Annotated in this window: 52 protein-coding genes and 1 pseudogene (2 of these 53 cut by a window edge); 12 read left to right on the forward strand and 41 right to left on the reverse strand. The window is 53.5% G+C overall.

All coding sequences use genetic code 11. The annotated features are described in order from the left end of the window. The 13 genes from chvE to uxaC all read right to left on the reverse strand — a co-directional run. Positions 1–177, reverse strand: partial view of a multiple monosaccharide ABC transporter substrate-binding protein gene (chvE, locus tag ACHZB8_RS11315; protein ID WP_316860764.1) — the beginning only. It extends 876 nt beyond the left edge of the window; only the first 177 of its 1,053 coding nucleotides appear in the window; it begins with the start codon at positions 175–177; the stop codon falls past the left edge of the window. A gap of 957 nt (positions 178–1,134) precedes the next feature. Further along, positions 1,135–1,764 carry a bifunctional 4-hydroxy-2-oxoglutarate aldolase/2-dehydro-3-deoxy-phosphogluconate aldolase gene (gene eda, locus ACHZB8_RS11320; protein WP_316860406.1) on the reverse strand — a complete coding sequence of 210 codons (630 nt, stop codon included), beginning with the start codon at positions 1,762–1,764 and terminating at the stop codon, positions 1,135–1,137. Between the two features lie 10 nt (positions 1,765–1,774). Further along, a complete protein-coding gene (locus tag ACHZB8_RS11325) occupies positions 1,775–2,704 on the reverse strand; it encodes a sugar kinase (protein WP_316860408.1) in 930 nt (309 codons plus the stop codon). Between the two features lie 260 nt (positions 2,705–2,964). After that, positions 2,965–3,723: a 2-dehydro-3-deoxy-D-gluconate 5-dehydrogenase KduD gene (gene kduD, locus ACHZB8_RS11330; RefSeq protein WP_316860410.1), complete on the reverse strand. Its 759-nt coding sequence runs from the start codon at positions 3,721–3,723 to the stop codon at positions 2,965–2,967. A 23-nt stretch (positions 3,724–3,746) separates the two neighbouring features. Then, positions 3,747–5,207: a tagaturonate reductase gene (locus ACHZB8_RS11335; protein WP_316860412.1), complete on the reverse strand. Its 1,461-nt coding sequence runs from the start codon at positions 5,205–5,207 to the stop codon at positions 3,747–3,749. Between the two features lie 70 nt (positions 5,208–5,277). Beyond that, positions 5,278–6,813, reverse strand: coding sequence for an altronate dehydratase family protein (locus ACHZB8_RS11340; protein ID WP_316860413.1), 1,536 nt, complete (start codon positions 6,811–6,813; stop codon positions 5,278–5,280). Then, positions 6,810–7,994 carry a mannonate dehydratase gene (gene uxuA / locus ACHZB8_RS11345; RefSeq protein ID WP_316860416.1) on the reverse strand — a complete coding sequence of 395 codons (1,185 nt, stop codon included), beginning with the start codon at positions 7,992–7,994 and terminating at the stop codon, positions 6,810–6,812. Before uxuA ends, ACHZB8_RS11340 begins: the two co-directional genes overlap by 4 nt. Positions 7,995–8,339: 345 nt before the next feature. Continuing rightward, positions 8,340–9,164, reverse strand: coding sequence for a 5-dehydro-4-deoxy-D-glucuronate isomerase (kduI, locus tag ACHZB8_RS11350; protein WP_316860418.1), 825 nt, complete (start codon positions 9,162–9,164; stop codon positions 8,340–8,342). 114 nt (positions 9,165–9,278) lie between these two features. Next, complete coding sequence (locus tag ACHZB8_RS11355) at positions 9,279–9,596, reverse strand: cupin domain-containing protein (protein ID WP_316860420.1); 318 nt, start codon at positions 9,594–9,596, stop codon at positions 9,279–9,281. Between the two features lie 9 nt (positions 9,597–9,605). Further along, positions 9,606–10,886, reverse strand: coding sequence for a TRAP transporter large permease (locus tag ACHZB8_RS11360; RefSeq protein ID WP_316860422.1), 1,281 nt, complete (start codon positions 10,884–10,886; stop codon positions 9,606–9,608). A gap of 4 nt (positions 10,887–10,890) precedes the next feature. Beyond that, complete coding sequence (locus ACHZB8_RS11365) at positions 10,891–11,412, reverse strand: TRAP transporter small permease (protein WP_316860424.1); 522 nt, start codon at positions 11,410–11,412, stop codon at positions 10,891–10,893. Between the two features lie 69 nt (positions 11,413–11,481). After that, positions 11,482–12,456 (reverse strand): TRAP transporter substrate-binding protein, encoded by a 975-nt coding sequence (locus ACHZB8_RS11370; RefSeq protein WP_316860426.1) that lies wholly within the window; start codon positions 12,454–12,456, stop codon positions 11,482–11,484. 29 nt (positions 12,457–12,485) lie between these two features. Further along, positions 12,486–13,886, reverse strand: a complete 1,401-nt coding sequence (gene uxaC / locus ACHZB8_RS11375) for a glucuronate isomerase (protein WP_316860428.1) — start codon at positions 13,884–13,886, stop codon at positions 12,486–12,488. A 118-nt stretch (positions 13,887–14,004) separates the two neighbouring features. Between uxaC and ACHZB8_RS11380 the strand changes: the two genes are divergently transcribed. Beyond that, on the forward strand, positions 14,005–14,712 hold the full coding sequence (locus tag ACHZB8_RS11380; protein WP_316860430.1) for a GntR family transcriptional regulator: 708 nt from the start codon (positions 14,005–14,007) through the stop codon (positions 14,710–14,712). Between the two features lie 141 nt (positions 14,713–14,853). On the opposite strand, the gene ACHZB8_RS11385 is transcribed toward ACHZB8_RS11380, so the two are convergent. The 3 genes from ACHZB8_RS11385 to ACHZB8_RS11395 are packed head-to-tail and all read right to left on the reverse strand — an operon-like array spanning position 14,854 to position 17,380. After that, a complete protein-coding gene (locus ACHZB8_RS11385; RefSeq protein ID WP_316860432.1) occupies positions 14,854–15,882 on the reverse strand; it encodes a biotin-dependent carboxyltransferase family protein in 1,029 nt (342 codons plus the stop codon). Beyond that, positions 15,882–16,601 carry an allophanate hydrolase subunit 1 gene (locus tag ACHZB8_RS11390; protein ID WP_316860434.1) on the reverse strand — a complete coding sequence of 240 codons (720 nt, stop codon included), beginning with the start codon at positions 16,599–16,601 and terminating at the stop codon, positions 15,882–15,884. Before ACHZB8_RS11390 ends, ACHZB8_RS11385 begins: the two co-directional genes overlap by 1 nt. Continuing rightward, positions 16,601–17,380 carry a 5-oxoprolinase subunit PxpA gene (locus ACHZB8_RS11395; protein WP_316860435.1) on the reverse strand — a complete coding sequence of 260 codons (780 nt, stop codon included), beginning with the start codon at positions 17,378–17,380 and terminating at the stop codon, positions 16,601–16,603. Before ACHZB8_RS11395 ends, ACHZB8_RS11390 begins: the two co-directional genes overlap by 1 nt. 356 nt (positions 17,381–17,736) lie before the next feature. Between ACHZB8_RS11395 and ACHZB8_RS11400 the strand changes: the two genes are divergently transcribed. Next, on the forward strand, positions 17,737–19,797 hold the full coding sequence (locus ACHZB8_RS11400) for a methyl-accepting chemotaxis protein (RefSeq protein WP_316860436.1): 2,061 nt from the start codon (positions 17,737–17,739) through the stop codon (positions 19,795–19,797). Between the two features lie 75 nt (positions 19,798–19,872). Here ACHZB8_RS11400 and ACHZB8_RS11405 read toward each other — a convergent pair whose 3' ends face one another. Both ACHZB8_RS11405 and ACHZB8_RS11410 read right to left on the reverse strand, forming a co-directional pair. Next, a complete protein-coding gene (locus tag ACHZB8_RS11405; RefSeq protein ID WP_316860438.1) occupies positions 19,873–20,898 on the reverse strand; it encodes an aldose epimerase family protein in 1,026 nt (341 codons plus the stop codon). Between the two features lie 217 nt (positions 20,899–21,115). Further along, positions 21,116–24,517, reverse strand: coding sequence for an acyl-[ACP]--phospholipid O-acyltransferase (locus ACHZB8_RS11410; RefSeq protein WP_316860439.1), 3,402 nt, complete (start codon positions 24,515–24,517; stop codon positions 21,116–21,118). Between the two features lie 367 nt (positions 24,518–24,884). On the opposite strand from ACHZB8_RS11410, the gene ACHZB8_RS11415 reads away from it, so the two are divergent. Beyond that, positions 24,885–25,511, forward strand: a complete 627-nt coding sequence (locus tag ACHZB8_RS11415; protein ID WP_316860441.1) for a ferric reductase-like transmembrane domain-containing protein — start codon at positions 24,885–24,887, stop codon at positions 25,509–25,511. Between the two features lie 46 nt (positions 25,512–25,557). Further along, positions 25,558–25,839, forward strand: coding sequence for a DUF2218 domain-containing protein (locus tag ACHZB8_RS11420; protein ID WP_316860442.1), 282 nt, complete (start codon positions 25,558–25,560; stop codon positions 25,837–25,839). A 97-nt stretch (positions 25,840–25,936) separates the two neighbouring features. Here ACHZB8_RS11420 and ACHZB8_RS11425 read toward each other — a convergent pair whose 3' ends face one another. The 3 genes from ACHZB8_RS11425 to xylF all read right to left on the reverse strand — a co-directional run bounded on the left by ACHZB8_RS11425 (position 25,937) and on the right by xylF (position 29,134). Then, positions 25,937–26,713 (reverse strand): ATP-binding cassette domain-containing protein, encoded by a 777-nt coding sequence (locus ACHZB8_RS11425; protein ID WP_316860443.1) that lies wholly within the window; start codon positions 26,711–26,713, stop codon positions 25,937–25,939. Positions 26,714–26,716: 3 nt separating this feature from the next. After that, positions 26,717–28,015, reverse strand: coding sequence for a sugar ABC transporter permease (locus ACHZB8_RS11430; protein WP_316860444.1), 1,299 nt, complete (start codon positions 28,013–28,015; stop codon positions 26,717–26,719). Between the two features lie 93 nt (positions 28,016–28,108). Next, positions 28,109–29,134 (reverse strand): D-xylose ABC transporter substrate-binding protein, encoded by a 1,026-nt coding sequence (gene xylF / locus ACHZB8_RS11435; protein ID WP_316860445.1) that lies wholly within the window; start codon positions 29,132–29,134, stop codon positions 28,109–28,111. Between the two features lie 300 nt (positions 29,135–29,434). On the opposite strand from xylF, the gene ACHZB8_RS11440 reads away from it, so the two are divergent. From ACHZB8_RS11440 to xylA, 3 genes and pseudogenes are all read left to right on the forward strand, one after another. Then, positions 29,435–30,580, forward strand: coding sequence for an ROK family transcriptional regulator (locus ACHZB8_RS11440; RefSeq protein ID WP_316860446.1), 1,146 nt, complete (start codon positions 29,435–29,437; stop codon positions 30,578–30,580). Between the two features lie 186 nt (positions 30,581–30,766). Next, positions 30,767–32,215 (forward strand): xylulokinase, encoded by a 1,449-nt coding sequence (xylB, locus tag ACHZB8_RS11445; protein WP_316860448.1) that lies wholly within the window; start codon positions 30,767–30,769, stop codon positions 32,213–32,215. Then, positions 32,215–33,523: pseudogene (gene xylA, locus ACHZB8_RS11450) on the forward strand (xylose isomerase). The gene xylB and the pseudogene xylA overlap by 1 nt, the downstream one beginning before the upstream one ends. 81 nt (positions 33,524–33,604) lie before the next feature. On the opposite strand, the gene ACHZB8_RS11455 reads toward xylA, so the two are convergent. The 14 genes from ACHZB8_RS11455 to ACHZB8_RS11520 all read right to left on the reverse strand — a co-directional run bounded on the left by ACHZB8_RS11455 (position 33,605) and on the right by ACHZB8_RS11520 (position 49,130). Then, positions 33,605–35,380 carry an SLC13 family permease gene (locus ACHZB8_RS11455; protein ID WP_316860449.1) on the reverse strand — a complete coding sequence of 592 codons (1,776 nt, stop codon included), beginning with the start codon at positions 35,378–35,380 and terminating at the stop codon, positions 33,605–33,607. Positions 35,381–35,568: 188 nt separating this feature from the next. Beyond that, on the reverse strand, positions 35,569–36,624 hold the full coding sequence (locus ACHZB8_RS11460; RefSeq protein ID WP_316860450.1) for a sn-glycerol-3-phosphate ABC transporter ATP-binding protein UgpC: 1,056 nt from the start codon (positions 36,622–36,624) through the stop codon (positions 35,569–35,571). Beyond that, a complete protein-coding gene (locus ACHZB8_RS11465) occupies positions 36,612–36,929 on the reverse strand; it encodes a hypothetical protein (protein ID WP_316860452.1) in 318 nt (105 codons plus the stop codon). Before ACHZB8_RS11465 ends, ACHZB8_RS11460 begins: the two co-directional genes overlap by 13 nt. After that, complete coding sequence (locus tag ACHZB8_RS11470; protein WP_316860454.1) at positions 36,926–37,474, reverse strand: hypothetical protein; 549 nt, start codon at positions 37,472–37,474, stop codon at positions 36,926–36,928. The genes ACHZB8_RS11465 and ACHZB8_RS11470 overlap by 4 nt, the downstream gene beginning before the upstream one ends. Continuing rightward, the gene (locus ACHZB8_RS11475) at positions 37,380–37,688 is read right to left on the reverse strand and encodes a hypothetical protein (protein ID WP_394706182.1); all 309 of its coding nucleotides are present in this window, start codon (positions 37,686–37,688) and stop codon (positions 37,380–37,382) included. The genes ACHZB8_RS11470 and ACHZB8_RS11475 overlap by 95 nt, the downstream gene beginning before the upstream one ends. Then, the gene (locus tag ACHZB8_RS11480; protein WP_316860456.1) at positions 37,657–37,893 is read right to left on the reverse strand and encodes a hypothetical protein; all 237 of its coding nucleotides are present in this window, start codon (positions 37,891–37,893) and stop codon (positions 37,657–37,659) included. The genes ACHZB8_RS11475 and ACHZB8_RS11480 overlap by 32 nt, the downstream gene beginning before the upstream one ends. A gap of 4 nt (positions 37,894–37,897) precedes the next feature. Next, a complete protein-coding gene (locus ACHZB8_RS11485) occupies positions 37,898–39,097 on the reverse strand; it encodes a carbohydrate ABC transporter permease (protein WP_316860458.1) in 1,200 nt (399 codons plus the stop codon). After that, positions 39,094–39,693, reverse strand: a complete 600-nt coding sequence (locus tag ACHZB8_RS11490; RefSeq protein WP_316860459.1) for a sugar ABC transporter permease — start codon at positions 39,691–39,693, stop codon at positions 39,094–39,096. The genes ACHZB8_RS11485 and ACHZB8_RS11490 overlap by 4 nt, the downstream gene beginning before the upstream one ends. After that, entirely contained in the window at positions 39,587–40,384 is a 798-nt protein-coding gene (locus tag ACHZB8_RS11495; RefSeq protein ID WP_316860460.1) for a hypothetical protein, read from the reverse strand. The genes ACHZB8_RS11490 and ACHZB8_RS11495 overlap by 107 nt, the downstream gene beginning before the upstream one ends. A gap of 72 nt (positions 40,385–40,456) precedes the next feature. Beyond that, positions 40,457–41,821, reverse strand: a complete 1,365-nt coding sequence (locus tag ACHZB8_RS11500; protein ID WP_316860463.1) for an extracellular solute-binding protein — start codon at positions 41,819–41,821, stop codon at positions 40,457–40,459. A gap of 33 nt (positions 41,822–41,854) precedes the next feature. Then, positions 41,855–42,931 (reverse strand): substrate-binding domain-containing protein, encoded by a 1,077-nt coding sequence (locus ACHZB8_RS11505; protein ID WP_316860465.1) that lies wholly within the window; start codon positions 42,929–42,931, stop codon positions 41,855–41,857. Positions 42,932–43,232: 301 nt separating this feature from the next. Beyond that, a complete protein-coding gene (locus ACHZB8_RS11510) occupies positions 43,233–46,886 on the reverse strand; it encodes an error-prone DNA polymerase (protein ID WP_316860467.1) in 3,654 nt (1,217 codons plus the stop codon). Then, a complete protein-coding gene (locus tag ACHZB8_RS11515; RefSeq protein WP_316860468.1) occupies positions 46,883–48,499 on the reverse strand; it encodes a DNA polymerase Y family protein in 1,617 nt (538 codons plus the stop codon). Before ACHZB8_RS11515 ends, ACHZB8_RS11510 begins: the two co-directional genes overlap by 4 nt. Then, positions 48,462–49,130, reverse strand: a complete 669-nt coding sequence (locus ACHZB8_RS11520) for a hypothetical protein (RefSeq protein ID WP_316860470.1) — start codon at positions 49,128–49,130, stop codon at positions 48,462–48,464. The genes ACHZB8_RS11515 and ACHZB8_RS11520 overlap by 38 nt, the downstream gene beginning before the upstream one ends. A gap of 233 nt (positions 49,131–49,363) precedes the next feature. On the opposite strand from ACHZB8_RS11520, the gene ACHZB8_RS11525 reads away from it, so the two are divergent. Both ACHZB8_RS11525 and ACHZB8_RS11530 read left to right on the forward strand, forming a co-directional pair. Further along, positions 49,364–49,498 carry a hypothetical protein gene (locus tag ACHZB8_RS11525; protein ID WP_316860472.1) on the forward strand — a complete coding sequence of 45 codons (135 nt, stop codon included), beginning with the start codon at positions 49,364–49,366 and terminating at the stop codon, positions 49,496–49,498. A 371-nt stretch (positions 49,499–49,869) separates the two neighbouring features. Next, on the forward strand, positions 49,870–50,340 hold the full coding sequence (locus tag ACHZB8_RS11530) for a YaiI/YqxD family protein (RefSeq protein ID WP_316860473.1): 471 nt from the start codon (positions 49,870–49,872) through the stop codon (positions 50,338–50,340). Positions 50,341–50,362: 22 nt separating this feature from the next. Here ACHZB8_RS11530 and ACHZB8_RS11535 read toward each other — a convergent pair whose 3' ends face one another. The 5 genes from ACHZB8_RS11535 to ACHZB8_RS11555 all read right to left on the reverse strand — a co-directional run bounded on the left by ACHZB8_RS11535 (position 50,363) and on the right by ACHZB8_RS11555 (position 55,137). Continuing rightward, positions 50,363–51,520, reverse strand: coding sequence for an iron-containing alcohol dehydrogenase (locus ACHZB8_RS11535; RefSeq protein ID WP_316860475.1), 1,158 nt, complete (start codon positions 51,518–51,520; stop codon positions 50,363–50,365). Between the two features lie 77 nt (positions 51,521–51,597). Further along, positions 51,598–52,443 carry a metal ABC transporter permease gene (locus ACHZB8_RS11540; RefSeq protein ID WP_316860477.1) on the reverse strand — a complete coding sequence of 282 codons (846 nt, stop codon included), beginning with the start codon at positions 52,441–52,443 and terminating at the stop codon, positions 51,598–51,600. Next, entirely contained in the window at positions 52,440–53,303 is an 864-nt protein-coding gene (locus ACHZB8_RS11545; protein ID WP_316860479.1) for a metal ABC transporter permease, read from the reverse strand. The genes ACHZB8_RS11540 and ACHZB8_RS11545 overlap by 4 nt, the downstream gene beginning before the upstream one ends. 6 nt (positions 53,304–53,309) lie before the next feature. After that, positions 53,310–54,218, reverse strand: a complete 909-nt coding sequence (locus ACHZB8_RS11550) for a manganese/iron ABC transporter ATP-binding protein (protein WP_316860765.1) — start codon at positions 54,216–54,218, stop codon at positions 53,310–53,312. 25 nt (positions 54,219–54,243) lie between these two features. Continuing rightward, positions 54,244–55,137: a metal ABC transporter substrate-binding protein gene (locus tag ACHZB8_RS11555; protein WP_316860481.1), complete on the reverse strand. Its 894-nt coding sequence runs from the start codon at positions 55,135–55,137 to the stop codon at positions 54,244–54,246. Positions 55,138–55,532: 395 nt separating this feature from the next. On the opposite strand from ACHZB8_RS11555, the gene ACHZB8_RS11560 reads away from it, so the two are divergent. Beyond that, positions 55,533–56,036 (forward strand): hypothetical protein, encoded by a 504-nt coding sequence (locus tag ACHZB8_RS11560; RefSeq protein ID WP_316860483.1) that lies wholly within the window; start codon positions 55,533–55,535, stop codon positions 56,034–56,036. Between the two features lie 92 nt (positions 56,037–56,128). On the opposite strand, the gene ACHZB8_RS11565 is transcribed toward ACHZB8_RS11560, so the two are convergent. After that, entirely contained in the window at positions 56,129–56,827 is a 699-nt protein-coding gene (locus ACHZB8_RS11565) for an RluA family pseudouridine synthase (protein ID WP_321974574.1), read from the reverse strand. 511 nt (positions 56,828–57,338) lie between these two features. Between ACHZB8_RS11565 and ACHZB8_RS11570 the strand changes: the two genes are divergently transcribed. Next, entirely contained in the window at positions 57,339–57,599 is a 261-nt protein-coding gene (locus ACHZB8_RS11570) for a DUF4212 domain-containing protein (RefSeq protein ID WP_316860485.1), read from the forward strand. Positions 57,600–57,619: 20 nt separating this feature from the next. Then, on the forward strand, positions 57,620–57,671 hold the start of the coding sequence (locus ACHZB8_RS11575; protein WP_316860487.1) for a sodium:solute symporter family protein. 1,721 nt of this gene lie beyond the right edge of the window; the window shows 52 of its 1,773 coding nt (coding positions 1–52); it begins with the start codon at positions 57,620–57,622; its stop codon lies beyond the right edge, outside the window.

The raw sequence follows: 57,671 nt of genomic DNA on the forward strand, positions 1-57,671 counted from the left end.
ATATTGCAGGTCAGTTGTGTAGCCAGCGGCTTCAAACTGGTCTTTCATGCTGTGACCATCAGTAATCCAGCGTGCGGATGACTGAGTAGGCATAGCGATACCAACAAAACCTTTGTCAGCAGCAACAGATGGAGTTGCAGCAACAGACGCACCGAGCGCCAGAGCCATAGCCCCCATAGTCACTGTGTTGATGAGTTTACCAAGTCCAAGCATGTTGTCCTCCCTTGCTTGAATACACAAAAGTGCAAAATATTGCGCTCACCTTGGCGCGAGGCGCAAATCGAATGGATCAAAGATGATGCCATTTGAAAATCAGCAATGAATTGGGGAGAGCAGACTTACACGCCAATGGCGTTTAAATGGGTACAAAAACCCGTTTCCGATGCGCAAGCACCAGATCACCTCCCCAACTCAAGCCACCAGTGGCGACCTAAGCCATCTTCAATCCTCCGAATATAGTTATTCCACATAAACGAGATAACTGCAAAGACGGCTTTTAGTCAAAAATATGGATGATCATGCTTTTCTTATCTGAAATTGTCCAACCGCATGATCACGCGCGCGCTCCATCAGAAAAGTCCATAAAGTCAAGCATCCTAAAGTATAACGAAACCCACCATCATTAACGGTCACCAACCAACCTTATGACAGCTGCAAACCACCCAATATTTTGATACAAACCGAACCCAGGGCATCAAACAAGAGATATCCTTGCTTTTTCAGATAGCTAGACGAGAATTAGAGGCTCCAGAAGCGGAAGATCCACCGGTTGGAGCGAACGCCAACTATCGCAACAATCAGGTTAAACAGTTAGCAAATTACCCATATTTGAGCGTCACATCAGACGCGATCTCAACGATCATTCCAGACGAAACCAGAGAAAAACAAACGAAAAATATGCACAAATGGGGCGAAATTGTCCCCTAAATGAATATGTGACATTCAAGAAATTGCCGCGGCCAAATTATTATTTTATCACTCAAAATAACTCGGAGCAAGTCCTTTCGGCGTCTTTAACGAGAAGAGTAAAGTCTTCACAACCCTTGGATTTTGCAAATGAACGCACAAAAAAAACCGCTCGGAACCATGTCCCGAGCGGCTTGATCAAAACGGATGATTGGGAACCTTGCCCTCCTACTTTCCGAGCAGGCTTGCAGCCTTGGCGCGTTCAGCAATAACATCCCAATTCTTGGCATTCACATCCGCCAGAGGCGCAATCCACGTACCACCAACCGCAAAGCAGTTTTTCTGGGCGAGATATTCCTCAGCATTGTCTGGCTTGACGCCACCGGTTGGGCAGATGCGAATATCTGCGGCAGGACCTGCCACCGCCTTCAACATGCCAACTCCACCGACAATGCTTGCAGGGAACATTTTCATTTCCGAAAAACCCGCTTCTTGCATGGTCAGCATTTCACTAATAGTTGCGGTACCGGGAAGAAACGGCCAATCGCATTCTTTGAGAGCATTGCGCAGGGTCTCGGTTGTGCCCGGAGACACACCAAAATGACCACCTGCCTCGATAGAGGCCTTGAGATGCTCGGGCGTGCGGATGGATCCCACACCGATAATGCAATCCTTCACCTCGGCAGCCACCGCCTTGATGCCGTCAAGGGCAGCTTCCGTGCGCAGGGTAAATTCAACAGCCGGCAGGCCGCTCTCCACCAGGCATCGTGCCAACGGCACGGCGTCCGCAACATCTTCAATAACAACGACAGGAATGACTTTCACACCCTTGCAGATGCTGGAAACCAACTCACGCATGATCGATCCTTTATTTAACTCGGGTCCAAACAGATTTATCGATAATGGCGCCCGGATGCATAATCACCTGACCGGCAACGCCATGGGCCGTTTTGGCGGCCTCTTCTTGACTTCCTCCAAGCGCGCGCTTGCCCAGATAGCCTGCGGCGAAGGAATCGCCAGCACCGGTCGTATCCTTGGGTTTGAGCTTGGCAGCAGGTGGCACATTCTTGACATCATCATCGGTCAGAAGAATGCAGCTTGACGCCCCCTCCTTGACCACGACTTCACGGGCGCCATAGCCCTTCCACTGTTTCGCGATAGCCATGCCATCTGCTTCGCCCCAAAGCGCCACATGGTCGTCAGCGGTCACCAGCGCAAAATCACAAAGAGAAGCAGCACGCTCGAAAGCCGCGCGGCAAATGTCGGAATCAGGCCACAATTTGGGACGGTAATTCGGGTCGAACCCGACCTTCACCTTTCCCTTGAGCTGGGCAATCGCTTCAAACAGGGCCGTGCGCTGTGCCTCATCAAGGATGGCCAGCGTGATCCCTGAAAAATAGATCACATCAAACTGGCCAAGCAGCTCTGCAATTTTCTCGATGGACCATCCGGCAAACATCTTCTTGGCAGCAGCATCATTGCGCCAATATGTAAAGAAGCGTTCGCCAGTGTCATCATTCTCGATCATGTACAGGCCCGGATTTTTATCCTCAACCATGGTAATCGAGTCGGTCCTGATATCTTCAGCTTCCAAAGCCTTGCGAATTCCGTCACTCATCGGATCCTTGCCAAGACCGGTGACATAGGAAACTTCGATGTCAGGGGAATATTGCCGGGACAAATATGCCGCCGTATTAAAGGTATCACCAGCGAACCCTTGTTTGAACAAGCCGTTCCCGGCGGGAGCCAGTTCGATCATGCACTCGCCAATACAGGCGATTTTGACAGCATTCGTCATAGTCAAGCGCCGGAACTGCTCCCGGCCTCCCAGAGCGCTTTCAATTCATCAGCTACCAACCCGATGATCAAATAACGCCTTGTCTCATTGAATTTGCAGCGAAACTCGAATAGGAGCATCGCCAGATTCATTTTCCTTTGTTAAGGCCGCCAATGTATGCGGCCTTAACCGAAGTAGAATTTCGCGAAAAGAACTAGACTAAAGTTCAAGCATTCGCGACTCTTTTCTGCAAAAAGTCAAAAGACTTTTCAAGATCAGCCTTAGCGAGCCAACCAGCCGCCATCAACAGCAATGGTGTAGCCGTTGATATAGGAAGAAGCAGGCGAGCAAAGGAAGACAACAGGACCGGCCAGATCTTCAGGTTTGCCCCAACGGTCAGCAGGAATACGATCAAGGATCTCCTTGCTGCGTACCGGGTCAGCCAGCAGAGCGGCGGTGTTGTTGGTATCCATGTAGCCCGGTGCAATGGCGTTCACGTTCACACCATGTTTTGCCCATTCGTTGGCCAGAAGGCGAGTGATGCCCATGACACCGGATTTGGAGGCGGTGTAGGAAGGAACGCGGATACCGCCCTGGAAGGACAGCATGGATGCGATATTGACGATCTTGCCACCTTCACCCTGAGCAAGGAACTGTTTTGCAACAGCCTGGCTGAGGAAGAATACGGCTTTGATGTTGATGTTCATCACATCGTCCCAGTTCTGCTCGGAGAACTCGATTGCGTCTTCGCGGCGAATGATACCAGCATTGTTGACCAGAATATCGATACGGCCATATTCAGCAACGGTCTTGGCAACGATGTCTGGAATATCGTCCATTTTCATCAGGTTGGCGCGGATGTCGAGGAATTTACGGCCCAGACCTTCGATGATGGCTTTGGTCTCGGATGGCTCAACGATATTGACAGCAGCAATATCACACCCGGCTTTGGCAAGACCAACAGCCATGCCCTGCCCGAGGCCAGTGTCACAGCCGGTTACAACGGCAATTTTACCCGTAAGATCAAATTGTTCTTTCATAATTTCAACTCCATTTAACAGGGTTATGCTTCAATCCATTGAACCAGACGATCCAGAGAAAACGGTTCGACGGTCAGGAATTCATAGGCTTGGGAAACGGCAGCGACGAGATCGTCACTCGCCAGATTCTTGCCCCAAAGTGTTTCGTTTGATAGATAGGCGGAAACCATGGCAGCAACGCCCTGTCCATCCTTGACCGCACCGATTTCAGCCATCAGATCGATGATGTCTGCCGCATCACGAGGGGGCAGATCACCACTGGCAGCAAAATCGCCGGTATAGAAGGCAAGCCAGGCAGCAAGAGACAGGCTCATGCAGCGCGGGGGCGTTCCTGTCGCAGCCATTGCGCTTTCAAAGCGAGGCAGGTTGCGGGTATGGAACTTGGCCAGACCGTTGAGTGAAATGTCGTACCAGCGATGCAGGATGAACGGGTTGGCAAACCGGCGCAGAACTTCGGCGCTGAATTCAGCCAGCTCTTCACGAGGCAGCGACAGATACGGAATGATTTCCTCATTCAGCATGGTGTCGAGAAATTTGGATGCCGCTTCATTATCCATGGCCTCTTTCACCGAAACCGTGCCGGACAGCAATGCCAGAGGGCACAGACCGGTATGGGCACCGTTCAGGATAGCCACTTTGCGTTCCTTGTAGCCATCGGCATTCGGAACGATCAGCGTGCCGGTGTCTTTTTCGGCCATAGGCAGAACGAGATCAGGCTGACCTTCACGTTTCTCGATGACGAGGAAATGGAACAGCTCGGCAGTAACCATGAGAGGATCATGATAGCCTAGCTCGGCTTCGATGCTTTCAACTTCATCGCGAGGATAGCCCGGAACAATCCGGTCAACCAGTGTGTTGTAGAAGGCGTTTTTGTCGCTGAGCCAGCCAATGAACGCGTCTCCCAAATCCCAGTCCTTGGCATGCAGATGAACGATGCGTTCCAACTCGTCCGCATTGTGATCAATCAGTTCGCAAGGCAGGAAGTGGAAACCCGGAGCCTCAACCCCACCGCAGCTGTTGAAGCGTTCTAGCAGCATACGGGTTACTTTGGCAGGATAGGAAGCAGGAGGCAGATCGTCCGCCTTGCAATCGCCATTGTAAACGATACCGGCTTCGGTGGTGTTGGAGATGAAGGCCACGAAATCGGCATTCCGTGCGAGCCCAAGCACCTCTTCCCACTGTGTCACAGCGTTCAGTTCCCGGCGAACCGCCGAAATCAGCCGCGCATCGGAAACCGCACTTCCATCCGGTCCAACACCGCGGGAAAGCACGGTATAAACACCATCGCTATCATTGAGGGAAATCGGAACCCCTCCATCGATAGGACGGACAATAACAACGCCATAATCGCTACCGCAGTCTTCATTCATGCGATCAACTTTCCAGTCCATGAAGGCGCGCAGGAAGTTGCCCTCACCAAACTGGATGATCCGTTCACTCGGACGCGGACGACCGGCAAGATTGCTCTCATTCACCCGTTGCATTTGAAATCTATCCTTTTGTTTTAACTTATAGTCTGTGCTTGCTGCGTGACCGAAACGGCGACGGATGGTCTTACATCACCGCACCGATCTGCCAAGGCACAAATTCATATTCACCGAGGCCAAGAAGCTCGGATTTGGTTTTCTCGCCCGAGGCGACTGCCAAAATCTGTTCGAGAATTTCCCGTCCCTTGTCTTCCAGAGAAACACCCTTGGACAAGACATCACCACAGTTGATATCCATGTCGTCAGGCATGGTTTCAAACAGCCTGTCATTGGTGGCAATCTTGATGGTTGGCGCAGGCTTGGAGCCGAAGGCAGACCCACGCCCTGTCGTAAAGACAACCATATGCGCACCGCCTGCAATCTGTCCGGTTGCACAAACCGGGTCATACCCCGGAGTATCCATATAGACAAAGCCGGGTTCGGTAACCTGTTCGCCATAATCATAAACGGCGGTCAAAGGAGTGGAGCCGGATTTTGCCGTTGCACCGAGTGATTTCTCAAGAATGGTGGTCAAGCCGCCTGCCTTGTTGCCCGGGCTTGGATTGTTGTCGAGACTTCCGTCATTGACATCAACATAATGCTCCCACCACTTGATCTGGGAAATCAGCTTGTCCGCAATCTCCTGATTGGCAGCACGACGCAGCAACAATTGCTCGGCACCGTAGATCTCCGGCGTTTCAGACAGGATTGCCGATGCACCAAGACCAGCCAGCATATCGGCCGTCTTGCCAAGGGCCGGGTTTGCGGTAATACCGGAGAAACCGTCAGAACCGCCACATTGCAGGGCAATTTTCAGCTCCGATGCCGGGCACGGTTCGCGTTGCGCCTTGTTCACTTCAGGCAGCAACGCCAGTACTTTGGCCTTGATTGCATCAATTGTCTTGCGGGTACCTCCGACTTCCTGAATGGCGAGGCTGTTGAAATGATCAAGCGTGTTCTGGTTGTCCGCATCAAAACGCGACTGCATACGCGCCATTTCCATCATTTCGCAACCGAGGCCGACAAAGACTGTCGCGCCGACATTGGGATGGGTTGCATAACCCCAGAGAACGCGTTCCAGCACCTCAAAGCTTTTCTTGCCGCTCATGCCACAGCCCGTACCATGGGTGAGCCCCACAATGCCATCGACATTTTCATAGTCATCAAGAACGCCAGACGCCAAAAGCTCTTGCGTCGCATGCTTGATGACGGTCGCAGAGCAGTTCACCGTTGCCAGAAGTGCGATATAGTTTCGCGTTCCGACCCGCCCATTGCTGCGCCGATACCCCATGAAGCTGCGCCCTTCCATTTGAGGGATCGCTGCCTTGGCCGCTTCCAGATCGCAGCCAACTTCATAATCCTGGCCATGCTCGGAGAAGGCGCAATTGTGAGAATGAACATGATCACCTGCCGCAATGTCCGCAGTCGCACGGCCAATGATCTGCCCGAACTTGATGATTGCATCTCCCTTTTTGTGATCCTTCCGCGCAACCTTGTGACCGGGAAAGACGTTGGATGAGAGAGAAGCACCCAGGCCAAGCGGATCATCACCCGCCTTGGCACCGGCAGGCAAAATCGCAATTGTGTCAGCTGGGTTCAGGATAATTGGAGCTGGCTTGGTCATAAATAGGCCCTTTCGTGTGAAATTCCGGCAATCACCCCTCGAAGTTCAGCCAATCCCCGCATCCGTCCAACCAGCGAATAGCCAGGATGGGTCTCGCGAGTGACATCATCGAGCAACTCATGGCCATGATCTGGCCGGAAAATGATATCAGCGTCGGCTCTGCCCTGTTCTCTGCGTCGCGCCTCTTCGCCCAGCAGAATGGCTATCAGCAGAGCCATGTTGGTATCTCCCCCCAAATGCGGAGCCTCTTCGAAAGAGCCATCCGCGAATTTGCAGACATTTCGCAAATGCGCGAAATGTATCCGGTCCGCAAAGCGCTCGGCAATCTGCGGCACGTCATTGAATGGCTGCGCCCCAAGCGAGCCTGAACAGAAGGTCAACCCATTGGCAACGCAATCACAAGCTGACAGGATCCAGGCAATATCCGCCTCTGTCGAGACAATGCGAGGTAGCCCGAGAATATTTCTGGGCGGATCATCGGGGTGAATGGCCAGCATAACCCCATGCTCTTCTGCCGTGGGAACGACCTCCTCCAAAAAGCGCTTGAAATTCTGACACAAGACATCTCGGTCAATCCCTTCATAGCGCTTTAGCGCTTCACGCAGTTGTGGCAAATCGTAGCGATCATAAGCACCGGGCAACCCTGCCATGACCGACTTCATCAGCCGGTCGCGTTTGTTGTCATCGGAAAGTTCGTACCAGACGCGGCCCCGCTCCAGCGCATCGCCACAGTAATCTGCCTCTGCTCCCGGTCGGTTGAGCATATAGACTTCCAGCGCTGCCATGCGTGCAGCATCAAAGCGCAGGCAAGTCCCCCCACCCTCGACCGGTGCTTTGAGATCCGTGCGGGTCCAGTCAAGCAGCGGCATGAAATTATAGCAAATGACCTTGAGGCCTTCGGCCGCCAGATTGGCAATAGACTGGCGGTAGTTGGCAAAAAGCGCAGAGAGATTCCCCTCACCCCTTTTGATATCGTCATGTACCGGCAAGCTCTCGACAACACTCCAGCGAAACCCCGCCAGCTCGATGCTTTTTCGCATCTTGGCAATTGTCTCCAGCGGCCAGACCTGACCATAGGGTATCTCGTGCAAGGCAGTCACGATTTCAGACGCGCCGGTTTGCGCAATCTCCGAAAAGGAGATGCGGTCAAACGAACCATACCAACGCCAGCCTTCTCTCATGATCCAATCCCGAAACAGGTGCCAAAGCCGCCCCGAAAGGGTCAAGTTTGGCGACAAAAGGGCATAACAAACACGTCCTGAACCCGCATGGCCCAGGCAATTCTTTCACTAAACAAACCGAGTTTCTTGTCTTGGCGTTACGCTGATAATCATTCATCAGACGCCGTAACCGCTTATTTTTAAAACGCTTTAACCGCCTCGAGCCTGCCGCTCTCGATGACGAAGACGAAAGAGAAGAACACCTTCCTCTGTCAGCGAAATCTCAACCGGAGAAATCCTTGCATCCCCAATTGAGAAGAGTTGGCCATGGCTGGCCAACTCTCTTGTTCTGAAATCCGGACTGCCTTAGCGCAGGTCTTCCATGGCGATGAAATCCATGTCGGTGTAATCGACATTGTCACCAGCCATAGCCCAGATGAATGTGTAGCTGCCAACGCCAGCGCCAGCATGGATCGACCATGGTGGGGAAACGACAACTTCTTCATTCTTGATGACCAGATGGCGGGTTTCGTTTGGCTCACCCATGAAGTGCATGACGCGGGTGTCTTTATCCATGTCGAAATAGCAATAGGCTTCCATGCGACGATCATGGATATGAGCAGGCATGGTGTTCCAGACGGAACCGTCATGCAGCTTGGTGTAACCCAGAATCAACTGGCAGGATTCCATGACCAGCGGGTGAATGAACTGATAGATGGTACGTTCGTTGGATGTTTCCGGAGAGCCCATGTGAACGCTGTTGGCATTTTCGATTTTGATCAGCTTGGCTTCCAGCTCTTTGTGAGCAGGAGCAGAGGTGATGTAAAAACGCCCCATGCCAGCAAAGGTCACGGCACCAGCGCCTTTTGGCAGATAGAGAACATCGCCGTGATCAAGCGCATACTCAACGCCGCCACAAGCCACGCTACCGGAATCGCCAACATTCACGATGCCCATTTCACGGCGGTCAAGAATGCTCGGTGTTCCGCACTCTTTGACTTCGTCAAGAACCAGGCTGCCGCCATTGGGCACGGCGCCGCCAACGATGAAGCGATCATAGTGGGTATAGGTCAGGCGAATTTCACCTTCGGAAAAAAGACCTTCGGACAGGAAATGATCACGCAGGGCCTGGGTATCCATGCCTTTGGTATGTTCAGCATTAACTGCATGAACAGTTTTGACTGTAAGCATTATACATAATCCTTGTTGGTAATAACGTCTTCGCCCATTGGGTACATAAACGCTTCATTAGAGGGGAACCTTTCCGGTGGGGCTCAAATGGCCCCATCGAAAAGATGCTTTGAGTTAAAGAAAGTCGTCACGGCGAGGGGTGAAACAGTCGATGAGCGTACCGGGCTCAAGACAGACACAGCCATGCACCGCCTGGGAGGGGATGACGAAACTGTCACCGGGGCCGACTTCAAAATGATCCTCACCGATCGTGAAACGGAAACGTCCCGCCTTGACATAAGTCGACTGGACGTGAGGATGACTATGGAGAGCGCCTTCAGCGCCCTCCTCTTTGAAATGGAAAGCCACTACCATAAGCTCCGGGCTGTCAGCCAGAACTTGTCTGGGGTTGACGGTGTCTTCACCAACAACGGGAAATGACTTTACATACATTACGATCTCCTAATGGAACAGGCTTGGAAGCCAGAGTGAAAGGAATGGGATATAGGTGACCATCATCAACACGACGAACGCCGCCCCATAGAAGGGCCAGATGGTCCGAATGACTTCCCAAACCGGTATCTTGCCGACCGCACATCCCACAAACAGCACTGTTCCAACCGGAGGCGTGCAAAGACCGATACCCAGGTTGAGGATCAGGATCACACCAAAATGGATAGGATCAACACCGAAGGCGGTGGCCACAGGCAGGAAGATTGGTGTGGTGATAACGATCAGAGGTGACATATCCATGAACGTACCGAGCATCAGGAGCATCAGGTTGATCAGCAACAGGATGACAAGCGGGTTGTCCGAGATATGCTTGAGGATTTCTACCAGAGCTGTCGGAATACGCAAGAAGGCAAGCAGCCAGCCAAAGGCTGCTGCACAGCCAATCACCAGAAGCACCATCGCCGTGGTACGAACCGCCGCGAAGGTCGCCCCGACAAACTCCTTCCAACCCATTGTTCTATAGCCAAGCACCGTTACGAGAATGGCATAGACAGCAGCGATACAGGAGCTTTCCGAAGCGGTGAAGACACCGGAACGCACACCACCGAAAATGATGGCGATAAGCATGATACCGGGAAAAGCATTGATGAACATGCCACCAAGTGCTCCCCAGCCGGCAAATGGCACAGTGGGATAATTGCGTCTTTTAGCAACCCAGTAGGCAACGATCATCAAGGCAAGCGCCAGCAACAGACCAGGCAGGATACCAGCCGTGAACAGGTCGGCAATCGACAACTTGCCACCGGCAGAGATCGAGTAAATGATCAGGTTGTGGGAAGGGGGCAGCATCAGGGCGATCAGCGCAGCAAGCACGGTCACGTTGACGGCATAGGACACATCGTAGCCACGTTCTCTCATCTGAGGAATCATGATGCCACCGATCGCGGTCGCGTCAGCCGCAGCAGATCCCGAGATCCCGCCGAACATGACAGAAGCCATGATATTCACCTGTCCCAGACCACCACGTATATGACCAACCATACCACCGGCAAGACCGACAAGCCTTCGCGCAATATCGCCTCGAACCATCAGTTCACCGGCAAAAATGAAGAAGGGGATAGCCATCAGGGCAAAAACCGAGACGCCCGAATTCAAACGCTGAAACACCACCACCGGCGGAATGCCGAGATAGATGATGGTTGCAAAAGAAGCGACACCGAGACAGAAGGCAACGGGCGTTCCGATAAGAAGCAGCACAACGAATGTGCCAAATAGTACCCAAATTTCCATTGCATTAGTCCTCGATACTTGTTTCTGCAAAACGAGCGGTTGGAAGACCGGCCGCGCGACGCGCCAGACGCTCGAGCGAGAAGAGCATCATCAGCACTCCACCGCCAACCAGCGGCATGAAGTTAACAGCATCACTGAACCCCAGCGATGGAATCTTGATGTGCCATCCGGCAAGCATCAGCTCTGACCCGTACCAAGTCATGCCGAAACCAAATGCAACAACCACGATGTCAGACAAACTGAAGAACAGGTTCTTGAGTTTTTCAGGGATAAACAGAATGAGCACGTCAAAACTGAGGTGGTTGCCCTCACGAATTCCGACGGCAGCACCCAAAAAGATGAACCAGCCCATGAGAATAACAGCAAGTGGTTCGCTCCAGACAATCGAGTCATTCAACACATAGCGAACAAACACTTGCGCAAAGACGATGGTCGTCATCAAAACCAGGCCCAAGCCTGCGAGCCAAAGAGCCAGGGTCGATACCAACCCCATCACCTTAGCAACTGATTTCAGAAAGTCTTGCACGGCAATCTCCGAAAAAGAAAGGCCATGGCGCCCCACCCCTGGGGTGGGACGCCATGTACCAGAGTGTGATTAGTCGGTTGCACGAATGCGTTTTACGAGATCTTTGAGTTTGTCAGAGGTGACATGTTTTTCGTAAACGGCATCCATAGCAGCCATGAATGGTGCTTTGTCGATGTCGGTAACGATCTCGTTGCCAGCTGCACGAACTTTTTCTTCAGAAGCTTTTTCGCGAGCTGCCCACAATTCACGCATTTTCGGAGTAGAGTCTTTTGCAGCCTGTTTAACAGTTGCTTTGTCTTCGTCAGACAGCTTGTCCCATGAGATTTTGGACATGACCAGAATTTCAGGAACGATCAGATGCTGATCGAGAGTGTAGTATTTTGCAACGTCATAGTGGCCTGAAGATTCATAGGAAGGCCAGTTGTTTTCAGCACCGTCGATAACGCCGGTCTGGATGGAAGAGTAAACTTCACCATAAGGCATTGGCGTTGCGTTTGCGCCGATTGCGGTCATCATGTCGACGAAAATGTCGGACTGCATGACGCGGATTTTCATGCCTTTGAGGTCATCCATGGATTTGATTGGTTTCACGCTGTTGTAGAAGCTGCGAGCGCCACCATCAAAATAGGTCAGACCAACGAAACCGTGCGGCACGAATGCTGCAAGAATTTCTTCACCGATCGGGCCGTCAACAACGCGGTGCATATGCTCAACATTTTTGAAGATGTAAGGCAGAGAAACCACTTTGGATTCTTCAACGATATTGTTGAAAGGTCCGAAAGAAACACGGTTCAGATCGATAACGCCAAATTTGGTCTGTTCAATGGTGTCTTTTTCTTCACCGAGCTGAGCTGAGTGAAACAATTCAACACAAATGCGACCGTTTGTGCGTTCTTCCAGGAGCTGACCCATGTATTTGACAGCCTCAACAGTCGGATATCCATCAGGATGGGTATCGGAAGACTTGAGGGTGATTTCACAGGCAACTGCGGTAGAAAGCATAGCAGCGCTAGCGACCAGTGCAGCGGTCAATGTTTTAAGCATATGTTCGTTCCTCCATGAAGTAGCTCTTCTCAGAGCTGGTAGGCTTGCTTTGCAAGCCGATAGGTGAGGTCAGAAGCGACCTCAAATGCCTCGTCATCGCTAAGCCGTCCCTGGACGACCAGTGTGGCGAGGAAAGCACAGTCCACACGACGCGCCACATCATGACGGGCCGGAATGGAACAGAATGCTCTGGTGTCGTCGTTGAACCCCACGGTATTGTAGAAACCGGCGGTCTCCGTCGTCATCTCCCTAAACCGGCGCATGCCCTCTGGGCTGTCATGGAACCACCAAGCTGGCCCAAGACGCAACGCCGGATAGACGCCTGCCAAAGGCGCCAATTCACGTGCATAGCTTGTTTCATCAAGCGTGAAGAGCACGATTCTCAAATCCCGCTCCATGCCAACGGCATCAAGCAATGGTTTTAGCGCGTGCACGTAATCTGTTTGTGTCGGAATGTCGAAACCTTTGTCCAATCCAAACATTTCAAACACAGGATTGGAATGGTTCCGATTGCTTCCCGGATGAATCTGCAATGTGAACCCATCCTCAAGGCTCATACGAGCCATTTCGGTCAACATGTGACCACGGAATGCATCGGCTTCCTCCGCAGAGCATTCCCCTTTCAAAGCCTTCTGGAACAAGGCCTCCGCCTCTGCCTCGGAGAAATTCTCCGTGCGCGCGGTCAGATGTCCATGATCCGAAGACGTCGCCCCCATTTCCTTGAAATAGGCCCGGCGAATACGATGCGCCTCCAAATACCCTTTCCAGCTCGTGGCATTGACGCCGGCAATCTCGCCGAATTTCTCGATATTGTCGACAAAGCCTTTATAGTGCGGATCGACCACCGGATCCGGACGATAGGCCGTAACAACCTTGCCATCCCAGCCGCTTTCACGAATCGCCCGATGCCATTTCAGATCATCGAGAGGCGACTCGGTTGTCGCCAGAGCCTCGATATTGAAACGCTCAAACAGGGCCCGCGGCAAAAACTCCGGCTTTTCCAGGCACTCGGCAATGTGATCATAGACCTGATCCGCATTGTCTTCATTTATCCAATCCGACCAGCCAAACACATCTTCAAAGGCGTGCGACAGCCACATCCGCGACGGGGTTGCGCGGAACAGATAGGCATGCTTTGCAAACAAGCGCCAGATCTTGCGGCCATCGGTCTCCGTCCATCCGCCATCGATGCGAGGCACCCCAAGATCTTCCATTTTCACGCCCTGCGAGCAAAGCATGCGGAAAACATAGTGGTCTGGCGTAATGAAAAGTTGTGCCGGGTTTGGAAATTTCTTGTTCTCAGCAAACCATCTCGGATCGGTGTGCCCATGGGGACTGATGATCGGCAACGAACGCACAGTTTCATAAAGGGCACGTGCCAGATCGCGTGCTTTGTCTTCAACAGGGAAAAGTCTATCTGGATTAAGCATAGTCAGCCTCCCGCGTGTCGGCTTCAGGGGAAATCTCATGTCACTAGCAAACTAATATACCAGAACTTCTTGCTTGTAAACTGATATGCCAGTAATATTCAGCCAACGGAGTGAAAAAATGACCAAAGCCAGCATAGAAACAGTCCTGTCCCCACTGAACAGAATGTCCGTGGCGGATTCCGTCTTCAATGAACTTCATAGACAGATCCTGACACTTGAACTTCAACCAGGGGCCAAAATATCAGAAGCCGATGTCGCAAAAGCCCTTGGAGTATCGCGTCAACCCGTACGAGATGCCTTCTACCGTCTGTCGAAATTGGGATTTCTGTCCATGCGACCACAAGTCGCCACAACAGTGTCGTTGATATCCAAGAAATCAGTGGAACAAGCCCGCTTCATCCGCTGTGCACTGGAAACCAAGACAATCATGACCGCCTGCGAAAAACTGACGCAGGAAGACCTCGAGGCCCTCAAGGATCTTCTTGAACAACAAAGGAAAACGGTCGTCGCACGCGATGCGGAACTGTTTCATGCCCTGGACGATCAGTTTCACAAGGAAATCTGTGATCGGTGCGATGTGGATTTTGCCTGGCAATTGATAAAAGACAACAAGGCCCACATGGATCGGGTGAGGTTCCTTTCGCTGACATTTGCCATCGACACGGCCTTCAGCGCCCACAAACGCATCCTTGACGCCATTGAATCCAAGAACAAGAGCCTGGCAGCAGACGAGATCAACACCCATCTGAGGGAAATTCTCAACATCATGCCCCGAATTCGCGAAGAGCATCCCGACTATTTTCAGCCTGAGGAAGAAGAAGACTAGACACTGGCAGAGGCTTGAGAGAAGGGCGTCTTGATGGCCCATCAATCGCCTTCAAGCAAATATGCCAGTTTAGAATGAAGGCAAAAGCCAGTCATAACACACTGACCAAGCAAGCACCCGCCCCACCCTGCTCAGAAGGGTTCATTCAGCCACCGCACCACACACAAGATTGCTGTTTTGTAGCATATAATCATAAAGTCCATCCTCTCCGGTCACCGAGACAATGGAAGCGATGGCCTGCCTGATGCGGTTATCCTGAGCAATTGCGGCCTCTTCTGCGTCTTCAATCCCAACCTTCAAAAAGGAAAGCTCACTTCCCGGCACCATACGACCGAGCCGCGCGACATCAGCCCGAATAACGGTAGCAATCTTGGGATAGCCTCCCGTTGTCTGATGATCGGCGAGCAGAATGATCGGCAGGCCGTTGCCAGGAATTTGAATGGATCCGGTAACGATTCCGTCCGAATTGATGTCGGCCCCCTTCAAATGCCCGATCGGTTCACCAAGAAGCCGCACACCCATGCGATTTGCCTCTTGGGAAATCCGGTAAGTCTGGGACAGGAAGCCTGTTATCGCCTCAGTGCCGAAATAATCATCCTGAGGCCCAAGCACAACGCGGATCTTGCCTGTTCGGGAAGGAAGAAAGGGCTCGGGACAAAGACGAATGATCTCGACATCATCAACATCGCGGGCAAGCTTCAGGCAATCGCCCTTTTGCAGTGCCCTGCCTTCAAATCCCCCCATCTTTCCCGCAAGATAAGTCGACTGGCTGCCATAGAGCGGCGGCAAATCAAAACCACCTTCTACGGCCAGATAGCAAACCGCACTGTCGGAAACATGGCCAATCCTGATGATCTGTCCCTTCTGAAGAAGGACGGATCTGTTGGAGGCAACCGGCACTCGCCTCTCGCCCACAAATTCGATGGCACAGTCAGTACCACAAAGGGCAACGCGCACGCTGGAAGAAACGACTTTCAAAGTTGGCCCCAGAACCCGGATCTCAAGCCCCCCGGCACCTTGATCATTGCCCACCAAGGCATTGGCCAGACGAAGACTGCCCGGATCAAGCGCCCCTGAAACCGGCACGCCTTGCGCCTGATGACCATACCGCCCAAAATCCTGAACCGTTGTCATCAACCCCGGCTCCACCACTTCCAAAGCAGGACACATCAGATATTCTCCCCTTCCAGTGGATAGGATCCCTCTTCGATGCGATCCGCAATCTCGGAGAATTCGGACAACCCGACATCTCGAAACCGCACGATGTCACCGGGAGACAAAAGCGCAGGCTCATCGCGAGAGAGATCGAACATGGGGACAGGGCAGCGCCCCACGACATGCCAGCCAGATGGATTCACCGCCGGATAGATGATCGTCAGCCCCGTTGCAACCAGAACAGAGCCCTTGGCAATATCGAGAGCAGGAGCCTTGCGCCTCGGAATATTGAGCTGTGACGGCAGGTCTCCCATATAGGGCATGCCTGGCGCAAACCCCAACATATAGACGAAATGATCGGTACCGGTCAGAATGGTTCTGAGTTCTGCAACATCCATCTGGCCGAACTCGGCAACATGGCCAAGATCGGTAGCGAAATCAGCTTCGAAACAAATCGGCAAACGCCACAGTCTGGCCCCGTGGCCATCCTGTTCGCCAAGATGGGCAATCATTGGCTCGATCATCGCCACCAGCTCTGCCTGCCTGATGAGAGTTGGATCATAATGCACAAGCAAAGACCGATAAGTCGGCACGGTCTCGATCACTCCGACAAGCTTGGCATCGTCCACCGCCGCCCGTAAGGCCATGATCTGGCGACTGAGGTTCCGATCAATATGCAGGCCGAATTCTATGGTCAGACCACTATCGCCTGACGGAAGGAATCTGACAGCCATTACGATCTCCCAAGGCTCTCCACCATCGGCCGAATGGCGATGCCGGCCGAAACCAGAGCCTCTCTGACCTTTGTCGCCATAGACACCGCAGCAGCACTGTCTCCATGAACACAGATCGTATCGATAGCAACCGGAATACGCTTGCCGGTAATGCTTTCGATCGTACCGGTCTCCACAAAATCGACCATGCGCCGCGCAGCCTCTTCAGCATCCTCGATCATGGCTCCCGGCAACTTGCGGGAAACCAGCATTCCGTCATCGGTGTAGGCACGATCTGCAAAAATCTCTCGTGCGACACATAGCCCGAGACTTTCTGCCGCACGCTCCATTTCACTCCCCGGCAGAGCCACATAAATCATGTCAGGGTCAACCGCCTTGACCGCCTTCGCCGTCGCCATGGCGAGATCGAAATCAACAGCCGCCATGTTGTTCAGAGCCCCGTGAGCCTTGAAATGCCCGACGCGCATATCCAGCGCCGTCGCCATTCCCTGGATCGCCCCAATTTGATAAATCATTTGCTTTTCAATATCTTCTGGCCGATCTCCGTGAATGGCGCGACGGCCAAATCCCCATAGATCATTGAAGCCTGGATGAGCACCGACACTCACGCCATTGTCGCGAGCAGTCATCAAGGTGTCATGCATCACAAGCGGATCCCCACCATGAAAACCACAGGCAACATTGGCCGAACTGATGATCGAGAGCATCGCCTGATCATCGCCGATCTTATATGCCCCAAAGCTCTCACCAAGATCCGAATTGAGATCAACAACTGCCATTTTCAACACCCCCTACGAAAAGCGAACGCCCTCGATATTTATAGAATAATTTGCGCCAGTAGATAACTCTCTTTCGAGGTTGATGCAAAATATTTCTATTTAAACCGGCATGTAGAACGCCATTTTAGCCATTTATAACAAAAAACCGAAAAACATCGTCATTTTGAACAATGAAAAACAAATACAATTTAAACAAAACAGACAAAAACAATTCGTCACACATAGTAAATACTCGAAACTTGGCAATATTAATTAAATTAAAATTATTGTTTGGAACAGTAATAAAAGAGACCGATCATAAATAGGTGAATTTCGCAGAAATCCGCCATAAAAAGCAGGCAACAAAGGTAACGAGAATGAAACGCCATATAAATTCACTGAGTGCAAAAATAATTGCGACAGTTTTGACCATGGTCTCTTTGGCATTCATCGCCGATACATTCCTAAACACTTCGATTAGCAACCGTGTCCACGAGCAAACCGAAGTCCTGACAGACAAACTCCATACTATTGTTGCCGAAAAGGACTCCGAAATTCAGAAGTTGCTGTCCGGGCTTCTGCAATCCAAGGAGAACACTCAGAATTTGGCCCACTCCCTGAAAGCCAAACAACTGTCTGCTGAAACACAACACAAGCAGGCTTTACTTGAGGGAACGCGCCAAGGCATTTCTCTTTCTGTTGCTTCGCTTGTCAGAAACGCCATGATGTCCGGCGAGGCATCCTCAGCCCTTGAGCAAATTGATACCCTGCTTGAAAACGAGCAGATTGCGGCAATCAATCTTTGGCGAACCGATGGCGATCTTGCATTCCGGGACAACAGGACAATTGTCGACGTAAACACCTTCGTTGAAGCAGACGTTTTTGAAGAACGCGACGTTGAGGACAGAATTTCAATACCTGAAGAGCGCAAGGCCGTTTTTCTGAAAGCCCTGCGCACCAGATCCGGCAAGGAAAGCATAGATTCAGAGCTGAAAAATGACGATGGACAGACAATTCCGGTCACCTATTCCTATCTGACATTGGAAAATAGCGAAGATTGCCAAAGCTGCCATGACCCCAAAGAGGCCAGCCGTGGTGTCCTGGAAGTTGCGATCGACAGCAGTGAACTGGTCGCCTTGCGCAAGAAATCCGCAGCTCTGATTGAACAGCTTGATCAACAGGTTGCCGCAGAGAGAGCGGAATTGATCGCGGACAGCGACAAGCACAAGGCGCGGGTGGATCAACAGACCGCTCAATATACGGACCAGATCAACCAGACCAGCCTTGACCTCAACACAACCAGGGAGGAAGCATCGCTGGCCAGCCTGGCCTCCAAAGCTTTCTTCTTCGTGGCCACGATCCTTCTACTCATTTTCGCACTGCGTTACATGGTTTCGCTTCCGCTCAAACGGCTCGTCTCGGACATGCTTCGTCTTGCCAAGAATGATCTGAGCGTAGAGGCTACAAAAAGCAAAAGAAAAGACGAAATCGGCGCAATGGGTCAAGCGATTTCCATTTTCAAGGAAAACGCTCTCGAAAAAGAGAAACTCGAAGCGCAGGCAAAAGAGAATTTCCTTGAGCAGCAACAGCGTCAGCAATTGATCGATGGCTTGTTGCAGGAATTCCGCTCGCAGATTCAAGTATCCTTGCAAACCGTTTCACAAAGTGCGGAACGCATGCAGCAATCAGCCGGTTCGCTCAATCAGATTTCTTCCGAGACATCGGATCGGGCTCGCTCGGTCAATGAAGCGTCCAGCCATTCGGCGGACAATGTCAAGACGATGGCTGCGGCCAGCACCGAGATGACAGCTTCAATAGCAGAAATTGGCCAACAGGTTGTTCGAACCAACAATCTGGTCACGGCAGCCTCTTCCGAAGCCATGGAAACAGACACCAAGGTCGCGGGACTGGCATCCGCTGCCGAAAAGATCGGCGAAGTGGTGTCCCTTATCAAGGACATTTCCGAGCAGACCAACTTGCTTGCTCTCAACGCCACCATCGAAGCGGCAAGGGCCGGAGAAGCCGGTCGTGGCTTTGCCGTCGTTGCCGCAGAGGTGAAGGATCTCGCAGCACAGACGGGCAAGGCGACTGAAGACATCGCGACGCGGGTCCAAACCATTCAGGACTCGACAGAAACCTCCGTCCACGCCATCCGCTCAATCGCCAACAAGATGCGTGAAATCAGCGAATACACAACGGCTATCAGCGCTGCCATTCAGGAACAGGACGCGTCAACAAACGAAATTTCCTGCAACATCCAGCAGGCGGCCGAGGGCACGATGGAAATCGAATCTAATATCGCAGAAGTGGCCTCATCAACCCTGCAAACCAAGAAGTCGGCAGACGAGGTAGAAGCGGCATCTGCAACGGTTGCAAGCGTTGCAACCGACATGAGGAATGTCATTGATGCTTTCCTCAACAAGGTTGCCGCAGCCTGAGCCGAAGCCTGCGCCTTGCCATCCCCCCAAAAAGAACCCGTGCAGGATATCTCTTCCTGCACGGGTTTTCTTTTTTCAATTTGCATCAAACCAGTCTAGCTTTTGCTGAACACATATTGCGTGTGCTGGCAAATATTCTTCATCAGGCCGCAGAATGGGAGATGGAAATCCTTCGTGATTGATCGCATCGGGCCAGATCTGGGGTTCCAGACAAAAGCCCGAATGAGAGCCCATGACAAGACCATCAAGGCCCGGAGCACCTTGCTTGATGTTGACACCGTCATAAGCCTGAAGGCCAGGTTCTGTCGTCATGACATCCATGCTGATCCCAGATGCAGCGCTTGACAGAGTAGCAACACGACGCAGAGAGCCAGCGGTTTCCTCAATGCAGAAATTGTTGTCGATGGGAGTGACTTTGGAAGCCGAACCGATGGATTTCTTGGCCCGGAAATCAAGCGTCGTTCCTTCGACCGAAAGGAGTTTTCCGGTCGGGATCAGCTCAGAGCTGACCTCGGTATAGCGGCTCGAGTCGATCTGCAACTCGTGATCAAGAATCGACGCAGATCCTTCCAGATTGAAATAGCTGTGGTGAGCAAGGTTGCACAATGTCGGCGCATCAGTCGTCGCGGTCATCAAGATATCCAGAACACCATTGGCCAACAAGCTGTAGACCAGCTTGATTTTCATATTGCCCGGATAGCCCATTTCGCCATCGGCAAGATCGATAGACATTTCAATCTTGTCTGCTTCGATCTTGTCAAAGGTCCAAACCCGCGTACCGATCCCGTGCGTGCCACCATGCAGGGAGTGCTTTTCAATGAAATTGATATCCAGTTGATAGCTCTTGCCATCTAGCTCGAAACGGCCATCACAAATGCGGTTTGCAACCCGCCCCGCGGTTGCACCGAAATGGGACTTGTAGGTGAGATAGTTTTCCAGCGTTTCGAAACCAAGGACCAACGGCTTTTCGAAACCATCAAGACGCAAATCCTGAAGAACAGCACCATAGGACAAAATTTTTGCACTAAGTCCACCGCCAGTTATCGTAACCCGCTCAACCGGAGTGCCGTCCGGCATAACGCCAAATTGCTCAAGAGCCATAAGAATAATCCTTTTGGAATATTGGAAAGGTGCACGCTGGCCAAAGTCAAAGCAGCTGCACGCCATTGAATCGCGGACGATCTTATCAGGTTTCTATCCAAAGGGATTACGCCTAAACAAAAGGATAGGTACAAATGCCGCTTTTTCCCACTCAAATCACAAGCAAGACAAAATCGAGGCCAAACATCCAGGATTCCAGTGCAGGCTTTCGCAGGTTTCATCGCACCTTGTTGGTGGCAACCATTGAATCGACATGCTTCTGCACCGAGGCATAATCAACCTTGCCAGTGCCGAGCACCGGCACCTCCCGGATCACAAGTTCGGACGGAACCATGAAGTCCATCCCGCCCTTTGAGCGGACATGACGGGCGAAGTCCACCAGATCGGCCTTGGGATTATCGGTGACCAGAACAATCCGCTCTCCCCTTTTCTCATCCGGCAACCTCGCCGCCGCAGAGAGATTTCCTGGCCACAATTCCGAAGCAAGCACCTCGATTGCCGCCAGAGAAACCTTCTCGCCCGCAATGTCGGCAAAGCGCTTGGCCCGGCCAATGATGGTAATGAATCCATCCTCATCAATCGTGACAATGTCACCGGTATCGTGCCAGCCATTGGAAGGCGGCAAAATCTTGCCGGGCACCTCTGGGTCGAGATATCCGGCCATGACATTGGGCCCCCTGACAAACAGGCGTCCGCCTTTTTTAAGCCCGCTTACCGGCTCAAGGCGGGTTTCAATCCCCGGCAAGGCTTTCCCGACAGAGCCCGCCTTCGAATACATCGGAGTGTTGAGGGCAAGCACTGGCGATGTCTCTGTCACACCATAGCCTTCGAGCAGCCGCACACCGAACCGCTCCATGAAGATCTCCCGTGTCGAAGCCTTGACCGGCTCGGCCCCAGCCACAAGATAGCGAACGGAACGGAAGTCAAACGGATGAGCGGTACGCGCATAGCCGTTCAAAAATGTGTCTGTTCCGAACATGATCGTGCCATTTGCACCATACACCAGCTCCGGGATCACCCGGTAATGCAGCGGAGAAGGATAGAAATAGGCAGGAACCCCGCGGATGAGCGGCAGGATAGTCCCCGCGGTCAGGCCAAAACAATGGAACATCGGCAACATGCTGAAGGCCTTGTCACCCATATTGAAATCAATGATGGCTGCCACTTGTGCGATGTTGGCGAGAATGTTCCGATGTGTCAGCACAACGCCCTTGGGCTTGCCTTCCGAGCCTGAGGTAAAAAGAATAAAGGCCGTATCATCTGCTTCGCGCTGGACCATCGGGCGTTTTCGGTTCCACAAACCGGAAAGCTTCTGCCAAAGCGTGATGGACTCTTTCAGATCATCGACCCAGACAATTTTCACATGTTCGGACAGAGCCTCGATCACGGACTCCAGTTTTCCCTGCTCCACAAATGCGCGACTGGTCAGAACGGTTTTGACTTGCGCCGTCTTGCATGCAGAAATGAGATTGGCGCTGCCCGCAGTGAAGTTGAGCATGGCGGGAACCTTGCCGATTGACATCACCGCAAGGAAGACCGCCACAGTGCCATTGGCCGTGGGAAGCATCACACCGATATTGGGCTCACTATCGCCAAATCTGTGGGAAAGGCACTGCGCCAATGCCCGGGTTCCCGTGAGCAACCTGCCATAGCTCAGGCGACCGGAAAATGGGTCTTCCAGCGCATTGCGCCCCATGCCGACACCCCGACCAATCTCTATGATTTTCTGCAAGATGGTCAGATTGACGTTGGTTGTCCGGAAAACAAGCTCAGACATCACTCTTTGCAGAGCCGCACCGGCCGCCATGCGTCGGTCGCGCCCCTTGAGCCCAGAGGGAACTGTCAGTTTGACCGGTTCCAGAATGGTCACCTTGACTTTGGGGAAAAACTGTCGCTTGACCCGCCCGGCATCCATTTTGGACGAATAACTGCGCTCCAACCCGTCGATCCGGATGGGAACGACCATGGCCCCAGCCATGTCTGCCGCCATTGCCGCAACATCATAGACCTTCATCAGACTGCCGGTATCAGACACACGCCCTTCGGGGAAAATGACGAGCGGATGACCGCTTTGCAGGGCCTTGATCACAGCTTGTGTCGCAACCGGTTGCGACGGTTCCAGCACGAGAAAGCGGAAAAAGCGCAGAAAGGGATGCATCCACCAGGCTTTTGCGGTCTTCTCATTGATCGCAAAAACCGGTTCTTCTTCCGTAAGCGCCATCGCCAGCGGCCCGTCGAGAAAGCTCACATGATTGAAGGCCAAAATAGGCGACTTGCCAGCCTTGTCGAGATTTTCCCGCCCTTCGACCTCAAGCCGGGACAGCGCCCGAAACAGGATATTGACCAGATCCCACAAGGGATTGGTTGGCAGATAGCGCACCATCAACCAGGCCGCAACGACATTGGCAATCGCCAGCGAAATGAAAATATGGGAAAAACTCAAGCCAAGGCTCTGTATCAGAGCAACGACAAGCCCAGAGACAACGATAAAGCCGGCATTGAGAATATTGACCGCAGCAACAACCCGCGCACGATGATCACGTCTTGCCCAGCTCTGCACCGCGGTAAAGGCTGGAACGACAAGCAATGCCCCTGAAATCGCCAGCCCACAGAGATCAAGCCCGACGCGCAAGGCAACGGAATGGGAGAAGAATTCAAAGATATTGTCTGCGACAATCGGTTCATCGACATTGCCCAGCACCCACGCCAGCTGCATGCAGAAAAAGGCAACAAGCGCAGCGCCAAAGGGTGCAGGCAGAAGAACGACACGTCCTGAACACAACCAGGCAGCGATGGCCGACCCGATTGCGACAGAAACGGCGAAATCAACGGAATAGATCGTGACGATGAGCGGGCTTCCACCCAGAACCTGCTGCACGAAACTTGGCATCAGCGCTGTCATGAGGGCGCCCAGCAACCAGAACCAGGAACTAATCAGACCAGAGCGCCAAAGGCGCTTGTCAGCCTTCAGTTCCACCAGCAGCCCCAGGCTGGAGGCAAAAATATTGCGCCTGACATCGAGATTCGGATTGCTGAAACCAGTGGCCGGGATCTGTCGGCTGGCTAGCCAACAGGCAATCGCCAGCGCCATCATGACAGGCCCGAACAGGATCACGTCCAGCGTCTCTGACGCAACAAAGCCCGCGGCGATCGTCCCTCCGAGAATTGCAATGAACGTCGCGCCCTCGACCCATGCGTTGGCAACTGGCAACTCCTTGCGGCCAAGCAGATCTGGCAGAATGCCATATTTGATCGGACCGAACAGGGCGGAAATCACCCCGAACAGAAACAGTGCCAGCATCGAAAGCCAAATGGATGATAAGGCGATCCCAACAACCGCGACAATGGCAGCACCGATCTCGGCCAGCTTGAGATATCTCGCCAACAGGCTCTTGTCATATCGGTCCGCCAGTTCTCCACCCAAACCGGAGAGCAGAAGAAATGGAAGCATGAACAGCGCACCGGCCAGCGTTACAAGAGACGCCGCTTGCTCGCCAGCAAGCTTTGAGAGAATGAGAAAAGCAAGTGAATAACGTAGAAAGTTATCATTGAAGGCCGAGAGAAATTGCGTCCAGAAAAGCGGAGCAAAACGCTTGGATATCATCATATGGCGACGCATTGAGAACTGACTTTCTTCTACTCTCACCCAACGATCATTCAGTTGCCCGACTTTCTCAGGCCGAATAAAACTATCCCAAACCAGCCGCAGCTAAAAGCAATTATCAATGAATACATGACAAGGCAGGTCTGAATCCACATGGCAAATGGTTAGTATTTTTGACCAATGGATACAGGCAGACAGTCGACCTTCCTGCCTTTTGCGGGAAACCCTTTTGTCGAACCTTGCGGATACACTTTGATACCAATTTAACGTGGCAGCGAGTGATGGCAGTGATTAGATAGCTGTTATTGAACACTTGTCGCAAGTCGCATGCAGTCTTTGCATTGACTTAACAACGCCTTTGTCGATGAAAATGGAAACGTGCATGTCAAACAGATCCAGAGTAGCCGCTTTTTTCAACTCGCCATATTTCATTTGGATCATATTGGCCCTGCCCTCTGTTGGAATGATCAACTATGCCCTTGGAGGCAATGATCTTGGACGCATGCTTCATCCGACCGGGGAGTTCGCTGCGCGATTCATGATCATCTCGATGATTCTCTCGCCGCTCAGACTGCTGTTCCCCAAAGCGGCTTTCATTCGCTGGCTCATGAGACGCAGACGCTATTTCGGTGTCGCCGCCTTCGGATATGCCGCCCTTCACACACTCTATTACGTGATTGATCTTGGCTCCCTGTCCGCGATTGCCGCTGACTTCGTCAAACTCGGCATCTGGACCGGCTGGCTCGCCTTCCTTATCTTTGTGCCCCTTACCATCACCTCCAATGACTTCTCGATCCGCAAGATGGGCCCCCTCTCATGGAAGACCTTGCAGCGTTTTGTCTATGTCGCGGCAATCCTCACGCTCATCCACTGGATAACCGTCAGCCACGGCCCAGGTGGTGCACTCGTGCATTTTGTGCCGCTTGCGCTGCTTGAAATCTATCGCATCTGGCACAATTTTAGAAATGGACCAAAAAGCAACACGGCACGAGCCCGCGCTCTGTCCTGACCTGACAGATGTCTGCGCTCATTTTGGCAAACCCAACAGGATTAATATGGCATTCACATCAGAAACCACGGTGACAACGGAAAATGCGAGCAAGTATCTTCAGCAACTCTGCAAGCATTTCGGCCACAAGGTAGAAACGAGCTTCACGCCTGAAGAAGGAAAAATCAACTTCCCAATGGCCGTTTGTATTCTGGAAGCAAAAGACAACACTCTTTTCATGCGGCTGAGCGCAGAGACGCAAGAAGATGTCAGGAAAGCGGAAGGGATCGTCGTCTCGCACCTCGAACGTTTTGCCTTCAAGGAAGACCTGTCCATAAGCTGGTCCTGAGACATGACCGAATGCTCTTTGGTCACAAGACGGAAAAAAGCCCGCCAATCCCAGTTCGGATGTGCGGGCTTTAGGGCTTGCGTTTGCAGTCCCAGACCTAGGCAGCTTCCTCGTCCTTGGGATTCTTGCCCAGAATGATCATGCCGAGCAGATCATCCTCACTCACCTCATCCACTTTGACGACACCGACAAGACGGCCATTCTTCATAACCGCCGCTCGATCACACAAGGCTTTGACCTGATGAATATCATGGTCGATCAGAAAAATGCCCAAGCCTTGCGCCTTAAGCTCATGAATGAGATCGGCAACCATCTTGGTCTCTTCAACCCCGAGGGCCGCAGTCGGCTCGTCCATGATCAGGATCTTGGCATTGAAATAAACCGCCCGACTGATCGCCACTGATTGCCTCTGCCCCCCTGACAAAGAGGAAACCGGCGTCGAAAAGCGCTGGAAATTCGGATTGAGGCGCCCCATGATCTTGCGGGTCTCCGCTTCCATATAGGCATCATCAAGAAGACCGCTTCTATTCACCATCTCGCGACCTAGAAACAGATTCGATGCCGCATCCAGATTGTCCGCAAGTGCCAGTGTCTGATAGATGGTTTCGATATGATAGTTGCGGGCATCGCGTGGATTGCTGATGTCAGCCAGCTTGCCATTGATATAGATTTCGCCGGCATTGCGCTGATAGGCCCCGGAAAGCATTTTCATCAGGCAGGATTTGCCCGCACCGTTGTGACCGAGAACCCCGACCACTTCCCCGGGATAAAGATCAATCGAGACATCATCAACCGCATGAATACCCCCGAATGACAGCCGCATATTCCGCATTTCGACCAAGGGCACCGAAGCAGTCTTGTCAAAAGTTTCCATGAATCAATCCCCCGTTCGCTTGCGATAGACAATATCGACATACACCGCGATCACGAGCACGACACCGACCACTATATTCTGATAGGGCGCATCGACCCCGACCATCGCCATGCCCGATTGCAGGGACTGCATGATCAACGCTCCCAGAATGGCACCATAGATGGTGCCCACTCCACCGGAAAGTGCAGTTCCGCCAATAACCGCTGCCGCGATCACGCGCAATTCATCCAGTGTGCCGATATCATTGGAATGGAAGTTGAGGCGTGCTGAAGCCACCACCGCAGAAAGCGCACATAACACACCAATGATCGCAAAGATCTTGACGGTCAGAAGTCGGGTATTGATACCAGAGAGAGCGGCCGCCTCGGGATTGCCACCCGTTGCGAAAATATACCGTCCCAATCGGGTACGCTGCGCGACGACGGTCATCACCGTTGCGACAATGATCAGGATGATGACCGAATAGGGAACGCCATACCCTTCTGAATAGCCTTCGGGCAAAACCTCACCACGCGCCTCAAACAGGCGCTTGATGCGTCCCACAGGCACATCGTAAGAATTGAGGGTCCAGACAAATCCGAGGATTGCGGCGACAAAAATCGCACCAATGGCAAATTCAGCCCAAATGGGCTTGACCGGAAAGCTGTGAGAAATCTTGTTCCGCCGCGCACTGATCATCAGATAGATCGTAAACAGAATGGCGACGACACCAAGCAACCAGCTCCCCGTCTCACCAAGGGTTCCGTCGATGCCTCCAAGCATTTTGAAATAGGGATCAAGAGGCCCCTGCGTCTGACCATCGGTCAGATGCCAGGCTACGTTACGCCAGACAAACAGACCACCAAGCGTGACGATAAAGGCAGGAATCGTCAGATAGCCCACGAGCCAACCATGAAACGCACCGATAATCGCCCCAACAGCCAGACCTGCAAGAATGGCAACAGGGGCAATAATCGGATTACCGAACTCGACCCCGATCCATTTGGGCATGATGATTGTCTGTATCACAGCCATCACGGCCGAACAGGTAGCAAGGAGCGAACCAACCGACAAATCGATATGGCGCGTGACAATCACAAACACCATTCCGGTCGCCATGATCGCAACAGAAACGGTTTGGATTGTCAGATTGAACAGATTTCGAGGCGTGAGAAAACGACCGCCAGTCCAGACATCGAACACGACACAAATGACAATGAATGCTCCGATCATCCCGAGCAATCGTGTGTCGATTTCCATGACATCAAAAATGGACCGGCTCATTCTTTTGGGCAGGTCGCGGGTGCCCGCATTATCAGCCATCTACCGCTCTCCAGCATGAGCATTGAGATTGCTCCCACCGCAAAGCGGTGAGAGCCATTGGATTTCAGAGATTTGAAAGCAACCAGCCCGATCCTATTTGCAAGGAGCAGGTCCGTTCGAGACACCCTGACAGAGTGTTTCAACCGGAATCCAGCCAGCATCGGTAACCACGGTGAGATTGTCCATGGTAATCGGAACCGGTTCGAGGAATTTGGCTGTCATGGTCGTGCCACTTGGCGACGTCCATTTTTCAGCACCTTCAACATCATCCATCGACTTGCCACCGGCAAGATCAAGAGCGATTTCAGCGGCTGCCTTGCCAAGATCACGCGCATCTTTCCAGACGGAAACGGTTTGCAAGCCTTTGGCAACACGGTTGAGGGCCGCATGGTCACCATCCTGACCGGAGACAGGAATGCCTTCCATGCCCTGAGCCGTCAAAGCAGCAACAACACCCCCGGCGGTGCCGTCATTGGCAGCAACCACAGCATCGACCTTGTTGTCATTGGCTGTCAGGATCTGCTCCAGATTGCGCTGTGCGTTGGCTGGCAGCCAACCATCTGTATAGGCTTCACCAACGATTGTGATGTCACCGGCCTTGACCGCAGCATCAATGACTTCCTGTTGTCCGCTACGCAGGAAATCTGCGTTTGGATCGGTAGGAGAGCCCTTGATCATGACATAATTGCCTTTTGGCGCCTTGGCAAACACGGCACGAGCCTGCATGCGACCGACCTCGACATTGTCAAAAGTCAGATAGAAGGCCCTGTCGTCTTCGATCAGGCGGTCATAGGCAATCACCGGAATGCCTTCATCGGCAGCGTTTTGCACCGCAGGAATGATCGCTTCGGTATCCTGAGCCAGAACAATCAATGCATCGACGCCCTGAGCCATGAGGGCTTCAATGTCGCTGAGCTGCTTGGATGACGATGACTGGGCGTCCGCAGACACATATTTTGCACCACCGGCTTCCAGAGCTTTCATGATGGCTGCTTCGTCAGTTTTCCAACGTTCTTCTTGGAAATTTGACCAACTTACGCCAACAACCATATCTTTCGCCAAAGCTGGCGTTAGAATGGACGCGCTCAAAAGAGCGGCCAACAATAGACTTTTCTTCATTTCCTTTTTCCTCCCAAAGTAAGACAACCGGAAATGGAAAGGTTGCCCAACACGAAAATATCATCAATTAATTTGCCCGTCGAATTAAAAATGCACTATTATGAGGGATAAAGACCAATTGAGCATGCGCTTTTTGAAGTAAATCTTTAGTATTAAGCCATGTCAGCGACTTCAAAATGAATAGATCCACAACTAAAGTCAGACCAAATGCGTAAAACAATCAAAAAAACACCACAAATTACAGAACAAAGAAGCCAAGGGCGGCATTTGGTTTTCTCCCACATCCGGAACAACTTGCAAATGGCACGCATTGATATTGCCAATGCAACCGGAATGAGCCCGGCAACCGTGACAGCAATCACCGCAGAACTCATCGCAGCAGGCCTGATTGAAGAGGTTCAACGCGTTGTGGAACCGGGTCAGTCAAAGAGAGGACGACCAAGGGTTGATCTCAAGCTGCATGGCAAAGAGCATATCGTGGCTGGCATGAAACTGACGGGACGGTGGGTAACGGCGGTGATATTGGACCTTGAGGGGAATCAACTGGGCAGGGCCCAGGTGCCCATGCCCCGCCCTCCGCTCTCGCGCCAGACTCTGCTCGAACTCGTCCCCAAGGTCATAGACGCAGTCACCAAAGACGCAGACATGGCACCCGAGGATCTTTCCGCAATCGGCATCGGCATTCCCGGCACAGTTCAGGCAACCACCGGGTTCGTGGATTGGTGTCCACTATTTCAGGAACAGGAAATCAACCTCAAATATCTGTTGCAAGACAGCCTTCCCATGCCTGTTTTCGTCGAAAACGATGCCAACTCGGTTGCCATGGCCGAACTCTGGTTCGGCTTTGGCAAGGATGTGCCTGATTTTCTCGTCGTCACGATTGAAGAGGGCCTTGGTCTGGGCATTGTCCTTGATGGCAAGATCTTCAGAGGAACGCAGGGCTTTGGCGCAGAATTTGGCCACACCAAGGTCCAGTCGGAGGGAGCCCTTTGCCGCTGCGGACAGCGCGGCTGTCTGGAAGCCTATGTCGCCGATTATGCCCTCCTCCGTGAAGCCAGCCTCTTTAGAAAATGGGAAGAGTCCATCAGCGACGAAGACCGCCTGATTCAGCTCTATGATGCGGCAAAAGCCGGCGATCAAACCTCGAAATCCATTTTTGACCGGGCAAGTCGCATGTTCGCCATGGGCCTTGCAAATCTGGTCAATCTGTTCGACCCCTCGTTGGTCATTCTTTCTGGCGAGCAGATGCGATTTGATTATCTTTATGCTCAGGCGGTCTTTGACATCGTCAGAAATTCGACCATTCAAAAAGGCCATCATCAGCCCGAGATTCGCGTTCACAAATGGGGTGACATGATGTGGGCCAAGGGCGCCGCAGCCTATGCCCTTGAAGAAATTGTCCGCCTCTCCATCGATCAATTGGGTAACAGCGACGCACATTCCTGAGACCATCTCATTCCTATTGATGATGTCCTTTCTGCCTTCCGCTTCCACGGAATGGTGGATTGGCAAAGTTGCAACATTGATTTATTTTACAAACTAAAATAATATCTCAAGCAACAATTGATCCCTGTTTATCAGGCCCGATCAGCTAAGGCATTTGTAGCAATAGGGACTCTCGGGAGGAAAAAAATGTATTTGGGAATTGACCTTGGCACCTCCGGTGTCAAGCTGCTGATCATGTCCGAAGATCAGCAGATCATTGCGTCTGCCAATCAGGCTCTCTCGGTTTCGCGTCCAGCCTCGGGCTGGAGCGAACAGGATCCACAAACCTGGATCAAGGCAACGTCCGACGGGCTGGACAGTCTGGCAAAAACAAATCCCGATGCCCTTAAAAAGGTCCGGGCCATCGGCCTTTCGGGGCAAATGCATGGAGCAACCATGCTGGACGAGGCGGACAAACCACTCGCCCCCTGCATCCTCTGGAATGACACAAGAAGCCACAAGGAAGCGGCTCAACTTGATGAAACACCCGGCTTTCGGGATCTCACGGGGAATATCGTCTTCCCCGGTTTTACGGCACCCAAGCTTCTCTGGATGCACAAGAACAATCCCGACATATTCGAGAAAATCAAAAAGGTCCTTCTTCCCAAGGACTATTTGCGCCTTTGGCTGACCGGTAACCATGTATCAGACTATTCTGACAGTGCCGGCACCTCCTGGCTCGACGTCGGCAAACGTGAATGGTCAGACGATTTGCTCAAGGCAACCCATCTTGATCGCTCGGCCATGCCATCCCTTGCAGAAAGCACGGCAAGTACCGGCAAGATCCGCAAGGAAGTTGCCGAGCGCTGGGGGCTGTCTTCGGACGTAATTGTAGCTGGCGGAGCCGGTGACAATGCCGCCTCGGCCCTTGCAACCGGGATTGTCGGCGAAGGCGATGCCTTCATTTCACTGGGCACCAGCGGCGTCATTTATGCAGCGATAGACAGCTATCGCCCCTTGCCGCAAAGCGCCGTTCACACCTTCTGCCATTCAACGGCCAATCACTGGTGTCACATGGCCGTCATCCTTGCAGCCACAGACGCCCTCAACTGGTATGCAAATCTGGTTGGATCAAAAGCCGCAGACCTGACCAAAAGCCTTGGCGATGAAATCCGGGAACCCGGATCGTCCCTCTTCTTCCCCTATTTGGGAGGCGAGAGAACTCCGCATAATGATGCGGGCATTCGCGGCGCCCTGATCGGCTTGTCCCACCCCGATGACAGGCAAGCTCTGACCCAAACCGTTCTCGAAGGCATTTCCTACGCCTTCAAAGACGGGATCAAGGCCCTTGAAGCGGCGGGCACCAAACTGGATCGCCTTATCGCAGTGGGAGGCGGGTCTTCGTCAGACTATTGGCTCACGCTTCTGGCCACGATCCTGGACAAACAAATCGACAGGCCACAGGCCGGAGATTTCGGTGGTGCCTTCGGTGCCGCGCGGATGGGACTGGTTGCCGATAGTCAGGGTGATCCCGCCACCCTTTGCACGATGCCCCCGATAGAACAAAGCTTTACTCCAAATCAGGCCCTGCAGGGCAGCTTCGAGAGCGCCTATGCCCGATATGCAGCCGCCTATTCATCTCTGAAGGATCTCTGATTATGACAGACTTTTTCGGCTCTCTTTCACAAGTCAAGTATGAAGGCCCGGACAGCGACAACCCGCTTGCCTTCCATCATTACAACCCGGACGAAATGCTGGGCGGCAAAAGCATGAAAGACCATCTGCGCTTCGCGGTGGCCTATTGGCACAGCCTTGCATGGGAAGGTGGTGATCCGTTCGGCGGCCGCACCTTTGATCGTCCATGGTTCGGTGACAGCATGGACAAGGCCAAGCTGAAAGCCGACGTGGCGTTTGAACTGTTCGACTTGCTCGGTGCTCCCTTCTTCTGCTTCCACGATGTCGATGTACGCCCTGAAGGTGCGACATTTGCCGAGAGCCTCGCAAACCTGAATGAAATCGTCGATTACTTCGAAGAAAAAATGGCAAGCTCCAAGACCAGACTGCTTTGGGGCACGGCCAACATGTTCTCGAACCGCCGCTTCATGTCTGGCGCGTCGACCAACCCCGATCCGGACGTTTTTGCCTATAGCGCGGCGACCGTGAAAAGCTGCATGGATGCCACCCATCGTCTCGGCGGCCAGAACTATGTGCTCTGGGGTGGTCGCGAAGGCTTATGAAACCCTCCTTAATACGGATCTGGGCAAAGAACTCGACCATATGGGCCGCTTCCTCGCCATGGTCGTCGACTACAAACACAAGATCGGCTTCAAGGGCACGATTCTGGTCGAGCCAAAACCGCAGGAACCATCCAAGCATCAGTATGATTATGATGCCGCCACCTGCATCGGCTTCCTGCGCAAATATGGTCTGGAAGGCGAAGTCAAGCTGAACCTGGAACAAGGCCATGCAATCCTCGCCGGTCATTCCTTCGAACATGAAATCGCTGTTGCGGCAGCCGAGGGCATGCTCGGATCCATCGACATGAACCGCAACGACTATCAGTCCGGCTGGGATACGGACCAGTTCCCGAACAATGTGCCGGAAGTCGCCCTGGCCTATTACCACATTCTCAAGTCTGGTGGCTTCACGACCGGCGGCACAAACTTTGACGCCAAATTGCGTCGCCAGTCGCTGGATCCCGAAGATCTGCTCGCGGGCCATATCGGCGGCATGGATATCTGTGCGCGCGGCCTCAAGGCAGCTTACGCCATGCTTGAAGATGGTGGTCTGGAAAATGCTCTCAAAGCCCGCTATGCGGACTGGGACAAGGATGTCAACAAGGACATGCTCGCGAACGGCACTCTGGAAAGCATCTCCGAGCGCGTTCTCAAGGACGGCATCAACCCCGAACCCCGCTCGGGACAGCAGGAAAAACTGGAAAACTGGGTCAACCGCTTCGTCTGATAGCGTCCCGGACCGACAGTTTGAAACGAATAGGAAAAAGCGGCAGATGCCGCTTTTTTCTTTTTTGTATTCTGGCTCCCCCTAGAACGGGTAAAAATAGGGAAGAATGAGAACCGCAAGAGCGGCAAACAGAATATTGAGTGGTAATCCGACGAGAAGAAAATCACGGAATTTGTAACCACCAGCGCTGTAAACGAAGGTGTTTGTCTGATAGCCAATCGGAGTAGCAAAACTCGCTGAAGCCGCAAACATGACCGCCATGATGAAAGGCTTGGGATCAAGTCCGAGCTGAACAGCAAGCCCGATGACAATCGGCCCAATCAGGACCGCGACGGCATTGTTGCTGATCATCTCGGTAAGGGTCGAAGTCAGGACATAGACAATCGCAAGGATAACCAGAGGACTGGTATCTCCCACAAGACCAACCACGGTCTCGATAATGAGCTTTGCCGCCCCGGTCGTTTCAAGCCCCATGCTCACCCCAAGCATCCCGAAAATCAGAAACAGGATACGCCAGTCGATGGCATCGAAGGCATCTTCGGGGTCAACGCAGCGCGTGACCATGACAAACACCGCTCCAATGACCGAAAGACCCGCAATCGGCATCACATCAAGCGCCGCAAGGATCATCACCGCAAGGATTGTCACAAGCGCCAGCGGTGCCTTGTCCCTGCGAATAGCCTTCATGGTCGGAGCCATCAGATTGATGATCCCCTCTTCTTCGACCAATCGCTGAATGGCTTTCGGAGACCCCTCCAGCAACAAGGTATCGGCAAACTGCAACCGCAATCCGTCGCCTTTCTCAGAGACATTGGTATTCTGGTGATGCACCGCCATCAGATAGACGCCGTATTTTTCGCGAAGATGAAGCGACTTGATCGGTTTTCCACGAAGTGAGGAATTCGGCCCAACGCTCGCCTCGAGCTGCAAGCTGTGGCCTGCGGCGACAGGTTCGAGATCGTGCCCGGACAAATCAAGAAACTCAACCTCGCCATCGTCTCTGAGCCCCAGAATCTCGCCGGTATCTGTTCTCAGCACCACCCGGTCACCAGCCTTCAATTCAAGGGAGTTCAACTCATTGCGGATAGAAACCTCTCCCCGGATCACATCGACAACAGCCGTATGGGCCTTGTTGAAGGGCAGATCAGAAAGCTTCTTGCCAATATAGCGCGACCGGGCAGGTATCAGCAGCCGAGCCATAAAACGCCGCTTGGCCGCTCCCCCCAGAAGGCCGGCCAATGTTGTCCGATCAGGGATGAGGAAGCGCCCGACAAAAACCATATAGATCATGCCAACCGTCGCAAAGACAAGGCCTGGCAAAGTCATGTCGAACATGGAAATATCCGGTTGCCCTGCCTGTTTGGCGACGCCGCTCATCAGAATATTGGTGGATGTCCCCACAAGCGTCAGCGTGCCACCGAAGATCGCAGCAAAGGAAAGCGGCATCAGCAGGCGCGAGGGAGAGACCCCGACACTTCCCGCCACGGAGATCATCACAGGGGTGAGCAGGATAACAACAGGGGTATTGTTCATGAAGGCCGAAACCAGAATGGAACCGATCATCATAAACAGCAGCGCCCGCAACAAAGACCCCTGTGCCTGACGCTTGAGCATTTCCCCCAACAAGGACAGCAACCCCGTCCGCTCAAGAGCGGCGGAAATGATGAACATCATGGCAATCGTGATCGGCGCACTGGAACTGAACACCGCGAGAAAACTCTTGGTATCGATTATCCCGATTGCAAGCAGCACCGCAGATCCTGCAAGCGCGATCACTTCCGGAGGATAGAGTTCCCTGAAAAATCCGATAAAAACGAAGAGGAGAAGCAGCAGAACGATAGCCTGGTCCAAGGTCATCGAAAATTTCCTTGCAATTTCGAGGTTCAGCTCGTCGAAACCCGCATTCCGAAACAACTGAAAACCAACAAAAAGCTTGCCTACCCTAAAAAAAGGAGCACTCTCCCCATGCCGTTGGCAAGTGGAAAGTGCTCACTGCGATCTCATGTCTGTGGACGATCAACAAGAGAATCGCCCGGAAAAAAAGCTTAGCCCCGTGGCAAGGCAATGCCATCTGCATCAAAGAAATGCAGCTTGTCAGGGTTGAAGATCAAGCCGACCTTGTCACCCGGCTCCATCTTCGCATCACCCTCCAGCCGTATACCCACGGCACCCAGAGAGCCACAGTCGACCAGCAGATGCATATCGGCCCCCAGATATTCGACGATGTCAACAACACCATCACATTGCCCTTCACCGGATGCGCCAACCCCAATCGCTTCAGGCCTGACACCGAGATGACGGGCCTCCCCGATCTGGGTTTGTGCGCCCCCTCTGCCACCATCAAGAACATAGCGGTCGCCTTCACTATGGCAAGGCAGGATATTCATCTTCGGCGAACCAATGAACTGGGCAACAAACAGGTTGCCCGGCTGCTCATATAGCTCGCGCGGAGAGCCCACCTGCTCGATGATCCCGTCTTTCAGCACCACAATCCTGTCCGCAAGCGTCATCGCCTCCACCTGATCGTGCGTCACATAAATCATCGTCGTCTTGAGATCGCGATGAAGCTTGGCAAGCTCATAACGCATTTCGACACGCAAGGCGGCATCAAGGTTCGACAAGGGCTCATCGAACATGAAGGCCGTAGGATTGCGCACGATCGAACGCCCGATTGCCACCCTTTGCCTCTGTCCACCGGACAATTCCTTGGGTTTGCGATCAAGATAAGATTCGAGCTTGAGCGCGCGAGCCGCTTCATTGACCTTTTCTTCGATTTCAGACTTAGGCTTGCCCGCTGTCTTCAATCCAAATCCCATATTGTCCCTGACATTCATATGCGGATAAAGGGCATAGGACTGGAACACCATGGCAAGGCCGCGAGAAGCTGGCGGTATCGCCGTCACATCCTTGCCTTCGATCAGGATCTTGCCGCGCGAGCATTCCTCAAGCCCCGCGATGGTCCGTAGCAGTGTCGACTTGCCACACCCAGACGGACCGACAAAAATGATGAACTCGCCTTCTTCGATGGCCAGATCGACGCCCTTGATGACCTGAAGATCGCCAAACCATTTTTCAACTGCCTGAAGCTCTATGGACCCCATCTCAGCTCTCCCCCAATTCTTTTGAAACCCAACCGAGCCAACAAGCGGCCCGTCCAGCTGAAGCTGCCACCACCGGCGGGCGAGCCGTCTTCCGGATCGAAATATTCAGCAAAGCCACCTTTCTCGATAAGGCGCGCACTATCGCTGCGGATCCGTTCCGCTTGCGCCTTGTAGCCTGCTTCCTTGAGTCCCATTCCGATCAGGGTGTTGATGACCACCCAGACCGGCCCGCGCCAATAGCGCTTGGCATCATATTTCGGACTGGTCGGATCAAGACTTGCGACACTGTAGGGAAACAGCGTCAAGGAACCGATCCAGATGCGGCAACAATCTCTCGTCCCCAACCCCTGCATACCAGCACAAGAAGGCGGCGGATGTTATGTTGCCAGCAAATTTGCCGTCCTGAGATCCTTGGCATCATAGCTGCCGATTTCCTCGTTCCAGAGGAAGGACAGTCCTTCTCCTGTTCATGAATCCACTCATCGATTTTTGATACATCCCAACCAATCTGTTCCCCCATCCATTTCAGATCCCTGTTGGCTCTGAGCAAGGTGAAGGTGAGCGTTGGATCGGCCACACGAAACGGCCCATGCTCCAGAATGCGATGTTCATCCCAACCAGCATTGCGGGCAAAATAGAGAATTGCCAGATAGACATCATAGTCCCGTTTGGTTGGCCGCATTGAGGCGTCCACATGGGATGTATCGCGCCGCTTGTACTCGCCGACCCCCGAGACATCGATATTGGCCATGGCGTCATCCCAGTCTGCGGCATTGTCGCGTCCCGGATTCCCATGGATGCGTGACACAAATGGCACCACTTTCCCCGCGACACCGGATATACCAATCATGCCAATGCATCAGTTTCTCGAACAGGTCCCCCATTTTCGCCTTGCCAAGAGCGGGATCCTTTTCGAAAAGATGCCGGGCGAAGGTGGCCGCGACCGGCGGCTGGGATATGCCGGAAGAGGACAGAGCATTACCCGAAACAGCGTTTGTTCCCCACACTTCTGGCCCCGGGAAATATCCCTCATCATGCTCGTGGAACAGGATGTGCGGTACCATGCCGTTGGCCCCACTGGCCCGAAAACAATGTCCCGAGCTCCTGCCATGCCCTTTCAAGGTCGAATTCGGAAAATCCGAACGCCGAGAATGCACTATCCCAGTTCCATTGATAGGGATAAAGACCTTCGGTTGGAACAGTGTATCCCCCGCGATCATTCTGGCGAAGAATGGCTTCAGCCTGTTCTGTTAGCGGTCGTGTTGTCATAGCCTTATCCTTTCACTGAGCCCGCTGTCAGGCCTTTGGTCATGAAGCGTTCAAGGCCGAGGAACAAGGCGAGGATTGGAACTGTCGCAATCACCGCGCCTGCCATCAGATGTTGCCTTGGCACTTCAGAAGAATTGAGCATTGTCACGCCACGTGTCAGCGTGAATTTGTCAGGGTCGTCAAGCAACATGAAGGCAAGCAGGAATTCATTCCACGCGATCATGAAGACATAAAGGGAAACCGATGCCAGAGCCGGCAGCGACAGGGGCAAGGTAATCTTCCAGATCACCCCGAGCCGCGAGAGGCCGTCCATCAACCCCGCTTCCTCGATCTCGCCGGGCAACCCGCGGAAATATCCCTGCAACATATAGAGCGCCACCGGAATGGTGGTAACCGGATAGATCAGCAACAGCCCGAATAGCGAGTTGCGCAAGCCGAACATGGAAAAGCCCACATAGATGGGCAGCGCCAGCACGATCATCGGCACCATATAGATCAGCAGGATCGAACGTGACATCACCGCCTGCCCCTTGAAGCGCAGCCGTGCCACCGCATAGGCACCGGGCACGCTGAACAGCAGCGTGACAAACACCGTGGCAACGGAGACCAGGAAGGAGATGGTCAGATAACGTCCGAAATTATGATCCATGAACAGTTCCTGATAGGAGCGGAACAGCCCCCACCCCTTGTCCCATTCGATGGAGAAATCCAGCGGATTGAGCAGCAATGCCTGTTGCCCCTTCACCGAGGTCATCAGCATCACATAGAAAGGCACGATGACGATCGCGGTAAAGAAGACATAGCCAAAGCCGGTCAGAAACCGCACGATGCCCTCTTCGAACTGATGCCGTGTCAATCGGCCAAAGGGCAGCCCGTGCACCATGATGCGCAGCGGGAAATAAAGCGCAAGGACCAGAATGACGAGCCCGACCAGTTGCGCAGGCATGGCATCGCCGAGGCGAATGCCAAACGGTTCCCCAAGGCTGATACCAAGCACCAGCAACAGAGAGACCAGGAGTCCCAGCCATCGATTGGAGACATAAAGCGCCACCAGCCCGACAACCACCCCCTGAAGGATGGAGACCAGCCAGACCGGCCGCACCGGCAAGCCGGTGGAGAAGGCCATGACAATGGTCAGGCACACAATGATGGTGAGGCTCCATAAAAGGCCGACAATGGCGGAAAGCAGATAACCCTGTTTCATAGCCCTTCCTCCCGTGAAAGAAACTTGAAGAAGAAGAAGGAGAAGGCCAGCAGACAGGCAAAGATCACCACGGCAACGGCTGCCCCTGCCCCGATATTGGAGATCGCAAAGGCCTGCTCATACACATTCACTGTCAGCGTGCGCGTCCCCGCATTGCCGCCCGTCATCAGGAAGATGTCGTCAAACTTGTTGAAGGTCCAGATAAAGCGCAACAGGAACAGCACCGACAGGATGCCCATCAGTTGCGGCAATGACAGATAATAGAATTTCTGGAACGGTGAAGCCCCATCCATATCCGCCGCCTCATACATATCGTGATCGATTGACTGCATGCGCGCCAGAATGAACAGGAAAGAAAGCGGGAAATAGCGCCAGATTTCAAAGGTTGTCACAGTGAACAGAGCCAGAGGACGCTGCCCGAAGAAATTGATTGGTGTATCGATCAAACCCATCTGCACCAAAAGGGCATTGAACGATCCCGAGAAGGGATCAAGCAGGGTCACCCAGGTAAAGGCGACCGCAATCACAGGTGCCACATAGGGAAACAGAAACAATCCGCGCAAGATACCCTGACCGGTAAAACTCTTGTTGAGCATCAAGGCCGCCAGCATGCCGACCACAAGCGCCCCGATCGTGCCGACGATGGTATAGAAAAGGGTTCACCCAGAGCACTTCGAGAAACTCGCCGCTATCGAAAACAGACCGGAAATTGTCCCATGTGAAGGTGAGATTGAACAGATCTGAAGAAGCCTCCCCCTTCATCTCCGGCTCGGTGTCGCGGATATTCACATCAGCGCCAACAAAGCTTTCCTCAGCAATGACTTCAATCCGCAGATTATCTCGATATCCGGCCTCCCAGTCGCCCAACTGGCAGAAAAGCCTGCCCTCGGCGATTTCACAGCGCGGATCCAGCGCCACCGGCTTGAGGCCCGCAGGCCAACTGTCCTGCATGGTGACATTGGCAATCGACTTCTCCCGCGAGGAATTCGTCAGGCGATAGTCGATCACCACCTTGTCGCCTGCGGACTGGACCTTGCCGCGCATCCGCTCATAGACATTGGGTTGGGTCAGGCGCAAGTCGCCCAGATTGATCGGCTTGGCACTGATCCAGAAGATGGCAATCAGAGGCAGAACAATCACCAGCGCCACACTGAGCAGGGTTGGCGTTAAAAGTCCCCATGCAAGCCTCGCCTCACGCTTGGCCAAAGGACCCGCAGCAGGCGGCACACTCGGCTCCGAAGGCGCGCCAGATCTTGCTGAAGATGTCGGATAGTCAGTGACTGACATGACAAAAGGCTCCTTTTGTCGCGGCGGGCGACACCAACGCCGTCCGCCGCAAACCATAGTTAAGCTATTGGCTTATTTGATTTTCGCCAGCTCTTCATTAAGAGCAGCAACCGCATCGTCACCGGAGATGGTACCATCGGTATATTTGCGAACGATTTGGTTGAACACTTGCGAGTTGATCATTTTGGAAGCCAGAGCCAGCTGACTTTCCTTGACGCCCCAACGCTGTGCAACATCAAGCCCGGCAACAATTTCACCGATCATTTCTGATGGATAAAGATCAGCAAGAGGTTTCTTGCGATCAACACCAACGGGCAGTTTTGCCCATGCATCGATGAATTTGCTTGGTTCAGCCTTATCCCCACGACGAACCGGGAATTTGCCTTCAGGTGCAATGGCAAGCGTCTGGGTGTAGCCTTCATTCATCGAGAATTCGACGAATTTTTCAGCTGCTTCGATGTCCGCATCGGAGGTGATACCGAAATAGCGGATGTCTGCCCATGCAGCACCTTCAGGATTGGAAGGACCTGCAAAATTGGTCACGATACCGGTTTTGGAAGCAAGTTCCGGGCTGGTCGGATCATCATTGATGGTCGGAGGAGCACTGTCACGCAGACCAGCCAGTTCGTCCAGAATAAACGGCGACCAGATGATCATGGCAGCTTTACCGGCAAAGTAGAGCTCACGAGACTGTTTCCAGTAAAGCTCGCCCGGAGGAGAGGCCTTGACGACTTCCTTGTAGAATTCAAGAACTTCCTTGGTTTTCTTGGCGTCAAGCGGTTTGAACCCGTTGGCGTCGACAGGAGACACGCCATTGGCAAGGAACACATGTTCCAGAACCTGACTCATGAAGTTTTCATCAACCTTCGTCGCGGCAACAAATCCGTACATTTCCGGCGGATTATGCAGAGCCTTGATGGCTTCAACCACATTGGCATAGGTAGATGGAGCCTTGAGCCCCTTGGCGTCGAAAAGATCCTTGCGATAGACGATCATCTGGGTCCAGCCATCGACAGGGACAGATGCAAAGCCATCCTTGACAGCAGCCATTCCCAACGCACCGGATGCATAGGTGTCCTTGCCCAGAGCGTCGATAGCCTCGGTTGCTGCATCGCTGTCAAGAATGCCAGCTTCCACCCAAGGCAGAGCATATTGCAGCGGATGATAGATGACATCAGGCAGATCGCCCGCGGCAAAGGCAGCGGTTGCACGTGTGCCAAGATCTTTCTCGGTGACCGGGATCACTTCGACGGAAATACCGGTTTTGGCTTCGAAGTCCTTGGCCATGGCCTGCTGACGAGCCAGACGAGGGGTCTGTTCTTCAGTCGTCCAGAAGCGGATAGAGTCGGCAGACGCCGCGACCATGGAACATCCAAGAGCCATCGCGGTTCCAACCAAAAGGCCGGTCAGTCGTCTGCTGGTTGCAGATAAAGTCATTGTCAAACCTCCCAAATTGCAACAATGTGAACATTATTCGGAGTGAATGATCGGCGGGCCATCGGAGGCCCGGACGATCAAATCTGCCTCGCCCAGTTGGCGAAGGGTTTCAGGCGCAGCGCCACGGATGCGCTTGATAAGAAGGTCGGCGAGGCATTCCCCCGCCTTCCTGTTGTCAACGGAAAAGCTGGTGAGTGGCGGAGAGGCATACTCCCCCTCGGCGATTCCGTCGTAAGAAATAATCGACAGATCGCTGCCGATGGTCAGGTAGCGTGCAGCGGCGGCCTTATAGAGGCCAAGTGCCGCAAGATCGACCGCGCAGACGATCGCGGTAGGACGCCGGGACAAATCGAGCAGCACCCCGCCAGCCCGTTCGCCATCCTTGCGTGTCACAGCATCGATCTGAACAAGCCTGTCGTCATAGGCAAGGCCTGCCTTCTCGAGCCCGGTCCGATAGCCCTCCAGACGAACCTTGGCATACATGTAGCGGGTAAGCCCGTTGATGAAGCCGATCCGCTTGTGTCCCATGCCAGCCAAACGCAGCACTGCCTTTTCCATGGCCAATTCGGCATTGATGTCATACCAGCCGCAGTCCCGATCATCCCCGGTCCGCCCGAACATGATGAAAGGAACATTGGCCTTGACCAGATAGCGCACGCGAGGATCCTCGATCCGGGTCCGTGGCAGAATGAACCCGTCAACCGAATGCTCGTTGCTGAGCCGCTCGATAGTGCTGAGCACACCAAGTGCATGAGGTGCCGTACTGACCGTCAGCGTCCAGTTATCCTCACTGGCACGCCGTGAAATGCCATCGATGAAATCCGCCAGAAATGGCCGGTGGCCGTCATGACTGTCCGCATTGAGCACCATGCCGAGCGAACGCACCAGCCCGGTCCTGATAGCCTGGGCCTGCACCATGGGCTTGTATCCCATGACATGAGCAGTTCGCTTGACTTTAAGGCGCGTACTTTCGGCAATATCACTGTACCCGTTGAGCGCCCGAGAAACGGTGCTCTTCGACATGCCCAGACTGAGGGCAACATCCTTGATGGTTACGCGTGTCTTCTTGCCTTGACGCCCCGCGCGATCGATGTGATCAGACTTTTGCACGGCATCCTCCCGAGCCAGAGTCTGAGTTACGAAACCGGTTTCGGCAACCGGCTGAACTTTAATCTTTTGGAGAATCTTCCAAAAGTCCCATCTCATTGAAACTAAACAACCGAAATCGGTTTCACGAAAATGTTTCTGACATCGCGGCCGCGCAATCGGGATTCCGTGTGCAAGCTCAGATGGCTAGCCCAATTCTTTAAATCTGCCGCGCGCTTCAATTTGCACACACAAAAACCTCGAAAAAAAACTTTCTGCAATCTGGGGAAAAAGCGGGGATTGAGCCCCGATATTTTCAAATCGCCTAGTGAAAATCCCGACTTGGGAACAGCTTCTTGGCCTGCTCACGCGGGTGCCGTGCGCGGGCAACAGAACGGGGCAGAGACTTGACAGGCCGGGCTCTCGGAGCCTCGTCAGCCTGCGGATTGGCAATCCCGACCGCGTCATCCAGAGGATGGCCAAGCTCGGCCAGATGATGGGAAAGATCTTCAACCCGTTCAGCGATCAGATGCACCACGATGCCCTCTTTCTGCAAGGTGCCATGCACCCGTAGCAACCGCCCGGCAATCACCGCCTTGCGAAAGGTCTTGTAGATTTTCGGCCAGACCACGACATTGGCGACCCCGGTTTCATCCTCCAGCGTCACAAAGATCACCCCGGAGGCGGTACCAGGCCTCTGGCGCGTGATGACCAGCCCGCAAACGCTCACCTTCTTCTGCTCGCACCCCAGCAATTCCGCATTGGTGGCAAGGTCAGCAAGGGTGGGACGCAACAATTCCATCGGATGTGCCCGCAAAGACAGGCGCATGGAGACATAATCCTCCACCACCTCTTCGCCCAGATGCATGGCCGGAAGAGACACTTTCGGCTCGGTTACACATTCCCCGTCAATCGGATCACTAAACAGGGGCAAGGGTTTCAATCCCGCAAGAGCCTTCACCTGCCACAAGGCCTCACGCCGCCCCAGTTCCATGCCGACAAAGGCATCCGCTTCTGCCAGCCGTTCCATCGCAGAAGGAGAAAGCCCTGCCCGCTGCCATACGCTTTCCGGGTCCGGATACCCATTGCCACGCGCAGCCACAATCCAGTTTGCATCTTCCGGGGAAAAACCCTTGATCTGCCGAAACCCGAGCCGTATCGCCAGCGCACCATCCATACGCCGTTCCAGACAAGTGTCCCATTCGCTGTGATTGACACAGATTGGCCGGATCTCGATCCCATGCTCTCGCGCATCACGCACGATCTGCGCCGGGGCATAAAAACCCATCGGCTGAGAGTTGAGCAAGGCACAGGCAAAGACAGCCGGATGATGGCATTTGAGCCAGGCCGACACATAGGCCAGCATGGCAAAGGCCGCTGCATGGCTTTCAGGAAAACCATATTCACCAAAGCCCTCGATCTGGGTAAAGCAACGCTCGGCGAAGTCTCTGTCATAGCCCCGCTCCAGCATCCCGGCCAGAAACCGATCCTTGAAGGTATGGATGGTTCCCATCCGCCGGAAGGTGGCAAGAGAGCGCCTCAGCCGGTCCGCCTCCTCGGGACTGAAACCGGCTGCCACCACGGCGATCTGCATGGCCTGTTCCTGAAACAAGGGCACCCCGAGCGTCTTGCCCAGCACATCCGCAAGAGCCTTGGACGGAAAATTCACCTTCTCGCGCCCCTGTCGCCGGTTGATATAGGGATGCACCATCCCCCCCTGAATGGGACCGGGCCGCACAATCGCCACCTCAATCACCAGATCATAAAAGGTCCGGGGCCGCATACGCGGCAGAAAATTCATCTGCGCCCGACTCTCGACCTGAAACACCCCCACGGCATCGGCCACGCACAGCATGTCATAGGTCGCCTTGTCCTCCTGCGGCACCGCTCCAATGCTGTAATGCAAACCCTCATGCATCTTCAAGAGATCGAAACTCTTGCGAATACAGGTCAGCATGCCAAGGCTGAGAATATCCACCTTGAGGATATTGAGCGCATCAATATCATCCTTGTCCCACTCGATGATGGTGCGATCTTCCATCGCCGCATTCTCGATCGGGCACAATTCATCAAGCCGCCCCTTGGTGATGATGAAGCCGCCCACATGCTGCGACAGATGCCGGGGAAAACCGACAATGTCGCCAATCAGGCGCAGGCATTGCATGAGCCGCCGATCTTCCGGCTCAAGTCCCAATTCACGCATGCGCCCCACATCCACACCATCATTGGACCATCCCCAGATCTGGCCCGACAGAGCCGCCGTCACATCCTGGGAAAGCCCCATCACCTTGCCCACCTCACGAATGGCCGAGCGGGTACGGAAATGAATGACCGTGGCACACAGGCCCGCCCTGTGTCGGCCATATCTCCCATAGATATGCTGGATCACCTCTTCGCGCCGCTCATGCTCGAAATCGACATCGATATCAGGCGGCTCGCCACGATGTTCCGAAACAAAGCGTTCGAACACCATGGTGATGGTTTCGGGTGCCACATCGGTGATGCCCAGGGCGAAACAAAGGATGGAATTGGCCGCCGACCCCCGCCCCTGACACAGGATCTTGCGAGACCGGGCAAAGGCAACGATATCATGCACGGTCAAAAAATAGGCCGCAAAGCCGAGCTTTCCGACAAGCGCCAGTTCCTTGTCCGCAAGCGCTCTGGAATGCTCCGGCACGCCTTGCGGATAACGCCGTTTCAAGCCCTCATCGGTCAGCCGGACAAGTCGTTGCTGCGGGCTTTCCGCACCGGCCATTTCATCAGGATAATCGTAGGACAATTCATCAAGCCGAAAGATGCAGCGTCTGGCGATCTCGTTGGCTCTCTGGATCGCAGCCGGATGACGCCTGTAAAGCCGCATCATGTCAGACGCACCCTTGAGGCGTCGCTCCGCATTGGGCAAGGCCCTGGAGCCGATCTCGTCAATCGCAATATGCTCGCGCATGCAAGTGAGGACATCGGCCAGTTGACGCCGCCGGCCATGATGCATCAGCACATCCCCGACAGCCACCATCGGCGCGGCCAGCCTGTAGGCAAGCCTTGAGCAGGCATCGAAATAGCGCTGGTCAGAGCCGTTATAGGCAGGAGCCGCCCCCAGAAAGACACAGCCGGGAAAATGCTGCACCATCCGCCTGATTTGACCATCCACATCCCCATGAGACAGTCCCGCTTGCGGCAGGGCGATCAGCATCATCCCGGAGCAGGCATCCTGCATGTCGGCAAAATTCAGACGACAATCCCCCTTCTCCGCCCGACGCTTGCCAAGCGTCAGAAGACGGGTGAGCCGCTTATAGGCTTCCCGGTCCGTTGGCAAAGCCACCCAGTCAAGAGAACTGTCTTGCAGGACAAGGCGTGCGCCGATAATCAGGTGCGGCAACTTCCCCATCCTGGACAGAGACAGCTCACCGCTACCTTCCGGTTCCAGCGCCTGACGGCTGGAAGGATCGACCCGCTGGCTGGACCGCCGCCTGATGGCGGCCAATTGCTTGTCGGTCTGTTCCTCGATCTGGCGCTTCAACTCCTTGAGTGCGGAGTAGGCACGCACAACGCCGGCCAGCGAATTACGATCCGTGATTGCAATCGCATCCAGTTCCAGCTCGGCCGCCCGGATGACCAATTCTTCCGGATGCGAAGCCCCGGTCAAAAAGGTAAAATTGGAGGTCACACATAACTCTGAATAGGCTTTGGGGCGCATCGCCTCCAACTGTCCGGGCAAGGTCGCACCCGGCAACGACCCATTTTCAGGTGGCGTTACGGGCCTGGCGGGCGGATTGGATGCGGCCATTGGATCGCTGCCGGGAAGAGAGCCATTGTGCACAGCGCCACCACCATCACCACAGGTCCCATGACAGGCATCAAGGCCGACATCGGGACTAACATCAGAACCGGCATCAGAACCGGCATCAGAAGCGACACCCTCCGTACCTCCATCACTGGCCCCTCTTGTTCCCTCATCGCGCTCCTTGTCATTCCGGCTCATGCAAACTCACCTTGCACAAACCAGCTGGACAGATGTGCAAGCCGGTTTTGCGGCGTGTGAAACAACCACAGCCGCCAGCCCTGCCGGGTTTCCACCCACCAATAATCTCGAATACCGGAACGCCAGAGCGGATCTTCCCACCACCATTCCGGCGCAATGCGTTCTGGCCCGCGCGCCCGTGCCACACTCAACTGCATCCGCCGCCAGCGAAAATGTTCCGGCGGCTCCCGGCGGTCCATATCCAGCTCGCAGGACAGGGGCAGGACGATGGCCTCGGGCGGGAACAGCCGCACCGGACGCGGCGGTCCCATGCCTACATTTTCAGAACCCCGGGAAACTTCAGAGCCCTCAGTTCCCCCAGCTCCGGGCCACAGCCCCACTGGCGCACTCCATGCCGCAGGCTGAAGCGAAAAACTGCGCTCAGGGATATGACTGTCGGCGGGGATAAAGCGAAAGACATTCTCGAGCCCGATACGGCTACCAAGCCGCGTGATCAAATCATCAAGACTGCGACTCTCGGACATCCCGGCAGCAAGAGGCCCCCCACGCTCCTTGCTGCCAGTTGCCCCCCCGAGCACAATGCTGGTCATTTGTTCGTCAACCATGGGTTCAACAGCCACGGCTTCCAGCCGCACCATATCGATCCCGAATCCGGCATCCACCTCGCCCACGCCACGCTCGAACAGAGGCAGGATGCGACAGGCCTCGCGCATCGGGCGCGCAAGTCGCAATTCCACCTGACTGGCTGCCTGATCAAGCCGCCGCATGGTCAATTGCAAAATCCGCGCTCCACATCCCTCACGATCCAGCTTGTCGCACAGCCGATCCAGTAGCTTGCCCGTGACCGCCATGACATCGTCTGCAAGTCCGATCGGATCGGGCAGGCTCATCCTGACACCATAATGAGGTGCCTCGGACAAGGGCGAAATGGCTTCCTCCCGATGACCCAACGCCTGATCGAGACGCATCAGGGGCTCAAGCCCGAAGCGCCGGGTCAGGGTTGCGCGCGGCAGGGCATAAAGCGCTTCGATGGTCCGAACACCCAGCCGCAGCAGTCCCGTACAAATTTTCTCATCGAGCCGCAAAGCGGCAACCGGCAGCGCACCAAGGACCTCAAGGCTCTTGCCCCTTGGCGCCAATTGCGAAGAAAGATCACGCCCCCCTTGCGCAACCCCTCCGCCCTTGTTTTCCGCAGGAGAAACAGAGCCGGGTTGCCAGGCACCATAATGGGCGAGCGCCCAGGCTGCCCCCCTCGTATCGGCCAAAGCCAGTTGCGCCGAAAGGCCCGCCCGCCCAAGACGCTCATCGAGCGTTTCAAGCAAAGCCTGTTCCCCCCCGAACAGATGCGTCGAACCGGTCACATCCAGAACAAGCCCGTCCGGCCCCTCAAGCCCCACCCAGGGACAGAAGCGCCCGGCCCAACGCGCCAGCAAATGCAGAAACTGATTATCGGCCTCCTGATTGGCTGGCATGGTTTGCAGATCGGGACAAAGAGCGCGGGCATCGGCAAGCCCCATCCCCCTTTGCACGCCCTGTTCCTCGGCCATTGCATTCAGACAATAGATCCGCTCGGCATTACTCTGCTGCAACGTGAGAGCAAAGGGCGCGACCACGGCCCTGCGCCGCAGAATACGGTCGCTCGCCAACCTCGGAAACCACAATGACACGACGCGTCTCTGCATCCCAAATAATATCCCAACACCCCAATGTTCCTGATTTGTTCTTTATAAGCTGCCAACGCTGAAGAGTCGAGTCTGAAGAATGGGATAAGGAGGAAACCGTCTTGATCTGATGCAGATGCGGTGAAAAAAGCGGAGCACAATGCCAGCGGCTTTCCGCTGCGTTGTTGCCCATTCCCTCGCCAATCATCAGGATCCCGGTTGACTTGCCTTCCTCTGCTGCCAATTGCAAGCGCCGCCCAGCGGTAAAGGACAAAGCCCGCGGCAACTCGGTCACCACACAGGAAACCGCTCCAGAGCGCAAAGCCTCCTCAGCACATGCCAGCATGGATTTCTGATCCGGCACACGCACGAGAAGCAGACGGCTCGGATCGCAAAAGCAAGCCAGCCCGACAGGATTGATCAGATCCGCCCGCCAATCCTCCACCAGCCACAAGGAAGGCCGTTGGTCAGCCTTCGTGCCAAGACCACAGACAATAGCGGCAAAAGCCGTAGCGCCCTGCCCCGTTACTTCATGGGCCCGGCCTGCACGCAAGGGAAAAGCACTGGCAAAAGGATCATTCATGACTCACCTCAAAAAAAGAACATAAAGAGAACATATCATGTCATCCTCTTTTTGTCAGCGCCTTTTTACAAATCAGATCTGCAACGCAATGCCTTTTGGCATGCGCAGACAACATGGGTGCTTCGCAATCTCGGCCCTTTCTGCACATCCAGATATCAGTAGAATTGCCAATCAAGAAAAGCAGGCACAAGCCGCAAAAGCCAATTCAGGAAACCAGCAGAAAAGATCCCGCCATGTTCGACAAAAGCAAAAATCCGATTTTTCAAGCACTCAAGATCTTCACGAATCTGGGCTCTGGCGAGACCCGCATTCACCCTGATCGTCGCGACTGGGAAGCCATGACCTTCTATCGCCGCGAAGAGAAGTAAATATACGTAAAAAACATTGAAATTCATAGCGAATTTCGGCATAGCCATGCGCGAATATCAGGGCTGCTAGGCGATAATGCCTCTTTTTCGATTACGACGAAAGTCGTAAGGTATGCCCTGTAAGTGAGCCAACGAAGCCTCTGCAAAGAGGCAAGGTCATTTACGGAGAGGAACCCCTCTAGTCTCATGTTGCCTCCTCCCCGATTTTACATGAGATTTGACCCTCTTCGTAATGACTATCATGCCCTGCCCCGGACCTGTCCGGGGCAGGGCATCTTTCTTTAGCGAGCCAGATCGCTATAGTATGGCCAGCCCTCACCCACCTTGAAACGGAGCGACAGCTCCATCAGAAGGAAAGCACCGGCCAAACAATGCCTCAAAGCACCGCTATCGAAATTTTCGTGGACGCAGATGCCTGCCCGGTCAAGGAAGAAGTCTATAAGGTGGCCGAACGCCATGACCTTGCGGTAACACTGGTCGCCAATCAGTTCATGCGCCTGCCAAGAGATATCGTGGTCCGCTTCGTCAAGGTGGAAGACGGCCCGGATGTCGCGGACGACTATATCGCCGAGCATGCCCACAGCAAGGCAATCGTGATCACTGCGGACATCCTTCTGGCACAAAGATGCATCACCCAAAAGGCCACGGTCATCGGCACCAATGGAAAGCCCTTCACTGAAAATTCCATCGGCTCGGCGGTTGCCATGCGCAACCTGATGGCGGACTTGAGAGAAACTGGAGACGTCGCAGGAGGACCTCCCCCATTTTCCAAGGCTGATCGCTCGCGCTTTCTCTCCAGCCTTCACGAAGCCATTGTCCAACTCAAGCGCATAGAAGGCTAAGGCACCCCGCAGAGCAGAAAATCTACCAGGCAGCCTTGTAGATCGCCAGAGCAGCAGCCTCGTCAACAGGCCTTGGATTGTTATGCAGAAGACGGGTCTTCTTCATGACATCAAGAGCCAACTCGGCAAGCTCCTCACGCTTGATATCCAACTGCCGTAGCTGAGTGCGAAGCCCAAGCGCAGAAACAAGATCGGCCAATCGGGTAATCATCAGGGCCGGACGCCGTTCCTTGGCCACGGAAACAAGATCGGGAAACAGAAAGACTGCCAACTCGGTATAGTCATCAGCGCAAACAGATGCATTGAAGGTCATCACATGGGGCAGGAGAATGGCATTGACCAGCCCGTGTTGGGCTTCAAAACGACTACAAATCGGATAACAAAGCGCATGCACCGCGGCAAGCGGACTGTTGGCCGCGGCTTGCCCGGCCCGGAATGAACCAAGCAGCATGTTGGTCCGGACCTCGAGATTGCTGCCATCCTTGACCGCAGCAAGAATATTGCCCCCCAACAGCTCAAGAGCCCCTTTCGCGTGCCCTTTCGAAATGGGATTGTTGTTAAGAGAGGTGGATGTGTAAGCCTCGATAGCGTGAACAATGGCATCCATGCCGGTCTCAGCCGTGATCGAAGCAGGCAAGCCAAGGGTCAGTTTGGCATCAAGAACCGCAAGATCTGGCAGGAAGTGACGGGAAACAAGCCCCTTTTTTTCCCCTCCCTCAATGGCAACCACAGCAACCGGCATCACTTCGGCTCCCGTACCAGCCGTTGTCGGGATCAGAACCAGTGGCAAACGCCCACCCTTGGTCATGTCAATCGCGGTAACATCTCCAAGGCATTCATTGTTATGAACGAGCCAGGCGACGAGCTTGGCAACATCCATACAGGAGCCACCACCCAAACCGATGATCACCTCGACACTCTCATCGACAGCCTGAAGACGCGCCGCATTCACGACATCAAGGCACGGATCCGAGACAACGCCGTCAAAAAGGACAACCCTCACTCCAGCCTTTTCCAGCGATTTGACAGCTTGATCGACCAGCCCCACGGAGACAAGGCCCGCATCGGTCACGACCATCACGGATGACCCATATTCATCCGCAATGACTGGCCCGATATGTGCGCTCAGTCCAGCACCGCACCGAACGCTCGGTGTTGTATCAAAAACGAATTCCGCCATGATTCCTCCCGCAGCTTCATGCCAAGAAGAAAGCAGCTGCGCTCGTAACAAGCAAGCATTTTATTGCCGCACATTAATCAAGCAATCTTCTGTGATATCAAACGGTTACGCCATATATTGAAGAGAAAGGCAAGAATAAATAGTATAGTCATGGACAGAACGATCGTCGGAGCCGGTGCACTATCAATGTAAAAACTGACATAAACGCCGAAAACAGAGCAACCGACAGCAACCAGAACTGCGATCCACATCATCGACGCAAAGGTCCTGCTCCACAGAAATGCAATCGCTCCCGGTGCGATGAGATAGGAAATCGACAGGATCATGCCGACATTGGTCAGGGCTCCAACCACAGTGAGGGAAATGACCGCCAGCAGACCGTAATGCAAAAAGGTGACGGGCAAACCGATTGCCATCGCATGCTGGGCATCGAAGGCATGAGCCAGCAGATCCATCCGCTTGACGAGGATGAAAGCCGTGGTCACCAAGGCAATCACCAGGCCAGTCCACAAATCAGACAAGCGCACACCAAGCATGTTGCCGTAGAGAATATGGTCGAGATGAACATCGGTCTCGATTTCCAGATAAAGCACGATCCCCAGCGAAAACATGCCCGAAAAGACGATACCCAGAATCGTATCTTCCTTGATGCGGCTATTTTGCGTAAGCCAGCCGGTCGAAACAGCACAGACCATTCCCGCCACAAAAGCTCCGATCGTGAAAGGAAGATTGAGGATATAGGCCAACACCACACCGGGGAAAACCGCATGAGAAATGGCGTCGCCCATAAGAGACCAGCCCTTTAAAACCACATAGCAGGAAAGAAGCGCCATCGGAATGGCAACGAGAATCGAAACAAGAAAGGCCGTTTGCATGAAGGGAAACAGAAAGGGCATCATCGCCGTCTCAAAAACGCCGCTCATCGCCCCACCTCCTGCAAAAGAGCTTCTTTCGCCTTTCGTCTTGCTGCCAGCAATCCGTGCTTGGGTGCAAATACAAAGGCCAGAAGAAAGACAAGCGTCTGCAACACCACAATGATCCCTCCAGTTGCACCATCGAGAAAATAGCTGATATAGGCGCCAACAAAGCTGGTCAGCGTTCCGATCAGAACGGATATGACAATCAGCCGCGGGAACCGGTCAGAGACCAGATAGGCGGTCGCTCCGGGCGTTACGACCATCGCAATGACAAGAAAGGCCCCGACGGTTTGCAACGCAGCAACGGTTGACGCACTTAGAAGCGTGAAGAACAGGATCTTCAGAATGTCAGGATTCAGGCCAATGGAGCGGGCATGGCTCTCATCGAAAAAGGCCACCATCAGATCCTTCCATTTCAAAAGCAGGATCAACAGGGTTACGCCACCGATGATCAGGAGCTGCAAACTGTCGCTCTTGGTGATCGCCAGCACATTGCCCAGCACGATTGTCTCGATATTCACCGATGCCGGATTGAGCGACACCATGAAGAGCCCAAGGCCGAAAAAGCCGGTAAAGATCAGGCCTATAATCGCGTCTTCTCTAAGCTTGGTGCGCTGATTGAGGAACAGCATCGTGGAGGCGGCCAAGGCTCCGGCGATAAATGCACCAAGGGAAAAGGGCAGGCCCAGCATGTAGGCACCGGCGACACCCGGCACGATGGAGTGCGAGAGCGCATCACCGATCAGCGACCAGCCTTTCAACATCAGATAGGTAGAAAGGAAAGCGCAAATAGCCCCGACCAATGAAGTGATGAACATGGCATTACGCATATAGTCATAGGAAAAGGGCTCAAGCAAATAACTCATTTTGCATCACCCCTTTTTCGATTTCCGGGGCTGATGAGAGACCTTGTTGCCATCCTCATCTGCTTCGCCATAAACCACAAAGGCACGCTCGTCGTCAGTAAGAACCGTCACCTGACGGGTATCATCATCATCATGTAGATCCCGCCCCCCAAGGATGAAGTGGCGCAGCACACCACCGAACGCCTTTTCGAGATTTTCCTGCGTGAAAACATCCCGCGTCGCCCCGGAGGCCAACACCGTGCGATTGACCAGAACCGTCCGATCACAAAACTCCGGCACAGAGCCCAGATTGTGGGTCGAGACCAGAATGATATGGCCTTCATCCCGCAAGGAGCGAAGCAACGAAATGATTTGCTCTTCGGTCTTGACATCCACTCCGGTGAAGGGCTCGTCGAGCAAGATCACCTTGCCTTCCTGCGCCAGGGCACGGGCAAGAAAGACGCGTTTCTTCTGCCCGCCGGAAAGCTCGCCAATCTGACGTTTTCGGAACTCATGCATGTTGACCCGTTCAAGGGCCTCTTGCACCATCATCCGGTCATGCCGAGAGGGAATGCGTAGCCACCCCATATGGCCGTAGCGCCCCATCATGACCACATCCTCGACGAGAACAGGGAAATTCCAGTCCACGTCCTCGGCCTGCGGAACATAGGCCACAAGATTGCGCCGAAGCGCCTCCCTGCCCGGCAACCCCAGAATCTCCACCGACCCGGCCGCCAGCGGTACAAAGCCCATCAATCCCTTGAAAAGCGTGGATTTACCAGACCCGTTCACCCCGACAAGCGCGGTAATAGACCCCTTGGGAATAAAAAAACTGGCGTGCCGCAAAGCAGTATGGCCATTGCGATAGGTCACGGTTATGTCCCGGGCGACCAATCCCATCTCACGCGAATCCTGTTTTGCTGCCAACGAAGTCATATCATTCATGATTGTGTCACTCGCTTCACTCTTCCGTCAGCACATCTGCAATCGTTTGGGACGTCACACGCAACAAATCCAGATAGGTGGGCACCGGTCCATCACTATTGGACAGGGAATCCACATAGAGCACCCCGCCATATTTTATCCCGGTCTCTTCGGCCACCTGCCTGGACGGCTTGTCGGAGACGGTGCTTTCCGAGAAAATGGCCGGGATCTTTTCGGCCCTGATGATATCAATCACGCGCTTGACCTGTTTTGGTGTTCCTTGCTGATCCGCATTGATCGGCCAGAGATAAAGCTCCCTCAGCCCGAAATCCCGCGCCATGTAGCTGAAAGCCCCCTCACCGGTCACAAGCCACTTATTCTTGTCAGGGATCGAAGCAAGCACATCGCGGACAGGGTCTGCAAATTCGTGAATTTTTCTCTTGTATAGCTCGGCATTATACTCGTAGTGACTGGCATTCGCCGGGTCATATTTCACCAACGCCGCGGCGATATTGTCGACATAGATCAGGGCATTGGAAGGCGACATCCAGGCATGAGGGTTTGGCTTGCCCTTGTAGGGACCCGTTCCGATGGCCATCGGCTCGATCCCCTCGGTCACGACCACACTGGGCACACCGCGCAAACTGGCGAAAAAGCGCTCGAACCATCGCTCAAGGTTAAGACCATTCCATAGGATCAGATCAGCCCCCTGCCCACGCAGCATGTCTCTTGGCGTGGCTTGATAATCATGAATGCCGGCACCGGGCTTGGTGATCGATTCAACCTCTGCCAGATCGCCCGTCACGTTGCGAGCCATGTCGGCAAGGATTGTAAAGGTGGTCACGACCTTGAATTTTTCCCCCGCCTGCGCCGACCCCAAAAATGCCACCACAAAAACGAACGAAAGGACAGACAGATTCACGGCTTTCATCAAGCTCTCCCAAATCATGCATGATGCGCAAGACGGTTCAGAATGCGCTCACGGGACAATTTCCAAAGGAAAATAGACCATTGAACATCGACGACGATAACAACCCAATTGAAACGGAACAATTGCAATTGCAAATCATTCGCAAATAATCCACAATTTTTACAACCCAATGCGACATTATAAAGCCTTGGCTAATTCACAAATAGCACACCCCTTGGCGCAAACAAACCACATTTTGATGCCACACAGCGGTTGATCAAGCTCCGACAAGACAAGAATGGGCGTGTTTGCTGTTGGCAAACAGCATCCGAAGCAAGAAACTGACATCTGATTGGATTAGGAATAAAGCACCTGCCAGAACATTCTGTGTCAACTCATCGATAGGAGGAACAGGCATGCAGACTTCTCGATTTATCACGACAGCCGCCACAGTCATGTTTGGCTTGGCCATTTCCACTCTTTGTGCGTCAGCAGCTGATTTCCTTCAGGCTTTTGAAGGCAGCTGGAAAGGCAAGGGCACGATCGACTATAAAGGCGACAATCCCGGCAAGGATCCGATTGCATGCCGGCTGACTGCCAAATATAGCGAACCGTCGAAAAGTCTGGAGCTAAGCGGAAGATGCGGGTCCGTTTCAGCGACATCAAGCTTCAAATCCACATTGACCCAGGCAAGCAACGGCATCATCTCCGGTTATCCGATTCTGCAACGGGGCGAATTTGCCGACATCCAGATATCGGGACGGGTCAATGGCAAGAGTCTGCGCCTCAACGGCAAAAAGGGGACCAATGCGCTTTCCACGACATTCATATTGACCGCAGAGAACAGCTTCCAGACACAGGGAAGCCGAAGCATGAATGGCAAGGAAGCAGAATTTCTTTATATCAATTGGACAAAATGACCCCATCATTTGATGGAAGCTGGCGTCATGGGCAGTCATGGTGAGACTTGCCAAACCTGCAATCGCGCCACATGAAAGCGGCTCGGCATGAATTACGGAAATGGGCGGGGGCTTTCGAACTCGACCCATTCCCCCTTTACGGGATGAATGAAACTCAGGCGCTCTGCATGCAACATCAATCGATCCACCGAGGTGAGCGCCTCTCCCTCGGCATAGAATCGGTCTCCCAGAATGACATGCCCGATGGAAAGCATGTGAACCCTGAGCTGATGTGATCGACCCGTATGGGGTGTTAACCGCACCAATGTGCTGACCGCATCACGATCCAGCACAAGCCAATCCGTTCTTGCTGCCTTTCCCCTTTCGAAACAGACCATTTGCTTGGGTCTGTTCGGCCAATCACAGATGAGGGGCAGATCGATGCATCCCTGCTCCTGATCCACGTGCCCCCATACGCGGGCGATATAGTGCTTTTCAACCTTGCGCTTTTCGAACTGCCGCCCAAGCCCCTTGAGGCTTATCGCATCACGGGCCAGCACCATGAGCCCCGAGGTATCCATATCCAGTCTATGAACAATGCGCGTATCGCCGAATCTTTGCCTTGCGCGATAGTCAAGGCAATCCCAATGCTCTTCTGCCTTTCCCGGCACACTGAGCAAACCGGCAGGTTTTTCGATAACGGCAATATGCGAATCTTCAAAGAGCACATTGAGATAAGGCTCTGAAGGCGGATTGTATGCAAGCAATGGTGGCGTCAGGCTGGCAGGATGGGTCATGCGCTTCATATGCATGAGCATTTCCACAAGGTCAATCGCCGAATGCATCACTCCAAAAAGATCAGAAAAAGCTGCCAATCAGAGAGGCGCATATGATTCTCCCGCGCTTTCACCATCACCTCGATAATAAAACCCTTGCGAAAAGCAAGGATTCTCAAAGAAAACCAAATACCGAATTATACTTTCATCCAAATATAAAAACTTAGTCGACTAAAGTTAAAGCAAACAAAAATGGCGTCAATTTTTAGTAAAAGGCACATCTACACATCGCGCGACTAAAGGATGACGGAATTATACGAAACATTAATTGAATTATTCTCGCCTCTCATTTTAGATCTGAGAACTGCCGGTCACGTAATTTACGAACCGGATAGTTAAAAACTCACATGGTCTTGTTCGCCATCAGAAGAAAAAATTGTCTCGGAGCAGCTGAGGAACTGCTTTGAAAAAAGACAGCCTTTTGAAACGACAGGACTTCGGAAATGGAACATGAACCGATCATTGGTTCATCACCATGGGGGGAATTATGGCCGAAAATAACGAAAACGGGCATGCCTACTGGAAAGCTAACCTGAACCTCATCACGATTTGCCTGATCATCTGGTTTATTGTGTCATTCGGGTTTGGTCTGCTTCTTCGTCCTGCTTTATCCGGAATTTCAGTCGGAGGATCCGATCTGGGATTCTGGTTTGCTCAACAAGGATCCATCTGGGTCTTTTTGGGGCTCATCTTCTTCTATGCATACCGCATGAATGCAATCGACAAAAAATACGGCGTTGAAGAATAAGGAACGCGAGGAGCTAGATTATGGATCTTCAAACTCTTACCTATATCGTTGTAGGCGCGTCCTTTGCGCTCT

This window comes from uncultured Cohaesibacter sp., from assembly GCF_963556055.3.
In the GTDB taxonomy this organism is placed as follows: Bacteria; Pseudomonadota; Alphaproteobacteria; order Rhizobiales; family Cohaesibacteraceae; genus Cohaesibacter.

Bases quoted from the DNA above. Each gene is read 5' to 3' on its own strand.
- ACHZB8_RS11380 (WP_316860430.1), top strand. From the start codon at position 14,005: ATGACCAAAGCCAGCATAGAAACAGTCCTGTCCCCACTGAACAGAATG.
- ACHZB8_RS11340 (WP_316860413.1), bottom strand. From the start codon at position 6,813: ATGACCAAGCCAGCTCCAATTATCCTGAACCCAGCTGACACAATTGCG.
- ACHZB8_RS11545 (WP_316860479.1), bottom strand. From the start codon at position 53,303: ATGAGTTATTTGCTTGAGCCCTTTTCCTATGACTATATGCGTAATGCC.
- uxuA (WP_316860416.1), bottom strand. From the start codon at position 7,994: ATGAGAGAAGGCTGGCGTTGGTATGGTTCGTTTGACCGCATCTCCTTT.
- ACHZB8_RS11540 (WP_316860477.1), bottom strand. From the start codon at position 52,443: ATGAGCGGCGTTTTTGAGACGGCGATGATGCCCTTTCTGTTTCCCTTC.
- ACHZB8_RS11550 (WP_316860765.1), bottom strand. From the start codon at position 54,218: ATGACTTCGTTGGCAGCAAAACAGGATTCGCGTGAGATGGGATTGGTC.
- ACHZB8_RS11460 (WP_316860450.1), bottom strand. From the start codon at position 36,624: ATGGGGTCCATAGAGCTTCAGGCAGTTGAAAAATGGTTTGGCGATCTT.
- xylB (WP_316860448.1), top strand. From the start codon at position 30,767: ATGTATTTGGGAATTGACCTTGGCACCTCCGGTGTCAAGCTGCTGATC.
- ACHZB8_RS11525 (WP_316860472.1), top strand. From the start codon at position 49,364: ATGTTCGACAAAAGCAAAAATCCGATTTTTCAAGCACTCAAGATCTTC.
- ACHZB8_RS11490 (WP_316860459.1), bottom strand. From the start codon at position 39,693: ATGCTCAACAAGAGTTTTACCGGTCAGGGTATCTTGCGCGGATTGTTT.
- ACHZB8_RS11360 (WP_316860422.1), bottom strand. From the start codon at position 10,886: ATGGAAATTTGGGTACTATTTGGCACATTCGTTGTGCTGCTTCTTATC.
- ACHZB8_RS11565 (WP_321974574.1), bottom strand. From the start codon at position 56,827: ATGCATATGAAGCGCATGACCCATCCTGCCAGCCTGACGCCACCATTG.
- ACHZB8_RS11425 (WP_316860443.1), bottom strand. From the start codon at position 26,713: ATGGAAACTTTTGACAAGACTGCTTCGGTGCCCTTGGTCGAAATGCGG.
- xylF (WP_316860445.1), bottom strand. From the start codon at position 29,134: ATGAAGAAAAGTCTATTGTTGGCCGCTCTTTTGAGCGCGTCCATTCTA.
- ACHZB8_RS11475 (WP_394706182.1), bottom strand. From the start codon at position 37,688: ATGGTACCGCACATCCTGTTCCACGAGCATGATGAGGGATATTTCCCG.
- ACHZB8_RS11395 (WP_316860435.1), bottom strand. From the start codon at position 17,380: ATGGCAGTTGTTGATCTCAATTCGGATCTTGGTGAGAGCTTTGGGGCA.
- ACHZB8_RS11335 (WP_316860412.1), bottom strand. From the start codon at position 5,207: ATGCAACGGGTGAATGAGAGCAATCTTGCCGGTCGTCCGCGTCCGAGT.
- ACHZB8_RS11385 (WP_316860432.1), bottom strand. From the start codon at position 15,882: ATGTGTCCTGCTTTGGAAGTGGTGGAGCCGGGGTTGATGACAACGGTT.
- ACHZB8_RS11535 (WP_316860475.1), bottom strand. From the start codon at position 51,520: ATGGCGGAATTCGTTTTTGATACAACACCGAGCGTTCGGTGCGGTGCT.
- kduD (WP_316860410.1), bottom strand. From the start codon at position 3,723: ATGAAAGAACAATTTGATCTTACGGGTAAAATTGCCGTTGTAACCGGC.
- ACHZB8_RS11420 (WP_316860442.1), top strand. From the start codon at position 25,558: ATGGCATTCACATCAGAAACCACGGTGACAACGGAAAATGCGAGCAAG.
- ACHZB8_RS11430 (WP_316860444.1), bottom strand. From the start codon at position 28,015: ATGGCTGATAATGCGGGCACCCGCGACCTGCCCAAAAGAATGAGCCGG.
- ACHZB8_RS11485 (WP_316860458.1), bottom strand. From the start codon at position 39,097: ATGAAACAGGGTTATCTGCTTTCCGCCATTGTCGGCCTTTTATGGAGC.
- ACHZB8_RS11455 (WP_316860449.1), bottom strand. From the start codon at position 35,380: ATGACCTTGGACCAGGCTATCGTTCTGCTGCTTCTCCTCTTCGTTTTT.
- ACHZB8_RS11400 (WP_316860436.1), top strand. From the start codon at position 17,737: ATGAAACGCCATATAAATTCACTGAGTGCAAAAATAATTGCGACAGTT.
- ACHZB8_RS11530 (WP_316860473.1), top strand. From the start codon at position 49,870: ATGCCTCAAAGCACCGCTATCGAAATTTTCGTGGACGCAGATGCCTGC.
- ACHZB8_RS11495 (WP_316860460.1), bottom strand. From the start codon at position 40,384: ATGTCAGTCACTGACTATCCGACATCTTCAGCAAGATCTGGCGCGCCT.
- ACHZB8_RS11390 (WP_316860434.1), bottom strand. From the start codon at position 16,601: ATGGCTGTCAGATTCCTTCCGTCAGGCGATAGTGGTCTGACCATAGAA.
- eda (WP_316860406.1), bottom strand. From the start codon at position 1,764: ATGCGTGAGTTGGTTTCCAGCATCTGCAAGGGTGTGAAAGTCATTCCT.
- ACHZB8_RS11415 (WP_316860441.1), top strand. From the start codon at position 24,885: ATGTCAAACAGATCCAGAGTAGCCGCTTTTTTCAACTCGCCATATTTC.
- kduI (WP_316860418.1), bottom strand. From the start codon at position 9,164: ATGCTTACAGTCAAAACTGTTCATGCAGTTAATGCTGAACATACCAAA.
- ACHZB8_RS11480 (WP_316860456.1), bottom strand. From the start codon at position 37,893: ATGACAACACGACCGCTAACAGAACAGGCTGAAGCCATTCTTCGCCAG.
- ACHZB8_RS11325 (WP_316860408.1), bottom strand. From the start codon at position 2,704: ATGACGAATGCTGTCAAAATCGCCTGTATTGGCGAGTGCATGATCGAA.
- ACHZB8_RS11510 (WP_316860467.1), bottom strand. From the start codon at position 46,886: ATGAGCCGGAATGACAAGGAGCGCGATGAGGGAACAAGAGGGGCCAGT.
- ACHZB8_RS11500 (WP_316860463.1), bottom strand. From the start codon at position 41,821: ATGACTTTATCTGCAACCAGCAGACGACTGACCGGCCTTTTGGTTGGA.
- ACHZB8_RS11405 (WP_316860438.1), bottom strand. From the start codon at position 20,898: ATGGCTCTTGAGCAATTTGGCGTTATGCCGGACGGCACTCCGGTTGAG.
- ACHZB8_RS11560 (WP_316860483.1), top strand. From the start codon at position 55,533: ATGCAGACTTCTCGATTTATCACGACAGCCGCCACAGTCATGTTTGGC.
- ACHZB8_RS11520 (WP_316860470.1), bottom strand. From the start codon at position 49,130: ATGAATGATCCTTTTGCCAGTGCTTTTCCCTTGCGTGCAGGCCGGGCC.
- ACHZB8_RS11470 (WP_316860454.1), bottom strand. From the start codon at position 37,474: ATGATTGGTATATCCGGTGTCGCGGGGAAAGTGGTGCCATTTGTGTCA.
- ACHZB8_RS11555 (WP_316860481.1), bottom strand. From the start codon at position 55,137: ATGAAAGCCGTGAATCTGTCTGTCCTTTCGTTCGTTTTTGTGGTGGCA.
- ACHZB8_RS11440 (WP_316860446.1), top strand. From the start codon at position 29,435: ATGGCACGCATTGATATTGCCAATGCAACCGGAATGAGCCCGGCAACC.
- ACHZB8_RS11410 (WP_316860439.1), bottom strand. From the start codon at position 24,517: ATGCGTCGCCATATGATGATATCCAAGCGTTTTGCTCCGCTTTTCTGG.
- ACHZB8_RS11370 (WP_316860426.1), bottom strand. From the start codon at position 12,456: ATGCTTAAAACATTGACCGCTGCACTGGTCGCTAGCGCTGCTATGCTT.
- uxaC (WP_316860428.1), bottom strand. From the start codon at position 13,886: ATGCTTAATCCAGATAGACTTTTCCCTGTTGAAGACAAAGCACGCGAT.
- ACHZB8_RS11355 (WP_316860420.1), bottom strand. From the start codon at position 9,596: ATGTATGTAAAGTCATTTCCCGTTGTTGGTGAAGACACCGTCAACCCC.
- ACHZB8_RS11570 (WP_316860485.1), top strand. From the start codon at position 57,339: ATGGCCGAAAATAACGAAAACGGGCATGCCTACTGGAAAGCTAACCTG.